This is a genomic window from Enterovibrio qingdaonensis (assembly GCF_028683135.1).
GTDB lineage: Bacteria > Pseudomonadota > Gammaproteobacteria > Enterobacterales > Vibrionaceae > Enterovibrio > Enterovibrio qingdaonensis.
The window spans coordinates 1-57,671 of sequence record NZ_JAJUBB010000017.1; the positions used below are offsets into that span (position 1 = coordinate 1).

At 48.1% G+C, this 57,671-nt stretch carries 57 protein-coding genes; 9 read left to right on the forward strand and 48 right to left on the reverse strand.

Features of this window, described 5'->3' with window-relative positions; genetic code table 11:
- Positions 1-28: 28 nt before the first annotated feature.
- Complete coding sequence (locus LRP49_RS18780) at positions 29-295, reverse strand: YfcL family protein (RefSeq protein WP_274143943.1); 267 nt, start codon at positions 293-295, stop codon at positions 29-31.
- A 9-nt stretch (positions 296-304) separates the two neighbouring features.
- Positions 305-832, reverse strand: coding sequence for an elongation factor P hydroxylase (locus LRP49_RS18785; RefSeq protein WP_274144091.1), 528 nt, complete (start codon positions 830-832; stop codon positions 305-307).
- A 285-nt stretch (positions 833-1,117) separates the two neighbouring features.
- Between LRP49_RS18785 and LRP49_RS18790 the strand changes: the two genes are divergently transcribed.
- Positions 1,118-1,768, forward strand: coding sequence for a trimeric intracellular cation channel family protein (locus tag LRP49_RS18790; protein WP_274143945.1), 651 nt, complete (start codon positions 1,118-1,120; stop codon positions 1,766-1,768).
- Positions 1,769-1,794: 26 nt separating this feature from the next.
- Here the strand turns inward: LRP49_RS18790 and LRP49_RS18795 are convergent, their stop codons facing one another.
- The 3 genes from LRP49_RS18795 to prmB form a co-directional block, all read right to left on the reverse strand.
- On the reverse strand, positions 1,795-2,520 hold the full coding sequence (locus LRP49_RS18795; RefSeq protein ID WP_274143947.1) for a hypothetical protein: 726 nt from the start codon (positions 2,518-2,520) through the stop codon (positions 1,795-1,797).
- 124 nt (positions 2,521-2,644) lie between these two features.
- Positions 2,645-3,730, reverse strand: a complete 1,086-nt coding sequence (gene aroC, locus LRP49_RS18800; protein ID WP_274143949.1) for a chorismate synthase — start codon at positions 3,728-3,730, stop codon at positions 2,645-2,647.
- A 244-nt stretch (positions 3,731-3,974) separates the two neighbouring features.
- The gene (gene prmB, locus LRP49_RS18805) at positions 3,975-4,907 is read right to left on the reverse strand and encodes a 50S ribosomal protein L3 N(5)-glutamine methyltransferase (RefSeq protein ID WP_274143950.1); all 933 of its coding nucleotides are present in this window, start codon (positions 4,905-4,907) and stop codon (positions 3,975-3,977) included.
- Positions 4,908-5,040: 133 nt separating this feature from the next.
- On the opposite strand from prmB, the gene smrB reads away from it, so the two are divergent.
- A complete protein-coding gene (smrB, locus tag LRP49_RS18810) occupies positions 5,041-5,571 on the forward strand; it encodes an endonuclease SmrB (RefSeq protein ID WP_274143952.1) in 531 nt (176 codons plus the stop codon).
- A gap of 94 nt (positions 5,572-5,665) precedes the next feature.
- Here the strand turns inward: smrB and sixA are convergent, their stop codons facing one another.
- Positions 5,666-6,157: a phosphohistidine phosphatase SixA gene (gene sixA, locus LRP49_RS18815; RefSeq protein WP_274143954.1), complete on the reverse strand. Its 492-nt coding sequence runs from the start codon at positions 6,155-6,157 to the stop codon at positions 5,666-5,668.
- 134 nt (positions 6,158-6,291) lie between these two features.
- On the opposite strand from sixA, the gene LRP49_RS18820 reads away from it, so the two are divergent.
- On the forward strand, positions 6,292-9,066 hold the full coding sequence (locus tag LRP49_RS18820; protein ID WP_274143956.1) for an insulinase family protein: 2,775 nt from the start codon (positions 6,292-6,294) through the stop codon (positions 9,064-9,066).
- 107 nt (positions 9,067-9,173) lie between these two features.
- Here the strand turns inward: LRP49_RS18820 and fadJ are convergent, their stop codons facing one another.
- Together fadJ and fadI are read right to left on the reverse strand one after the other, a co-directional pair.
- A complete protein-coding gene (fadJ, locus tag LRP49_RS18825; protein ID WP_274143958.1) occupies positions 9,174-11,297 on the reverse strand; it encodes a fatty acid oxidation complex subunit alpha FadJ in 2,124 nt (707 codons plus the stop codon).
- Positions 11,297-12,607 carry an acetyl-CoA C-acyltransferase FadI gene (gene fadI / locus LRP49_RS18830; RefSeq protein ID WP_274143960.1) on the reverse strand — a complete coding sequence of 437 codons (1,311 nt, stop codon included), beginning with the start codon at positions 12,605-12,607 and terminating at the stop codon, positions 11,297-11,299. The genes fadJ and fadI overlap by 1 nt, the downstream gene beginning before the upstream one ends.
- Positions 12,608-13,224: 617 nt before the next feature.
- Here fadI and LRP49_RS18835 point away from each other — a divergent pair.
- The 4 genes from LRP49_RS18835 (at position 13,225) to LRP49_RS18850 (ending at position 17,617) form a co-directional block, all read left to right on the forward strand.
- A complete protein-coding gene (locus tag LRP49_RS18835; protein WP_274143961.1) occupies positions 13,225-13,800 on the forward strand; it encodes a sigma-70 family RNA polymerase sigma factor in 576 nt (191 codons plus the stop codon).
- A complete protein-coding gene (locus LRP49_RS18840; protein WP_274143962.1) occupies positions 13,787-14,509 on the forward strand; it encodes a DUF3379 family protein in 723 nt (240 codons plus the stop codon). The genes LRP49_RS18835 and LRP49_RS18840 overlap by 14 nt, the downstream gene beginning before the upstream one ends.
- 221 nt (positions 14,510-14,730) lie before the next feature.
- Positions 14,731-15,999, forward strand: coding sequence for an outer membrane protein transport protein (locus tag LRP49_RS18845; RefSeq protein WP_274143965.1), 1,269 nt, complete (start codon positions 14,731-14,733; stop codon positions 15,997-15,999).
- 319 nt (positions 16,000-16,318) lie between these two features.
- Positions 16,319-17,617: an outer membrane protein transport protein gene (locus LRP49_RS18850; RefSeq protein WP_274143967.1), complete on the forward strand. Its 1,299-nt coding sequence runs from the start codon at positions 16,319-16,321 to the stop codon at positions 17,615-17,617.
- Positions 17,618-17,689: 72 nt separating this feature from the next.
- Here LRP49_RS18850 and LRP49_RS18855 read toward each other — a convergent pair whose 3' ends face one another.
- The 10 genes from LRP49_RS18855 to ccmA form a co-directional block, all read right to left on the reverse strand.
- Positions 17,690-18,478, reverse strand: coding sequence for an MlaA family lipoprotein (locus LRP49_RS18855; RefSeq protein ID WP_274143968.1), 789 nt, complete (start codon positions 18,476-18,478; stop codon positions 17,690-17,692).
- Positions 18,479-18,552: 74 nt separating this feature from the next.
- The gene (ccmI, locus tag LRP49_RS18860) at positions 18,553-19,767 is read right to left on the reverse strand and encodes a c-type cytochrome biogenesis protein CcmI (RefSeq protein WP_274143970.1); all 1,215 of its coding nucleotides are present in this window, start codon (positions 19,765-19,767) and stop codon (positions 18,553-18,555) included.
- Complete coding sequence (locus LRP49_RS18865; protein ID WP_274144093.1) at positions 19,764-20,255, reverse strand: cytochrome c-type biogenesis protein; 492 nt, start codon at positions 20,253-20,255, stop codon at positions 19,764-19,766. The genes ccmI and LRP49_RS18865 overlap by 4 nt, the downstream gene beginning before the upstream one ends.
- Entirely contained in the window at positions 20,255-20,812 is a 558-nt protein-coding gene (locus LRP49_RS18870; RefSeq protein ID WP_274143972.1) for a DsbE family thiol:disulfide interchange protein, read from the reverse strand. The genes LRP49_RS18865 and LRP49_RS18870 overlap by 1 nt, the downstream gene beginning before the upstream one ends.
- 2 nt (positions 20,813-20,814) lie before the next feature.
- Complete coding sequence (locus tag LRP49_RS18875; protein ID WP_274143973.1) at positions 20,815-22,791, reverse strand: heme lyase CcmF/NrfE family subunit; 1,977 nt, start codon at positions 22,789-22,791, stop codon at positions 20,815-20,817.
- Positions 22,791-23,273 carry a cytochrome c maturation protein CcmE gene (ccmE, locus tag LRP49_RS18880; RefSeq protein WP_274143974.1) on the reverse strand — a complete coding sequence of 161 codons (483 nt, stop codon included), beginning with the start codon at positions 23,271-23,273 and terminating at the stop codon, positions 22,791-22,793. The genes LRP49_RS18875 and ccmE overlap by 1 nt, the downstream gene beginning before the upstream one ends.
- On the reverse strand, positions 23,270-23,476 hold the full coding sequence (gene ccmD, locus LRP49_RS18885; RefSeq protein ID WP_274143975.1) for a heme exporter protein CcmD: 207 nt from the start codon (positions 23,474-23,476) through the stop codon (positions 23,270-23,272). The genes ccmE and ccmD overlap by 4 nt, the downstream gene beginning before the upstream one ends.
- Positions 23,477-23,478: 2 nt before the next feature.
- Positions 23,479-24,216, reverse strand: coding sequence for a heme ABC transporter permease (locus LRP49_RS18890; protein ID WP_274143976.1), 738 nt, complete (start codon positions 24,214-24,216; stop codon positions 23,479-23,481).
- 30 nt (positions 24,217-24,246) lie between these two features.
- Positions 24,247-24,915: a heme exporter protein CcmB gene (ccmB, locus tag LRP49_RS18895; RefSeq protein ID WP_274144095.1), complete on the reverse strand. Its 669-nt coding sequence runs from the start codon at positions 24,913-24,915 to the stop codon at positions 24,247-24,249.
- Positions 24,915-25,529, reverse strand: a complete 615-nt coding sequence (ccmA, locus tag LRP49_RS18900) for a cytochrome c biogenesis heme-transporting ATPase CcmA (RefSeq protein WP_274143977.1) — start codon at positions 25,527-25,529, stop codon at positions 24,915-24,917. The genes ccmB and ccmA overlap by 1 nt, the downstream gene beginning before the upstream one ends.
- A gap of 121 nt (positions 25,530-25,650) precedes the next feature.
- Here ccmA and LRP49_RS18905 point away from each other — a divergent pair, with 121 nt between their 5' ends.
- Positions 25,651-26,418, forward strand: coding sequence for a flagellar hook-length control protein FliK (locus tag LRP49_RS18905; RefSeq protein WP_274143978.1), 768 nt, complete (start codon positions 25,651-25,653; stop codon positions 26,416-26,418).
- Positions 26,415-26,708: an EscU/YscU/HrcU family type III secretion system export apparatus switch protein gene (locus tag LRP49_RS18910; RefSeq protein WP_274143979.1), complete on the forward strand. Its 294-nt coding sequence runs from the start codon at positions 26,415-26,417 to the stop codon at positions 26,706-26,708. Before LRP49_RS18905 ends, LRP49_RS18910 begins: the two co-directional genes overlap by 4 nt.
- Before the next feature lie 16 nt (positions 26,709-26,724).
- Here LRP49_RS18910 and LRP49_RS18915 read toward each other — a convergent pair whose 3' ends face one another.
- The 30 genes from LRP49_RS18915 to LRP49_RS19060 all read right to left on the reverse strand — a co-directional run bounded on the left by LRP49_RS18915 (position 26,725) and on the right by LRP49_RS19060 (position 57,504).
- On the reverse strand, positions 26,725-27,150 hold the full coding sequence (locus LRP49_RS18915; protein ID WP_274143980.1) for a DUF2802 domain-containing protein: 426 nt from the start codon (positions 27,148-27,150) through the stop codon (positions 26,725-26,727).
- The gene (locus tag LRP49_RS18920) at positions 27,150-27,638 is read right to left on the reverse strand and encodes a chemotaxis protein CheW (RefSeq protein ID WP_067415988.1); all 489 of its coding nucleotides are present in this window, start codon (positions 27,636-27,638) and stop codon (positions 27,150-27,152) included. The genes LRP49_RS18915 and LRP49_RS18920 overlap by 1 nt, the downstream gene beginning before the upstream one ends.
- A gap of 24 nt (positions 27,639-27,662) precedes the next feature.
- Positions 27,663-28,751, reverse strand: coding sequence for a chemotaxis protein CheW (locus tag LRP49_RS18925; protein WP_274143981.1), 1,089 nt, complete (start codon positions 28,749-28,751; stop codon positions 27,663-27,665).
- The gene (locus LRP49_RS18930; protein ID WP_274143982.1) at positions 28,741-29,520 is read right to left on the reverse strand and encodes a ParA family protein; all 780 of its coding nucleotides are present in this window, start codon (positions 29,518-29,520) and stop codon (positions 28,741-28,743) included. The genes LRP49_RS18925 and LRP49_RS18930 overlap by 11 nt, the downstream gene beginning before the upstream one ends.
- A 9-nt stretch (positions 29,521-29,529) precedes the next feature.
- Positions 29,530-30,675: a protein-glutamate methylesterase/protein-glutamine glutaminase gene (locus LRP49_RS18935; protein WP_274143983.1), complete on the reverse strand. Its 1,146-nt coding sequence runs from the start codon at positions 30,673-30,675 to the stop codon at positions 29,530-29,532.
- 15 nt (positions 30,676-30,690) lie between these two features.
- A complete protein-coding gene (locus LRP49_RS18940; RefSeq protein ID WP_274143984.1) occupies positions 30,691-32,859 on the reverse strand; it encodes a chemotaxis protein CheA in 2,169 nt (722 codons plus the stop codon).
- 9 nt (positions 32,860-32,868) lie between these two features.
- Positions 32,869-33,591 (reverse strand): protein phosphatase CheZ, encoded by a 723-nt coding sequence (locus LRP49_RS18945; protein ID WP_274143985.1) that lies wholly within the window; start codon positions 33,589-33,591, stop codon positions 32,869-32,871.
- Between the two features lie 35 nt (positions 33,592-33,626).
- A complete protein-coding gene (gene cheY / locus LRP49_RS18950) occupies positions 33,627-33,995 on the reverse strand; it encodes a chemotaxis response regulator CheY (RefSeq protein ID WP_078751395.1) in 369 nt (122 codons plus the stop codon).
- A gap of 49 nt (positions 33,996-34,044) precedes the next feature.
- Entirely contained in the window at positions 34,045-34,767 is a 723-nt protein-coding gene (locus LRP49_RS18955) for an RNA polymerase sigma factor FliA (RefSeq protein ID WP_274143986.1), read from the reverse strand.
- Complete coding sequence (locus tag LRP49_RS18960; RefSeq protein WP_274143987.1) at positions 34,760-35,647, reverse strand: MinD/ParA family protein; 888 nt, start codon at positions 35,645-35,647, stop codon at positions 34,760-34,762. Before LRP49_RS18960 ends, LRP49_RS18955 begins: the two co-directional genes overlap by 8 nt.
- Positions 35,640-37,268, reverse strand: coding sequence for a flagellar biosynthesis GTPase FlhF (gene flhF / locus LRP49_RS18965; RefSeq protein WP_274143988.1), 1,629 nt, complete (start codon positions 37,266-37,268; stop codon positions 35,640-35,642). The genes LRP49_RS18960 and flhF overlap by 8 nt, the downstream gene beginning before the upstream one ends.
- Positions 37,269-37,299: 31 nt before the next feature.
- Positions 37,300-39,405 (reverse strand): flagellar biosynthesis protein FlhA, encoded by a 2,106-nt coding sequence (gene flhA, locus LRP49_RS18970; RefSeq protein WP_274143989.1) that lies wholly within the window; start codon positions 39,403-39,405, stop codon positions 37,300-37,302.
- A 104-nt stretch (positions 39,406-39,509) separates the two neighbouring features.
- On the reverse strand, positions 39,510-40,643 hold the full coding sequence (flhB, locus tag LRP49_RS18975; protein ID WP_274143990.1) for a flagellar biosynthesis protein FlhB: 1,134 nt from the start codon (positions 40,641-40,643) through the stop codon (positions 39,510-39,512).
- The gene (gene fliR / locus LRP49_RS18980; RefSeq protein WP_274143991.1) at positions 40,643-41,440 is read right to left on the reverse strand and encodes a flagellar biosynthetic protein FliR; all 798 of its coding nucleotides are present in this window, start codon (positions 41,438-41,440) and stop codon (positions 40,643-40,645) included. Before fliR ends, flhB begins: the two co-directional genes overlap by 1 nt.
- Positions 41,441-41,453: 13 nt before the next feature.
- Complete coding sequence (gene fliQ, locus LRP49_RS18985; RefSeq protein WP_274143992.1) at positions 41,454-41,723, reverse strand: flagellar biosynthesis protein FliQ; 270 nt, start codon at positions 41,721-41,723, stop codon at positions 41,454-41,456.
- 9 nt (positions 41,724-41,732) lie between these two features.
- Entirely contained in the window at positions 41,733-42,566 is an 834-nt protein-coding gene (gene fliP, locus LRP49_RS18990; protein WP_274144097.1) for a flagellar type III secretion system pore protein FliP, read from the reverse strand.
- Positions 42,556-42,948: a flagellar biosynthetic protein FliO gene (gene fliO, locus LRP49_RS18995; RefSeq protein WP_274143993.1), complete on the reverse strand. Its 393-nt coding sequence runs from the start codon at positions 42,946-42,948 to the stop codon at positions 42,556-42,558. The genes fliP and fliO overlap by 11 nt, the downstream gene beginning before the upstream one ends.
- Before the next feature lie 115 nt (positions 42,949-43,063).
- Positions 43,064-43,453 carry a flagellar motor switch protein FliN gene (gene fliN, locus LRP49_RS19000; protein ID WP_078751387.1) on the reverse strand — a complete coding sequence of 130 codons (390 nt, stop codon included), beginning with the start codon at positions 43,451-43,453 and terminating at the stop codon, positions 43,064-43,066.
- Between the two features lie 27 nt (positions 43,454-43,480).
- Positions 43,481-44,548, reverse strand: coding sequence for a flagellar motor switch protein FliM (gene fliM / locus LRP49_RS19005; RefSeq protein WP_274143995.1), 1,068 nt, complete (start codon positions 44,546-44,548; stop codon positions 43,481-43,483).
- 7 nt (positions 44,549-44,555) lie between these two features.
- Complete coding sequence (gene fliL, locus LRP49_RS19010) at positions 44,556-45,053, reverse strand: flagellar basal body-associated protein FliL (protein WP_274143996.1); 498 nt, start codon at positions 45,051-45,053, stop codon at positions 44,556-44,558.
- A gap of 62 nt (positions 45,054-45,115) precedes the next feature.
- A complete protein-coding gene (locus tag LRP49_RS19015) occupies positions 45,116-47,038 on the reverse strand; it encodes a flagellar hook-length control protein FliK (RefSeq protein WP_274143997.1) in 1,923 nt (640 codons plus the stop codon).
- A 227-nt stretch (positions 47,039-47,265) separates the two neighbouring features.
- Complete coding sequence (gene fliJ / locus LRP49_RS19020) at positions 47,266-47,715, reverse strand: flagellar export protein FliJ (protein WP_274143998.1); 450 nt, start codon at positions 47,713-47,715, stop codon at positions 47,266-47,268.
- A 7-nt stretch (positions 47,716-47,722) separates the two neighbouring features.
- Positions 47,723-49,039: a flagellar protein export ATPase FliI gene (gene fliI / locus LRP49_RS19025; protein ID WP_274143999.1), complete on the reverse strand. Its 1,317-nt coding sequence runs from the start codon at positions 49,037-49,039 to the stop codon at positions 47,723-47,725.
- Positions 49,023-50,042 carry a flagellar assembly protein FliH gene (gene fliH, locus LRP49_RS19030; RefSeq protein ID WP_274144000.1) on the reverse strand — a complete coding sequence of 340 codons (1,020 nt, stop codon included), beginning with the start codon at positions 50,040-50,042 and terminating at the stop codon, positions 49,023-49,025. Before fliH ends, fliI begins: the two co-directional genes overlap by 17 nt.
- A 46-nt stretch (positions 50,043-50,088) precedes the next feature.
- Entirely contained in the window at positions 50,089-51,129 is a 1,041-nt protein-coding gene (gene fliG, locus LRP49_RS19035; protein WP_274144001.1) for a flagellar motor switch protein FliG, read from the reverse strand.
- Positions 51,122-52,885: a flagellar basal-body MS-ring/collar protein FliF gene (fliF, locus tag LRP49_RS19040; RefSeq protein ID WP_274144002.1), complete on the reverse strand. Its 1,764-nt coding sequence runs from the start codon at positions 52,883-52,885 to the stop codon at positions 51,122-51,124. The genes fliG and fliF overlap by 8 nt, the downstream gene beginning before the upstream one ends.
- A gap of 15 nt (positions 52,886-52,900) precedes the next feature.
- The gene (gene fliE / locus LRP49_RS19045; RefSeq protein WP_274144003.1) at positions 52,901-53,212 is read right to left on the reverse strand and encodes a flagellar hook-basal body complex protein FliE; all 312 of its coding nucleotides are present in this window, start codon (positions 53,210-53,212) and stop codon (positions 52,901-52,903) included.
- A 205-nt stretch (positions 53,213-53,417) separates the two neighbouring features.
- Complete coding sequence (locus LRP49_RS19050) at positions 53,418-54,821, reverse strand: sigma-54-dependent transcriptional regulator (protein ID WP_274144004.1); 1,404 nt, start codon at positions 54,819-54,821, stop codon at positions 53,418-53,420.
- Positions 54,821-55,867 (reverse strand): sensor histidine kinase, encoded by a 1,047-nt coding sequence (locus tag LRP49_RS19055; protein ID WP_274144005.1) that lies wholly within the window; start codon positions 55,865-55,867, stop codon positions 54,821-54,823. Before LRP49_RS19055 ends, LRP49_RS19050 begins: the two co-directional genes overlap by 1 nt.
- Positions 55,868-56,028: 161 nt before the next feature.
- A complete protein-coding gene (locus LRP49_RS19060) occupies positions 56,029-57,504 on the reverse strand; it encodes a sigma-54 dependent transcriptional regulator (RefSeq protein WP_274144006.1) in 1,476 nt (491 codons plus the stop codon).
- Between the last annotated feature and the right edge of the window lie 167 nt (positions 57,505-57,671).

Here is a 57,671-nt window from a genome sequence, read left to right on the forward strand (position 1 = left end):
CTGATGTTCAGTGCCTTTTTTGTGTTCTTTAGTTCGCTTGCTCTTGCAGCGATGACCATAAGTTAGCCACCAATACCTGATCGGCGGGCGTCAACTCGTTCGCATTGTCTTTTAGGCTGCCATCCACACGGGTTTTCAGTGACGAAACATCATCAATACCATCTTGTTCACAGTCTGCCGCCGCCAATGAAATATGGCCACGCAGATAACCACTCGCAAACAATTCATCATCCGATGCCGTTTCCACCATGGCGTCAATAAGATTAAGGATCTTCTCTTCGTAATCTTGGATCATAGGTCTCTCTTAAGCGTCAAAGTTTGCTGCAGTCAAAGGAGGCAGATTATAAAACGTTCTCAGGGCATCTGAATAGGCTTTCGCTCGCGGAGGCATATCCGCGTCCAAATAGGCCAAGACTTGGCGACGTACTTTGTCGGTAAACAACGGGCGGTCTGGCTCGAAATTGCCATTTAAGTTGTCGCAGCTCACCTGAAAACGAAAACCACAGCTTGCAGAGAGAATCCACTCTACCGCTTGTGGTTTAATTTCTACCTTTTCAAATTCCATTTGTGTTACTTCATCTCGGCCATCCGGCTGATACCAATAGCCATAGTCTTCCAAAAGACGACGTTCTGGGCCCGCGATACACCAGTGCGCCACTTCATGAAGAGCGGATGCAAAAAAACCTCGCGCGAAGATAATGCGGTGCTTGGCGTTTTCTTCATCCGCGGGTAAATAGATAGGCTCATCGCCACCTAGCAGTAGTTCTGTATTAAATGTATCGATAAAGGTCTGATTAAAGACAGAAATTAGATCGTTATAGTCGTGGTGCATGAGAGTAAATGTGAAATTTCGGTAACAAGAATTTGAGTCGAAAGGCATTTTACCCGTCATTACAAAGCTTGTCGCAGGAAAAACCACCGAGGTTGATGATTTTTCATGCCTAAGCATGAATTGATTTCATGTGTGACTTCACATCCTTTCATTGGTTTGTGATGTTAATCACGTCTATGATTACGCGAAATTACCCATTCATACCAAACATATTTATTACAGAGTCAAAATTGCCCTTTGAGCGTGATGACTATGTGCTTGGTGTTCAAACTCGCTGGATAGAAGATGTTGTTGTCCACACTCTACATTATTGGAATTACCGCTGAAGCCATGACAGGCGCACTAGCCGCCGGTCGCAGAAATATGGACTGGTTTGGCGTCATGCTGGTGGCCAGTTGCACCGCCATTGGTGGTGGTACCGTGCGCGATATTTTGCTCGGGCATTACCCTCTCGGCTGGGTCGCTAATCCCCACTATTTAGTGATTGTTTGCGTAGCAGGCATCGTGACAACGTGGATGGCTTCGTGGGTACACCGTAATCACAAGCTTTTTGTTGGTCTCGACTCATTGGGTCTCATCGCGTTCAGTATCATTGGCTGTCGTGTGGGCATGGACATGGGCTTATCGCCGCTGATTTGTGTTGTCTCTGCATTGGTTACCGGCATCTTTGGTGGTTTGCTTCGTGATCTTCTCTGCCGTCGCCAACCCATGGTCTTACACAAAGAGCTCTATGCATCAGTAGCATTTTTTGCAGGTGCCATGTACTGGGCTCTCATGACCTATGGCGAACAATTTGGTGTTAACGAAACATCCGCGACGATTTCTACACTCATTCTTGGATTTGCATTCCGTATGAGTGCCGTTCGGTTTGGCTGGAGCCTCCCTGTCTTCAGTTTTGAGTCGGATGACGAGCCACAAAAAGCAGATGTAAAATAGAAAAAGGAGGCCTCGCCTCCTTTTTGTTATTTCGTTTCAATCCAGTCTTGGTCAAAGCCAATCAGTTCGATCACTGAATCAAAATCCAAGCTATCTGGCCGTTTTAGTGTGAATTTCTGCGCATTGTCTGGAATGGTATAGAGAATGGTGAACTGACTTCCATTCGGCTGCCACGTAAAAACATGCTTTCCTTCGGCATCAAATCCTTGAAGGTTGCCCCTTTCGTTTTTTTCCCAGCGAATGTCCTTGGGATTCACAAAATCAGCGTCTTTTTCGAAATACGTAAATTCGTTTAAATCGGGGGAGCGAACAAGAATGGCGTGGGTAAGGTCTTTATATCCCGATTTTGCCGCTTTCACTCGCTCGTTATAAATGGCAAGAACTGCCTCTCCGGTCAACGCGATATCTTCCAGTGGGTTTTCGATACCAAACGAATAGGTAACGTTATTTCGCCCTGAAATAATTCTGACCGTTTTTGCCTTGTGCGGATTGGTATTTTTTACTGTTTTCACTGACCAACTGAAGCTGTCTTTCACCACATCCGCCAAACCTAGCGGGCGGCTTAAGTTGGTTCCTTCAATACCATTGGCAAAGATTTGCTCCCATTTGTCGCCTGATAGGTCTTTTTCACCCACAGCTATGAGGTACGCCAACGAGCGACAAATCTTAAAGCGCGCTTTTTCTGATAGCTCACCCAGTGGATACGGTCTTGCCAGCACATGGCTATCTCGCAAGCGAGGAGTCCCTAACATCTTGTTTATTTCCAATTAAATACCCAGTGCAAGGTTATCCAAGCGACTGGGTGGAGACAAGACAAAAAAGCCCGACTGAATGGCTTCAAACGGGCATTTCTGCATATTCCATTTAGCGCAGGGTTTAAATTTTTGGCGTCGACGTATGTACACCTGCATTCTGCGCGCGGTGACGCAACAAGTGGTCCATCAACACAATCGCGACCATGGCTTCTGCAATCGGTACCGCGCGAATCCCCACGCACGGATCATGACGGCCACGTGTCACCACATCTACAGTTTCGCCATCCACATTGATCGTTTCACCCGGCACGGTAATACTTGAGGTCGGTTTCAACGCCAAATGCGCAACGATTTCTTGTCCTGACGAAATGCCACCTAAAATGCCACCTGCGTGGTTCGATTTAAAACCGCTTGGCGTTAATTCATCACGGTGCTCGCTGCCGCGCTGGTTAACAACATCAAATCCATCGCCAATTTCAACGCCTTTCACCGCATTAATTCCCATAAGGGCATACGCGATGTCTGCATCTAATCGATCAAAGACAGGCTCTCCCAAACCAACGGGAACATTGTTTGCGACAACGGTCAATTTCGCGCCGACAGAGTCACCTTCTTTCTTAAGGTTACGAATCAGCTCATCAAGTGCATCTAGCTTGCTGACATCTGGGCAGAAGAAAGGATTTTGCTCAACCTGATCCCAATCGACGCTATCAATGGTGACATCACCCATTTGAGAAAGGCAGCAACGCACTTCAATGCCGAATTCTTGCTTGAGGTATTTTTTTGCAATCGCGCCTGCTGCAACACGCATGGCGGTTTCACGCGCAGATGAACGGCCACCGCCACGATAGTCTCGATGTCCATACTTTTGATGGTAAGTGTAATCGGCATGCCCTGGGCGGAAGCGATCGGCAATCTTTGAATAGTCTTGTGAACGCTGGTCGGTGTTTTCAATCAACAAGCCAATTGAGGTACCTGTTGTTTTCCCCTCAAACACGCCAGACAGAAAGCGGACTTCATCCGCTTCACGACGTTGCGTGGTGTATTTTGACGTGCCGGGACGGCGACGATCTAAATCAACCTGCAAGTCTGCTTCTGAAATTTCCAGTCCCGGGGGACAGCCGTCTACGATACACCCTAAAGCCACTCCATGACTTTCACCAAAGGTGGTAACTCTAAAAACCTGACCTATTGTGTTGCCTGCCATTACTTCCTCTGTCTTTTACTGGCTGCCTGTATGATGCCAAGAAGATTGGCTTTCAGGCATAACTGCATCAGGTTAATGAAACATAACCAGCCGAGAGAAGCAAAAATTTTTTGAGGCAGTGCTTTGCAACTCTTTGTGTAACAGGCTGAATATTGGCAAGAAGAGAAAATTACGGAAGGTAAAAATAAAAAAGGCCGAAATGGGTATTTTCGGCCTTTTCATTTCACACTGTCTTAGTGTTCACTTAGTCTTTGTAGATAGAGAACTCGTCAGCAACGCTTACCAGATCTTGGTAGGTCATCATGAACACACCATGACCGCCGTTCTCAAATTCCAACCACGTCAGCGGCACGTGTGGATATTGCTCTTGAACGTGAACCATTGAGTTGCCCACTTCACAGATCAACACACCCTCTTCGGTCAGATAGTCTGGCGCGTTAGCAATAATACGACGCATCAGCTTCAAACCATCACTGCCCGCAGCCAAGCCCAGCTCTGGCTCGTGACGGAACTCGTCTGGCAGTGAGTTCATGTCTTCCTCATCCACATAAGGTGGGTTAGACACGATCAGGTCGTATTTGTCTTTTGGAAGATCGCGGAACAAATCAGAACGGATTGGGAAAACTTGCTGCTCCAGACCGTGTTCTTGAACGTTCATTTCTGCCACTTCCAGCGCGTCGGTAGAAATGTCCACCAGATCGACTTCCGCTTCTGGGAATGCATAAGCACACGCGATACCAATACAACCACTGCCAGTGCATAGGTCCATAATGCGCTGTGGTTCAACTGATAGCATTGGGCTGAATTGGTTTTGGATCAATTCACCGATAGGTGAACGTGGCACCAATACGCGCTCATCCACGTAGAATTCCAGATCGCAGAAATACGCTTTGTTGGTCAGATAAGCAACTGGCGTGCGTTCGTTAATACGACGAACAACACGTTCTACAATACGGTGACGCTCGCTGGTTGTCAGACGAGATTCACGAACATCGGCAGGCACATCGATAGGAAGATACAAGGTTGGCAATACCAGTTGCACCGCTTCATCCCACGCATTGTCCGTTCCGTGACCGTAAAACAATCCTGCCGCATTAAAGCGACTTACCGTCCAACGCAGCATGTCTTGCAGCGTACGCAGCTCGTTGACAACTTCATCAACAATAATCTTATCCAAAATGGCCTCCAAAAGCCTGATTCACCCCAACACATCGCGTTCGTGGCAATCGCTTAGGTCAATTCCAAATCCGACAACAAGACATTGCGCGTATTTTGAGTACAATGCAGCTATCAGTATTTGGAATTGACTTATGAGCAAGAATACCCCGATCCCAGACGATGATTTCTCATTGTTCCGCGATGCGGTAAAAGGCGTTAAAAAACTGCAGCAGGATACCATAAACCCGCCAAGACGCCAGACAACAGAACAATCAAAGAAGAAGCTGTCAGACTCGACAGTCAGGGACCATACATTCTATTTCTCTGATGAATTTGAGCCGCTGTTAAAAGAGGATGGCCCGACGCAATATGCGCGCACAGGTGTTTCGAAATACGAAGTGAAACGCCTACGCCGTGGCGTGTACGTGCCGGACATGTTCTTGGACCTTCATGGTATGACGCAAATGGAAGCCAAACGCGAGCTAGGTGCTTTGATTGCGGCTTGCATTAAAGAAGGCATTAGCTGTGCGTGTGTGATGCACGGTATTGGCAAGCACATCCTAAAGCAGAAAACCCCTCTTTGGCTTGCTCAGCACCCTGATGTACTGGCGTTCCATCAAGCCCCGCTGGAGTTTGGTGGTGACGGCGCGTTGCTGGTATTGATTGAGATACCCGAAAAGTAATCACAACGACTTCTCGACCATCAAAGCCAGCAAGCACAAAACCAATGTACACAAACGAAAAACGCCCATTTAGGGCGTTTGTTCTTTATGGCGATTATGCGCAGTCTTCCAGTTGGCTCGGCGTTTTCAGCCAGAGAACTTCACTCGCACCGCTTTCAATATCAAAATCAACGCAAGAAATCGACGATGTTGGGAACATCGGCGGTTGCATATCCGGCGCAAATTCCGCAGTGAGATAACCCACCAAAGGTAAATGCGAAACCAGCAAGATAGACGCAGGTGTATCCACCTCTGCCAAGGCACGCAAATACGTGGCGACCTGCCCACTGTCTCCGTATGGCGTGATCCCTTCTTCCGTCAGTACACGTTTTGCCTGAGGCAATACCGTAGAACACCCTTGCCACGTCTGCTGCGCCCTGAGATAAGGGCTTACGAGCACCATATCCAACTGACCGTTAGGCAGCTCATTGGCTAGCCAACGTGCCATTTCAATGGATTGTTGCTCTCCACGCTCAGTTAACGCGCGTTCTTCGTCCGTGGCGGCAAAGGTCTGCGCCTCACCATGGCGCATAATATAAATTCGCATAGGAATACTGCTGATTTTTAAAATTCCAATTAATGCTACCAGCGAAACGCCCATTCTGGAACGATAAACCGCACAGATGTTTGCCTCAGTTTCATTAGAAAGTCATAATTAAGACCTATCACTGGAGGTGCTTTGTGCAAATCAGTCCAAACGATCAACGTGGCTATCGCCACCTCACACTCGACAATGGATTACGTGTCTTACTTATTGAAGACGCACAAGCGCCGCGCAGTGCCGCAGCGTTAACCGTTAATGTCGGCCATTTTTGTGACCCCGCTGATCGAGAGGGTTTGGCACATTTTCTTGAGCATATGCTGTTTCTTGGTACCGAAAAATACCCCGTTGTCGGCGAGTTCCAGTCCTTCATCAGCCGCCATGGTGGCAGTAACAATGCGTGGACAGGCACCGAAAACACGACGTTTTTCTTCGACATACAGCACCCTCACTTCGAAGAAGCACTGGACAGATTCAGCCAGTTTTTCACCGCCCCATTGTTTAATGCTGATGCTGTCGACAAAGAGCGCAACGCGGTCGACTCCGAGTACAAACTCAAACTCAATGATGACGTAAGGCGCATCTATCAGGTTCAAAAAGAAACCATCAATCCGCAGCACCCTTTTTCCAAATTCTCAGTCGGTAGTGCAGATACGCTTTCTGATCGTGAAGGCAGTGCCGTCCGTGATGAGTTGATTGCATTTTATAAGCACCACTACAGCGCAAACTTAATGACCGCAGCCATTATTGGCCCGTTCACACTGGATTCTTTGGAAGATTTAGCACAAGAGGCATTCGGCACTATTCCTAATCACAATTTGCCGTTATTTGTCCCCGAAGCACCTTTTACTGATAAATCGCAACTGCAGCAGTTTATTGCCATTGAGCCGTTAAAGGATGTCCGCAAGCTCACATTGGCCTTTTCCATGCCTTCGACTGATGAGTTTTATAAAATAAAACCTTTGTCATACATTGCGCATTTGCTCGGGTACGAGGGAGCAGGCAGTGTGATGTCGTTGCTCAAGGCGAAAGGTTATATCAATAACCTTTCTGCAGGCGGGGGGATAAGTGGTTCTAATTTCCGCGAGTTCACGGTCAGTGTTGGGTTAACTGAGCTTGGCCTAACAAAAGTCGACAATATTGTTACCTACATATTCCAAGCCATAACCCTTATTCGTGAGAAGGGGCTCGCTGCATGGCGATATGAAGAAAAACGCGCGGTTCAAGAAATGGCATTTCGTTATCAAGAACCATCAAGGCCGTTAGATACGGTCAGTCATCTCGTTCTCAATTTACAGCATTATGATGCAGATGATGTGCTTTATGGCGATTACATGATGCAGTCGTTCGACGAAGGCCTAATACGAAAAATGCTGGGTTACCTGACACCAGAGAACCTGCGATTGACGCTAATTGCTAAAGGCGGGAAATTCGACAAAACTGCAAAATGGTATGACACACCCTACAGTGTTAAACCATTTAGTGCCCAGCAGATTGAAAAGTGGCGCACTCTGCATGTCTCCCCTGCTTTGTCGTTGCCAGAGCAAAACCCGTTCATCAGTTACGAATTGGATCCAGCCCCACTCGAAGTACCAGAAAAACAAAAACCAGAACTGATTGAGGAATTACCCGGCTTCAGGTTGTGGCACTTACAAGATCATGAATATCGCGTCCCGAAAGGGGTAATCTACGTCGCGATTGATAGTCCTCATGCTGTCTCTTCCGTCGAGAACATAGTGAAAACCCGCGTCAGCGTGGAGATGTTACTTGAAGCCATCAATGAAACGGCCTATCCCGCAGAAGTTGCTGGGTTGAGTTACAACTTATACGCACATCAAGGGGGCGTTACCCTTAAGCTAAGTGGATTTAACGAGAAGCTACCGTTACTCCTCGACTTGGTATTGGAAAAGTTTGAGAAACGCGATTTCAAACCTGAACGCTTCGACATTATCAAAACACAACTTCTGCGAGGCTGGAAAAATGCCACGCAGAATAAGCCAATCAGCCGCTTGTACAATGCAATGACTGGCATTCTTCAGCCCAATAATCCTCCGTATGAACAACTGATCGAGGCGTTAGAGCCACTCCAAGTGTCTGCACTTCCAGACTTTGTTCACCGTGTGATGTCTGAGTTACATGTTGAAATGTTTGTCTACGGTAATTGGCAGCAAGAACAATCCCGCGCCTTAGCGGGGGCTATTAAGCAGGCACTTCGTGTTCACGATCAACGCTACCAAGAGTCAACACGCCCACTTGTGCTTTTGCAAAATGCGGGCAGTGCCTCCTATCACTTAGACAGCGATCAACAAGATTCTGCGGTGCTGGTTTACTATCAGAGTCATACCAGTGAGCCGCAGGATGTGGCCATGTACACCTTTGCACAGCATTTGATGTCCGCCATTTTCTTTAACGAGCTCAGGACCAAGCAACAACTTGGCTATATGGTTGGCTCTGGAAACATGCCGCTTAATCGTCATCCGGGATTGATTTTCTACGTTCAATCCCCGCAGGTTGGCCCATCCAAATTGATGGAAGCCATCGACGACTTTCTTAATGCCTTCTTCTTGGTGTTGTTAGAGCTTAACGAAGCACAATGGCAAGCCAGTAAACAAGGGCTCATTGCACAAATTGAAGAACCAGATGCGAATTTGCGCGCCCGTGGTCAACGCCTTTGGATCAGTATTGGGAACAAAGATACGCACTTTGAGCAACGTAAAAGAGTCGCTGATGCCATCAAAAAAATGGATCGCGCTGACATGGTGAGATTTGTTGTTGAACAACTTAAACCACGAACCTCCGATCGCCTTGTGATGCACAGTTGTGGTTTGGCTCATCCGGATCAATGTTCACTGGAAGGCACGAAGAACATTGATTCAGTTGCTGAGTTTCGTCGAAACCGACTGGAAAGAGAATAACGGAGTGCTGGCTTTAACCAAGCTGGTATCACCGTGCCAAACGCGAGTTTGCTAAGCCCATAAATTAGAAAGCCCAGCGGTATCGCTGGGCTTTTTCATTCCTAAGGCTATTCGTAGAACGCCTTGCCTTCTGCTGCCATCGCTATTAAACGACTGCAAGGGGCAAATCTGTCGCCATATTTGGCTTCATGTTGTTCAAGCAATTCCACGACGCGATGCACGCCAATCTGATCCATATAACGGAATGGACCACCTAAGAATGGCGGAAAGCCGATACCAAACACAGCACCAATATCACCATCACGCGCAGACTTAACAACGCCTTCATCAAGACAGCGCGCCGCTTCATTCAACATCATTAGTACGCAACGGATCGCCAGTTCATGGCCAGAAAGCTGACTTTTCAGCTCAACGCCGAGTAAGCCGTAGACGCGCTTGTCGACTTCTTTCTTTTTGCCGTTGTACGTAAAGAACCCTTTGCCACTTTTACGCCCTTTACGACCGTCATTGAGCATCACATCAAACATGTCTGGCGCACGAAAACGTTCACCCAGCTCGTTTAATAGTATTGGGCTAATTTTGGCACCAATATCGATCCCGACTTCATCCAACAAGGTGACTGGCCCCACGGGGAAACCAAAATCGAGCAACGCATTGTCGATATGCTCTACAGATTCGCCAGCCAACAGTGTGGTAGCGGCTTCATTCATATAGGGCGCAAGAATGCGATTAACGTAAAAACCCGCTTTATCCGCAACAACAATGGGCGTTTTTCCTTGCTTCTTAGCAAGCTTAACCACCGTTGCGACGGTTTGCTCAGACGTGCCTTCGTGAGGGATGACCTCCACCAGCGGCATTTTATCGACCGGACTAAAGTAGTGCAGGCCCACGATATTCTCTGGACGTTTTGCACCCCCAGCTATCTGGTGAATAGGCAACGACGACGTATTCGTGGCGAATATGGTTGAATCTGCCAGAGCGTCTTCCACTTCAGCGACCATGCTGTGTTTCAACGACAGATCTTCGAACACAGCCTCAACGACAACATTGCAACGATCCATACCGGTGTAATCAGTCGAACCACTGATGCGCGCCATTTGCGTCTGAAGTTCAGCCTTAGAAATAATGCGACGTTTGCGCTTTTTCTCTAATAGTTTGTAGCTGTAGTTCATTGCGTTAAGAAGACCGTCATTACTGACATCTTTAACACGCACTGGCACGTTAGCTTTTGTGGCGGAAACATTGGCAATCCCCGCCCCCATCAGCCCGCCGCCCAATACCGCAACGCCAGTGACAACGGCGGGTTCAGCTGCCGCCCCCGTTTCTTTTTTCATTGCCGTCGTCGCAAAGAACAAGCTCCGCAATGCCGCAGATTCAGGGGTCATAACTAACTCACCAAAGCACTTAGCCTCAAGAGCCAATCCTTTCTCTACGCCTTTGTCCAAACCATGCTTAATAACATCAAGAATGGCTTCTGTGGCAGGATAGTTACCGCGTGTTTTCTGGCGAGTTTTCTTCGCAGCCTGATCAAAGACAACACTGCGGCCAAGCGCATTGCCACCCATCGCCCAATCTTGCCAAGAGCTTTTACGTTTTGGCTTGCTCTTACCTGCGAGCTCTTCAGCCACTTTTAGCAAAACAGATTGTGGGACAACATCGTCAACCACGCCCATTTTCTTGGCTTTCTTGGCACGAAGTTGTTTCCCCGTCAGGATCATATCTAACGAGCCTGCCACGCCAATCAAACGCGGGAGGCGCTGCGTCCCACCTGAGCCCGGTAATAACCCTAATTGCACTTCAGGCAGACCGATTCGGGTTTTATCGTCATCCGTTGCAACGCGACTATGGCAAGCCAAGGCCAGTTCTAGTCCGCCGCCTAAACAAGGACCATGAATTGCCGCGACGACATGAAAAGGCAACTTTTCCAAACGAGAAAAGAGCTGCTGACCCGCCTCGGCAATGGCTTGCGCATCTGCTGCTGTTTTACAGGCATCCAGCATTCGTACGTCAGCACCAGCGACAAAATTATCTGGTTTCGCAGAGTACAGCACCATGCCTTTGATATCTTTGTTACCTTCCAATTCTGTCAGGAGGGCGCCGATCTCATCGACAAAGCTGGCTTGAAGGGTATTCATGCTTTCGCCAGGCACGTCGATGCTAAGCCATGCTATGCCATGATCACCATGGCGAAGCGAAAAAACAGACCCCGTTGATTTGGTTTGCTCGTTCATTACTCCACCTCCAAAATCATTGCCGCACCAAGACCGCCCGCAGCACATGCCGTATTTAATGCCAAACCACCACCACGACGGCGAAGCTCATTTAATGTCTGGGTGATCATGCGTGCCCCCGTAGCCGCAAATGGATGCCCATAGGCAATCGAGCCGCCAAGGACATTGAATTTGTCCATGTCTATCTCACCAATTGCACTGCTACGACCCAATTTTTGCTGAGCAAATGTCTTCGAGCCGAACATTTTGACGTTAGCGAGTGCTTGGGCAGCAAACGCTTCATGCATGTCGATCAGCGTCAAATCGTTGAGCGTAATACCCGCGCGGTCTAACGCAAGAGGTGTGGCGTATGATGGCCCCATCAGCATGTCTTGCTCAACCTGAATGGCAGCAAATGCATAAGACCGAATGTATCCCAGTGGGACGAGTCCTAGTTCTTTGGCGCGTCCTTCTCTCATGAGCATGACAGCCGCGGCACCATCAGTCAGTGGGGTACTGTTCGCCGCGGTGACTGAACCGTGTTTACGATCAAATGCTGGACGAAGTTTCGCGTAGGTTTCCATCGAAGAGTCTTCACGTACATTGTTGTCTTTATCAATCCACTGTTTAAACGGTTCGGGGAATGCGGTCATCACCTCCCCTCTGACAAAGCCGTCGGCCCACGCTTTCGCCGCCAACGTGTGCGAGCGATGTGCCAACGCATCTTGCTCTTCACGACTGATATGATGAGATTTCGCCATTTGCTCAGCCGTCTGCCCCATACTCAAACCTGTTGAGTACTCTGCAACCGCTGGTGGTACTGGTGCCAAATCTTTCAAGGATAACTTAGACAAAAGCTTCAAACGCTTGCTTAGCGTCTTGGCTTTACTCAATGCCAGCAAGGTCGCCGCCATTTTTTTGGACACGCCAATAGGCAGCACAGAAGAGGAGTCCGCCCCACCCGCTATACCAATATCGACCGCACCTGCCATGATACTTTCCGTCACATTCACGACAGATTGAAAGCTGGTTGCACACGCTCTGCTCACACTGTAGGCATCGGTATGAATATTCATACCTGTGCCCAGTACAATTTCACGTGCAATGTTTGGTGCCTCTGGCATTTGAACAACTTGGCCAAATACAAGTTGGTCGATCAGTTTGGGATCAATAGCCGTTCGATTAAGCATTTCGCTTACGACCATTTTGCCGAGGTCAACGGCAGGCACATCTGCGTACGCGGTTGATTGTCGTGCGAAAGGTGTACGCAATCCTGCGACGATGGCGATGCGTTCTCCCTGACGCGTAGTCAGGTTTTGGGGAGAGTTCATTGCTGCTCCTTGCATGTTAGAGGTCAGACCAGAGAAGTGTAACCAATTTGTTATCGAATTAAAACGTGCGTTTTAAATAAATTGTAAGCGCAAGATCACAAGCAAAAAAAAACCACACCGAATGGGTGTGGTAACGTATGTGGAAAGCAATTACGTATTTAATTCAATTAACATAAAGCCAATTGCAAATCAGGCCAAAAGACCTGAGGAGAAAGTAAAGTCAGCCTTCAAAAAGGAAGTTTGTCATCTTGCTCAACACAGTGTCGCTCTCAAACAGTTTGGTAAACCAACAAACTAAGTGGGCGCGCCACCAGATGACACTGGATACTATACGGATTGAAAGCGAAGCATTTTTGAAGCAGATCAATTTTATGTTCGATTCTGCATCACACTGGACAGAATCAGAGATAAACCGCGCTGATATGCAGAGATTTGACTAGATTGATATGAATATTGTTGCGTTATATCTACTTTTATCAACAAGTCTCATTAATAGAAATGTGATTGTAATGCTGACTTATTCACACAGATAAGCGTTACGATTCATTATCATGTGCGATGTCGGATGATGAACGTGCACTTAGCATCGCAAAAACCAGACTTTCAGGAAGAGCGGAATGGTTTTAAATTTTTTTGGAAAGAAAACGTCTGCTTCCCAGGTCTCTAAGGATATGGAAAAGCAAAGACGATACGAAGCGCTCGTGAGAGCTTGGCACAGAGACCTATATCGATATGCCTATTGGTTGACGAAAGATCAGCACGTGGCAGAAGATTTAGTGCAGGAGACTTGTCTTCGTGCTTGGCGTTCGCTTGATAGCCTTCAAGATGACAATGCCGCGAAAGCATGGCTGATCACCATACTTCGCCGAGAAAATGCGCGCCGATTCGAACGTAAACAACTCGAGTTGGTAGATATTGATGACCACCAGGTAGCAGACAATAGTCAGCAAAGTGAAGAAGCCTCGGTTGAACAGCAATGGCTTCACAAGCAGATCATGCGTCTAGCACCAGAGTATCGAGAACCGCTAGTACTTCAGGTATTGGCTGGTTTTAGCGGCGAAGAAATTGCAGAGATCCTTGATTTAAACAAGAACACTGTAATGACTAGGCTGTTCCGTGCTCGAAACCAGTTAAAAGAATATATGGACAATCAAACTCAACCTCAAAGGGGAGCGCAAAATGGACGAGCTTGAATTTCGCCGCCGTCTACTGGCGGATCCTCAAGACAGAGACCCAGCTATTTCCGCCGCGAAGCTTGAATCACCTGCGAATCAAAAGCTCGCAGCAGAATTAGAGCAATTGGATGCCATGATTGATCAGGCTCTTCGCGTCGACGTTCCGGATGATCTTGTCGATAAAGTGTTGTTTAAACAAACCAGTGATGTCATAAGAGAAAACCGCAAACCCAAGTTCCATTTGGCCATTGCTGCTTCTGTTGCGTTTGTTTTTGGCATTATGCTTGGACAATTTAACTGGCAGACCCTACCTACTGGTGCGTCAAACTTAAACCTCGGAGAGATTGCGCTTCAGCATTATTATGATGAGCAGGGGTTTACTCAGGATATTTTCGAAGGTGCCACTATCCAGCAGGTTAATGCGAAACTGTCTCCCCTAGGGGAAACCTTCAACGGTGCATTACCCGGCCAAGTGTCGTATTTGAACCATTGCAGCTTTGACGACCGTCATGCAGTACATATGGTATTGCAATCAGAGAGCGGCGAAGACTTTACCGTTTTTGTTGTGCCTCAGCAGTCACCCGCAATGGAGAAATACACGGACGGCAACATGGAAGCCGTTTCGATGCCTGCGAATAACAGCAGCGTGATAGTCGTAGGTAAAGAAGGCTCTAGCATCATGCCTTTGGTAAAAGAACTCACTAAGCACTTAAACCAAAAAGCCTAACGCCACGACACATTTCATTACAATTTGACAGGGAACTTACGTTCCCTGTTTTTTTTCCTTTAAATTACGCCTAATTGACGCATCTTGTTGCATTTTCAGAACAGTGTCTTGTAACTGGTCAGATTTCCAATTAAGTACCTTCACAATAGAATCCGGCCAGCTTTTCGAAAAGCACTAAAAAATAAATAAATATTAGAAAATCAATCGGATTAATTCACATTATGAATAAGAAGCGTCTGTTTATTCGTTCAGCAGTGGCGATTGCTGTTGCAGCGAGCTCTACGTCAGCACTGGCTGCTGGCTTCCAGTTAAATGCCCAATCAGCAACCGGCATCGGCCGTGCATTTGCAGGTGATGCGGTTATCGCAGACAACGCTGCAGTTATGGCGCGTAACCCAGCGGCAATGGCACTGTTCGACGAAAATGCGTTCTCAATCGGTTTTGAAAGCATCACCACCATGATCGACGTTAAAGATGCAGAGTACTGTGGTACTGCATGTGAGTGGTTCGGCGCACCTAAAACTTCAGTGGCTGATACTGACGACGTCGGTGGTACTTCTATCGCACCAAACGTGCACTTTATTCACCCAATCAACGATAAATTCGCTGTGGGTATCAACGCTTACTCTAACTTCGGCACCAAAACTGAATTCGCAGACAGCTACGTTGCGAGTGAATTCGGCGGCCTGACCGATGTAATGAGTTTCAATCTAGGCATTGCTGGTTCATACCGTCTGAATGACCAATGGAGTTTTGGTGCTGGCCTAGATCTGATTTATGGCCAAGGTACGATGAAACGTACTGCTAGCAACAAGGTAGGAATCGTCGGTGGTAAAGACCTACTTAACGTTGATGGCGCAACTGGCACCGCTGTTGGTTTCAACCTAGGTACCGTATTCGAACTGGACGAAAACAACCGTTTTGGCTTCTCTTACCGTTACAGCCCAGAATTCGAAGCAGAAGATGACAAAGGTCAAACCATCACGCTGCCACTACCAGACATCGCAGAGTTCTCTGGTTACCACAAAATCCAAGACACCAAATTCGCAGTTCACTACAGCGTTCAATACATCGGTTGGGGTGCCTTCGATAAAATTAGCTTTAGCAACCTGCAAGACTCTGTGCTGACTGGCGATTACGACAAAGACTACGGTTGGCAAGATGGCTGGCACTACAGCATCGGTGGTACTTACTACCTGAACAATGACTGGACACTGCGTGCAGGCTATATGTACGACACCAGTGCGCAAGATCAACGCACCTCGATTTCTGTGCCAGACTCAGACCGTCAGTGGCTATCAGCGGGCTTGACCTACCATCTAGATCAGAAGTCATCTATCGACTTTGGCTTTACTTACTTGATGGGCAAAGAAGTTTCAGTATCTGAAACTACTCCTAATCCGTTGGGAGGCAAAGATCTGTCATCTGTAACTGCAACCACCCAAGCGAATGCAATCCTAATGGGTCTTCAGTACAGCCGCAGCTTCTAATCGCAACGTCTGTTTTCGATCTAAAAGGGAGCTTCGGCTCCCTTTTTGTTCGCTGAAATTCCATTCATACGCAGAGACACCCTTTAAAATTGGTACTTTTCAGCGTACAAACAAGCCAATACCTCCGCATATTTAATTACACCTGTTCGCTGAAACTCAGCGTACACGTGTAAATAATTGACACAAGACCAGTGTATACATCCAAAAATTAGTGGTTTTTCAATATTTATATCTAAACGAAGCCAATGGTATGCATCACGTTTGATTTAGAGTTTTTGCTCAGTACCCTATAGTGCTCCAAAAACTCAATTAAATGACTATGAACAAGAACAAATATTTACCGCTAGCGATCGCGGCAGCCCTAGGCTCTCTTTCTTCTACAGCTGTAAACGCGGCAGGTTTTCAACTGGCAGAGTACTCAGCAACGGGTCTTGGCCGCGCGTATGCGGGTGAAGCAGCAATGGCGGACAACGCATCTGCACAATTCCGCAACCCTGCCATGTTGACTTACCTTTCTGGCACACAAGTGTCGACTGGCATGATCTACGTTGACCCAAATGTAGATGTTGACGGTGTGATTACTACTACGGGTGAAGCAACAAGTTCAAAAGACTTCGCGGATTCAGCTGTAGTACCTAATTTCTACCTGTCTCACCAACTAAATGACAAGGTTTACCTCGGTCTCGCATTAAGTTCTAACTTCGGCATGCACACCAAACTGGATGACAGCTTCAAAGGCACCCAGTTTGGTAATGAAGCGTCTGTAATGACCATGGAAATCAACCCAAATATCGCCTACCGCATTAACGACCAATTTTCTGTAGGTGGTGGTGTTCGTCTCGTTATGGGTGAAGGTAGCATTGGAGCAAAAAGCTCAGGTAAGCTTACCAATGGCATGACGCTGAAATACATGGAAGGTGACGACACCGCTTTCGGTTGGCAGGCGGGTGCAGCTTGGCAGCTCAACGAAGATAACCGTATTGGTTTTAACTACCGCTCTGAGGTTGATTTGAACCTAGAGGGTCACGCTAAAGGTTTAGCATTTAACCTATACAGCGGTAACAAGAACATTTTTGATATGGTGAATTATGGCGGCAGCATGGAACTAACACTTCCAGCAACAGCTGAAATCGCCAGCTTCCACCAGTTGACAGAAAAACTGGCTGTTCACGCGAGCGTTAACTGGACAGATTGGAGCACGTTCGAAAAACTGGAAGCCAATATTCCTTCGCTTAAAGTACCAACACAGTTAGTTAAACAAGAGAACTGGGAAGATAACTACCGTTTCGCTGTGGGTGCAACCTACTCAGTAAATGAAAAAGTAGAGTTTCGTACCGGCGTAGCATACGACACCTCTGCTGTCAGCGACGCAAACCGTACAATAACTATCCCAGAAACTGATCGCCTATGGTTCAGCGTTGGTGCAGGTTACCAGTACTCTAAAAACTTGACGCTAGATACAGGTATCACTTACGTCCACGCGAAAGACGCGAATGTTCAAGAACCTCGCCCGGGTATCGACTCTGACAACGCTTCTGTGCCGTTTGGCGGACCGTTCAAAGGTCAAACAACCGGTAACGTATGGCTGGCAGGTGTTCAAGCGACATACCGCTTCTAAACACTTTCTAGATAGAGATAAAATCGAAAACGCCACCCTAAGGGGTGGCGTTTTTTTGGCTTCTATTCGTCGCTAGTAATCGTCTATTTCATCCAGTAAGGCATCATCAAACTCATCCTCATCGTGATTATCTTCGATCACCGCATCGCTACCCTGTGCCCTGAACGCTTTATTCTGGAGGTAAGCATCGCGTGTAAACACGTAAGGATCTGGTGAATTTTCAAGGATTGCTTCTTGCGGGACGAGTGCCGCGCGGCTTTCCATACCATCAAATGCCCATTTCAAAATGGACTGTGGCAAGGTTAACAGTGACAACGGAGGATAAAGGTCATCAACCATATCACCAACGCCTTCACGCACGGTAAGTGGCCCGTAAACAGGGATCATAAAATAGGGGCCCTGCCCGATATCGTAGTAACCCATCGCATCGCCAAATTGCCTCTCATCCAGCTTCTGAATATCCGCAGCAGACGCGATATCTACTAAGCCAGCAATGCCGAACACCGTGTTTATCCAAAAGCGATTAAAGTGTGTCAACGCGGCTTCACCTTCCAGCATCACCAAACTGTTGACCATACTGGCTGGCTCTTCAAGGTTGCTGATAAAGTTAGAGATACCGGTACGCGCAAAGCTAGGAACGTAATTTACGTAGGCGAGAGAGACGGGACGAGCGATATACGGGTCAAGATAGTCGTAGTTAATTGCCCACATAGCACGATTGAACCCTTCAAAGGGGTCATCTGGGTGCGAGACGTCAAATTTGGCATTCGTTTCCGAATCAGCAACTGATTCTTCAGGCGTTTGTGCACAACCGCTGAGCCCAACAACAAGTCCAACTGCGATGACTAGCTCTTTCCACATACAAGTATTCGTTCCTAACTAAAAAGAAGGCTGGAATACTCCAGCCTTATCCATTTTCTTAAAGTATAAAACAACTAATACTTTTGGTTAATCACGATCTGAGACTCACCGCCCATCTTGAATGGTGAGGTTTCACCAAACCAGTCGCCATCTTTAGTCATTACGTTACCGTCGTTATCGATACGCGCTTTCACAATAACTTCTGGTAGAGAAGACAGAAGACGCTCTGGGATCATGCTGTCTACGTCAGTCAGTTCAACGTCAAGTGGGAAGCGACTCAAAGGAAGACGCTTCGCTGCAACGGGCATAGGTGCGCCATCTGCCGAATGCACTGAAACAATCAATACACCCTGCTCTGGTAATTTAACGCCGTCTTCTAGCTGAATATTGACCGACACCGATTGACCTGGAACAGCACCAACATGCGCCTGTGCGCGTTCTATGCTGCGATCAAGCATATTGACACGAGGATCGTTGGCTGGCAGCAGCTGCTTCATGGTTGACCATGCCGCTATTGCTTCCTCATAAGCACCACGTTCAAAGGCTTCAAATGCTAACAAAGAGAAAGCTTGAAGGTTTGCGTGGTCTTCTCGGATGACTTCTCGCAAAAGGTTACGGGCATTTGCGACGTTCGCTTCATCACCACTAAGCATCAATGTTTGCGCATAACCCAGCTTGATGTCTGTATCACCAGGGGAAAGTTCGTACGCTCTCGCCATCGCACCTTCAGCGGTTTGCACATCGCGATTAGCCAGGCCAATGCGGCCTAACAACAACCATCCCATTGCATCATCAGGTGTATCATGAAGCTTGGTGCGCAGCGACAAGGTCAAATCACTCATTTCCTTGTCTGTCATTGGCTCTTCGCTATCAGACATCAGTCGCGACGACAGCTCAGGCAAACGAGATGCAACGTCCTGCCATTCTGTCACGTTGTGCTGGTTGCCCATGATGCTATAGAGGCCGTAGCTTAAAAAGACAAGCACTAATACACCCGGAACCAACACCACAGGAGATACCTTGTTGTTGGATACTGCATTAGCATTGTCAGGAATGTCATCAAGCAATGATTGTTGAAGCTCTACCGCCAGCTCTTTTTGATTATCAACAAGGCCTTCTTCTGCTTCTTCATTCAGTTCAGCCATACGGTCTTTAAAGAATGCTTTGTTTAGCTCATCACGACTTGCCGCTTCGTCCTGCGCTTTTCCTCGAAGGATCGGCATAACAAACACAGCAACTGATACGAGTACCATTAAGGCTGTAATCAGCCAGAACCACATTTCACTCATCCGTTGTTGTCCTTGTTTTTGTCGTCAGTATTATCATCACCCAGCAACGCTGAAAGACGCGCTTGTTCTTCGCTGTCTAGTGCCGCTCTTTCTTCCGCAGCTTTTGGATTACGGCTACGTACGACCAACACAGTGAAGCCAATCACGACAAACAGCAAAGGTCCTACCCAAAGGATGAGCGTGGACGCTGACAACGGCGGATCGTAAGTGACAAAGTTGCCGTAGCGGGCAATCATGTAATCAACAATCTCGTCTTCGCTCTTACCGTCCTTGAGCATGTCATAGACTTTTAAACGAAGGTCTTGAGCGAGCCCTGCATTGGAGTCTGCAATGTTGTTGTTCTGACACTTAGGACAACGGAGCTCTTTACCGAGTTTATTGAATGCCTCTTCCTGAGCCGGAGTGTCAAATTCATAGACCTCGATAGCAGCTGTTGCTGTAAATGCTGCCATCAGAGCTAAAAGCGCAGCCAAATAGAATCGTTTCATCATCCTTGTTTCGCCTCTGCCATCATTTGCTCATAAATCGGGCGCAAGGTGTCATTCCAATTACGCTCGTTTACATCGCCAGCATGGCGATAACGGATCACACCATCAGCATCGATAAGAAACGTTTCTGGTGCCCCGTAAACACCGAGATCCAAGCCCAGCATGCCATTACCGTCAAACAAACTGATCAGGTATGGGTTACCCAGGTTGTTCAACCAGCCAATCGCTTTTACGCGGTCGTCTTTGTAGTTAAGGCCAATAATTTTCACACCATTGGCTGCTAGCTCATTCAAATAAGTATGCTCGGCGTAACACGTTGGACACCATGTTGCCCAAACATTGAGCAACAAAGGCTGGCCACGGAAAATGCTTTGATCATAAAGCTTACCGGCTTCAGTTAAGTCTTCGAGACGAAACTCTGGCACTTGCTTACCAACTAACACGGACTCCAACTTTGTTGGGTCCTCGCCTTCCGCATTTTTACCTAACTGCACAAAGAAAACGGCAACCAGCACCATAAACAGTACCAGCGGCACGAAGAGTAAAGGTCTCTTCACCTTTAAGCCTCCTTCACAGGTTCGGCGGATACTGCCGATTTCGATTTTTGACGGAAGCGGTAACGCTTATCAGACATCGCAAACAAACCACCTACAGACATCAACACGGCACCAAACCAGATCCAACGAACGAACGGTTTGTAGTAAATACGCACAGCCCAAGAGCCATCAGGCAAACGTTCACCCATTGCCACGTATAGGTCACGGGTAATGCCACGATCAATCGCCGCTTCCGTCATCATTGAACGTTGAACATTATAAAAACGTTTTTCGGCATGAAGCGTATTCACGCGCTTACTGTTTTTGTAGATATCGAAGTCTGCGATGTAACCATCGTAGTTAGGACCGTCTTTATCACGCAGGCCTGCGAAGTGGAACTCGTAACCTTGCATGACAATACGATCGCCCGGTGCCATTTTGACATCACGCTCAATATCGTAATTCTGCACCATGGCAATACCCAGTACGGTCACCGCAAGACCAATGTGGCCTAATACCATGGCCCAATGGCTACGACCAAGCTTGCCCAAGCCAGTGACGAAATCATGGCGGTGCGTTGCACGCTGATACACTTCGATAGATTGTGTAATGATGACCCACAAGCCCATCACAGCACCCAGCGCGGCCAGAGGCATAAATTTGTCTGCAAAAATCCAAACCACCGCGATACCCAGCAAGACAGAAACGATGCCACTTACCAGCAGCTCCTTTTTCACCTTACCGAGATTGTCGCGTTTCCAGCGGACCAATGGCCCAATGCCTAGCAGGAACACAAACGGTACCGCTAACCACGTAAATAACAGGTTGAAGAACGGCTCACCGATGGATACCGAGCCCAAGCCCAATTGCTTATGGACCAGTGGCAACAGTGTACCCAAAAGCACAACCACCAATGCTGCTACCAACAGAATGTTATTTGCTAGCAACGCATTTTCTCGTGAAACCAGTTCGAAATTGCCGCGAACTCGCACTTCAGAAGCGCGAAGCGCATACAACAACAAAGAGCCACCGATCACGGCAACCAAGAATGCAAGGATGAATAACCCGCGGGTTGGGTCTGATGCAAACGCATGCACAGACACCAGCACACCTGAGCGCACAAGGAATGTACCCAGCAAGCTCAGAGAGAACGCAGAAATGGCCAGCAACACTGTCCACGCTTTAAACGTACCGCGCTTTTCAGTCACCGCTAGCGAGTGCATTAATGCAGTACCTGCCAACCAAGGCATGAAAGACGCGTTTTCAACTGGATCCCAGAACCACCAGCCGCCCCAGCCAAGTTCGTAGTATGCCCACCACGAACCCAGTGCAATACCTAGCGTCAGGAATACCCATGCTGCAATTGTCCAAGGACGCGACCAGCGTGCCCACGCGGTATCCAAACGGCCTGCCATTAGAGACGCAATCGCAAAGGCAAATGCCACAGAGAAGCCCACATAACCCATGTAAAGCATGGGTGGGTGAACTATCAGACCTGGATCTTGAAGCAGCGGATTGAGGTCGCGACCATCAACCGGGAAGTAAGGCAGTGTGCGCTCGAATGGGTTTGACGTCAGAATGATAAACAGCAAGAAGCCAACACCAATCATCCCCATCACTGCCAGCACACGTGCAACCGATTCTAGCGGCATACCTCGACTGAAAACGGCAACCGCCACGGTCCAACCTGCTTGGATCAACACCCAAAGCAATAGTGACCCTTCGTGCGCACCCCAAACCGCTGTTAAACGGTAGTACCAAGGCAAAACACTGTTGGAGTTGCTCGCAACATAGGAAACAGTGAAATCATTGGCATAGAACGCCCAGCTCAGTGCAATGAAAGACAGCAACAGCATCATGAACATGCCGATGGAAAGCGGACGCGCAGAGCGCATCATGGCTTGGTTTCCGATTTGAGCACCCCACAACGGGTAGATGCTCAATAACACGGAAAAGCCAAGAGAGATTATGAGAGCAAAATGCCCCAATTCAGCAATCATTAGTAATTACCCTGTTTTTGCTGCTCAGTGTATTCAAGTGGCGTGTGGCTCTTATTCATTGCTTCCGCAATTTCAGGTGGCATGTATTCTTCATCATGCTTTGCCAATACTTCATGTGCGCGCACAGTGGTTGCATCAATCAACTCACCCTGAGCAACGATTCCTTGCCCTTCACGGAACAGATCAGGAAGGATGCCATCAAATTCCACGGTTACTTGCGGGCCGATATCTGCGACTTTAAACGTCACTTTTAACGATTCTGGATCACGTCGAACGGAATCTGCGACAACCATACCGCCAATTCTCAGGCGCTGACCGACTTCAGGCTTAGAACCGTCAGGTTTGCCATTCACCAGTTCAGTGGGCGTGTAGAATAAATCCATGTTTTGGTTTAGCGCATACAACACCAAACCAATCGTGGCGCCTACACCAAACAACAGGGCTATCGCAAGCCCCAGTCGTTTCTTGCGTCTTGGATTCATAGCGTGTTCTCCATATTCTCAGCGTTCTTTATTCGCTGCTCTCGGGCGATTTTGTTTTTAATTTCTTGGAAGAGTTTTCGGCGCGTCACGTACGCAGATACCACTAACCAAAGCATAGCGATTAACGTAATACCAAATGCTCCCCACACGTAAGAGCTGTAGCCACCCATCGCCAAAAATTCAGAAAAAGAAGAAAAATGCATGTTTACGCTCGCTCCACTAATTCACGTACCCAAGGACGATGTGCTTCACGTTGCAAAATTTTGTTTTTTAACCCCATCAGGGTCAGTGCACCAAAGAACAGCGCAAAGCCTAAAATATTCAAAAGCAGGGGCCAGAGCATGTCATTCGCAATCGAAGGCTTGGCAAATTTCGTGATTGTTGCGCCTTGGTGCAGTGTGTTCCACCACTCCACAGAGAAGTGAATAATAGGTAGGTTAATCACACCCACAAGTGCAAGAATACCGGCGGCTCGGCCTGCCGTGCGCTCATCATCAAACGCGTTATAGAGCGCGATTACGCCAAGATACAGGAACAATAAAATGAGTTCTGACGTTAGACGCGCATCCCATACCCACCAAGCACCCCACATTGGTTTTCCCCATATCGCCCCCGTCACTAACGCAATAAAGGTAAACACCGCACCAACTGGCGCCATCGCCGCAGCGGCCCAATCAGACGTTTTTATCTGCCAAACTAAACCAATGAATGCCGCGATAGCCATCGACATATAGGCACCCATAGACCAAATAGCGGCTGGAACGTGGATGTAAATAATTCTAAAGCTGTCTCCTTGCTGGTAATCAGAAGGTGCAAACGCTAGCCCCCAAACCGTCCCTGTGATTAAAGACGCCAATGCCAGTATCGCGAACCAAGGCAGCAGTTTATTACACAGCTGATAGGTTGCCTCAGGCTTAGCATAAGGATGAAGCCACTTCCACATCGCAAATATCGCTCTCAGTTAATATTAAAATTATTGAACGCTGACTCTTAATGCTGCCGATACAGCAAAAGGAGACAACGTTGCTGACCCAACCAGCAGCGCGCCAAGAATCGCTAACTGCCCATTGATCGCAAATCCACTTGCGGCCATGTCTATCGCAGACGTTGCGAAGATCAAAACCGGAATAAATAACGGTAACACCAGAAGGCTCAGTAATACGCCGCCCTTTCTCAAACCTACCGTCAATGCCACACCAATCGAACCCAGAAAACTTAACGTTGGCGTTCCCAACAACAAGGTCAAAACAACCGCTTTGTAAGTCTCCCAATCCAATGAGAGTAATACAGCCAACAACGGACTAATGATCAATAGCGGCAGTCCCGTTAACAGCCAATGGGCGACGATTTTTGCAAACGCCAACACTGGCAATGGCTCAGGCATAAGAAGCATTTGCTCCAAAGACCCATCCGCAAAGTCATCCCTAAATAAACGCTCTAACGAAACGACCGCAGCGAGAAGCGCCGCAACCCAGATGATTCCAGGTGCAATTTCCGCCAGCAAATTGGGTCCTGGGCCTACGCCCAACGGAAACAGGGTGATGACAATAATGAAAAACCACAGTGGATTCATCATGTCTGATTGTCGACGAAACGCGATAAGCAGTTCGCGTTGAATCATAGAGAAAACTGCGGTGCCCATCATGCCCCCAACTTAATGCGACGGAGGCTCGCATTGTCGACAAACATATCTTGGTGGGTGGTAAACAACACCATGCCACCGTTGTCTACATGTTGCTGGAACAAGTTTTCCAATACTTTCACGCCCTGTTTATCAATCGCCGTTAAGGGTTCATCCAATACCCACAGTTTGGCGTTACTGATCCATAGTCTTGCTAATGCAACGCGTCGGTTTTGCCCCGCTGACAATTGCGCGGCTGGAACATCTTCTCGCCCAGCTAGCCCCACACGCGCTAACGCATCCCACAATTTGTCTTCGTCGGGCGTTCCATGCATTTTTTGGTAGAAAGCAAGATTTTCATACGCTGTAAGCTCGCGCTTCACGCCTGTGCTATGACCTAAAAATAGTAAATCACTATAAAAGTCTTCCCGCGCACGATTCACCTTCATTCCATTCCACATTACATCGCCAGATTCCGCTAACCCCAACCCTGCAATGATACGCAAAAGCGTTGTTTTCCCTGCCCCATTCGGGCCTTCAATTTGGACGAGTTCACCCGTTGAAATCGTAAAATTGAGGTCTTCAAACAGCACACGCTCATCACGAATACTACTGAGTTGACGCACTTCTAGCATGAGAAATCTGAATTCCAGATAAAGTAATGAAAATATCGCCCGATAATAACATAGAGGCACCTTGTACTGTTAGCCGAGAGACCTAGCTGTTACCTAAGACCGTTAATAATTGTGAGTAAATATGAAAATAGATAACAGTGGCAACATCAATGCATTAACCTTATCTCTCCTTCAGAGCAGTGCCATAAAAGAGATCGTCAAGCTCGGACAGGCAGAATCAACAAACAGTTCCCCTGCAGGCAAACAAATTTCTCAGCTTTCCCAACTACTCCAACTTATCAACCTGTTTCCGTCGCTTTATCGGGTAGCAAACCAACAGGGTAAAGATGCTCCGCTACTCGCTTTGCTCAGCAAACTTGTTGTGCCACAAAATCCGCAAATCGCCGTAAAATGGCTGGCAGAGCGACAACCGGACAACGCCCTTATAGAGGGGCTAAAATGGCTAAGACAACACGCAGATTCAGATGAAAGCGCATCACTCAAAGCGGCGATTCAACTTCTGGCGGAGCAACGCTTACAAGACGCATCCACTAAACCCGGTGAGCATCATTGGATTTTTTGCTTCGGACAACCTGAGCAATCAAAAGTCGACGTATCCGTTCGGAAAAAGACCGCGAGTACCCGGAAAAAATCTCGTTGGTGTGTCAGCGTAAATTTAACGCTCTCTAACAATCGCCACCTTTCTGCCGCCGCCGAATTGGAAGGACAAACATTAGATTTGAGCTTTACCACAGATTCAGAGAGCTTGAAAAAGCAACTAGAGAGTACGATGCCCGTTTTAGAACGCCAATTGGCCAAACACAGCATAAGCGTCAACTCGTGCGATGTTGCTTCGCTTGAGCCAGCCGATCAGCCAACCATCACTATGGGGTTAAATATTCAGGTATGAAGAAAGTCAAAAGTGCTGTTGCGCTAAAATATGACGGCGTAAACGCACCCCATGTGTCTGCCAAAGGATATAACGAGCTTGCCGAAAAGCTCATCAATGAAATGGCAAATCAAGGAGGGCTTATACACAGTGATGAAACACTGATGCAATGGCTATCAGCATTGGAGGTGGGTGATGAAATTCCCGAAGCACTCTATCTCGTCATCGCAGAACTCATCGCGTTTGCTTGGTATCTAGAAGGAAAAACCCCTCCTGGTTGGGAGGGGTCTTGTGTCAATCATACGGTATAATCGCCATGTACCATTATCAACGCATCATTCGCTGCTTTCTGATACTCAGTAGCAGCTCTGCCTCGGCTTTTGGAAGATCGCATTCTTCCATAAGCTCGTTGATATCTGCCCCTAATTCCACCATTTTACTGGCTCGGGAATAGAGCTTGCCGTCTTGATCGTGCATTTCTAACTCGTTTTGCTTTTCCAACAAATCATCGAATCGATGGGAAAGCTCCGCAAGTTTTTGGCTCATGCCAATAGAGCCCGCACGCAACTCGTTAAATTGTTTACTGAGGCTTTCATGCTGTTGTCGAGCATTTTTCAACAACAACTCCATCGCCTGAAATTTAGCTTCAAGTTGCGCCAGTGCTTTTTTTCCGCGTCGCCACAACACAAGGGCAATTGCCGCAACGATCAAACTGACCCCTAGCGGCAACCAATACAACACGCTCTCAAGCATTACAGCATGGCCATGTCAGACCACTCTTCGTCAGAGAGTAGTTTATTCAAATCAACCAGAATCAACAGATTACCGTTGCGGTTGCTTACACCTTGAATAAACTTCGCACTTTCGTCGGTACCTACGCTTGGAGTAGTGTCGATCTCTGATGTTTTGAGATACACCACTTCAGCAACGCTATCTACCATGATGCCGATAACCTGAGATTCAGCTTCAATAACGATTACACGGGTGTTATCCGTGACTTCGCCTTGCATAAGACCGAAACGAGAGCGCGTATCAATGACCGTGACAACATTACCACGCAGGTTAATGATGCCTAGGACATAATCCGGCGCACCTGGTACAGGGGCGATCTCTGTATAGCGCAATACTTCTCGCACCTGCATGACATTAATGCCATAGGTTTCGTCTTCCAGCTGGAAGGTCACCCACTGCAGGACCTCGTCATTCACGTTTTCTTTTTGGACTTCAGCTACCTGAGACATTTATTTTCCTCTTTACGTGCTGTGCTACGCCAACGCATTGGCATCAATACCTTGATTAAGCATGGTAATAAGAGCTTCGACATGGATAAGTGCACACATTTTCTGTTTCACCAATCCAGCTAGCCAAGGTCTCTTACCTGCTTGCTCACGCCATCGCACTTGTTCGCCATTGAGTGATTCCGTCCCTAGTAAGGCATTGCAAGCCAAGCCCCATTTACTGTCACCCAAGAGCACAATATAACTATAGCCGTCGCGATGGCTGTTATCTGTTATTTTTTCTGGCATCACCCATTTAGCGGTATCAACAATATCAAGTTGCTGATCACGTTCGGTCTGTAACCCTAAGTACCAGTCTGGGCGACCAATCAAATGATTACACTCTTCTAACCGATGAATTCCGCCTAATTCCGCTAGCGGCACGGCGTAGGTCACACCAAAAGATTCGAAGAACAACACTTGAAACCCGTGCTCCGGCACGATGTTTTTCCATGCATATGCAGTTTCTTCTTCGACCTCTGCCTCAGTTTCCACCTCAGCATCGGTGTCAATCTCTATTGCCTCATCGACAATGTTTTCTTCTTCTACTGATACGGCTTCCTCTACGGAGATCGCCTCAGCTTCAACTGTTTCGGTTGCGACCGCCTCGACAACATGAGGCTCACTAATCCTCTCTTCTGTTTCTACCGCAAGTTCAGTCTCGACAGCATCTAAAACGTCGGTGACGACGTCGACATCCTGTTCCAGTGCTGTTTCAACATGCGTTTGTTGTTCTGTTTGAACATCAATAGAGACATCAGTATCTGTAAGCAACTCAATGTCTGTCTCTGTGGTTTCCACCACTTCAACTTCCATATCCTCATCAAGTTGTAACTGACTAAGCAATTTCTCAACCGAGGATAGATCGCGCTGTTCTTTTGTCAGTATTGCCCCATTAAATTTATCTGCGGGCTCACTGGTTACTGCTTGTAACTTTGGCACGGCTTCGATTGCCGCATCCGTTAATATTGGTTCAGCATCCGTGTCTGCTAACTGTGGCTGATCATCTTCATCCAACAGCGCATCAAAGTAATCATCCAGTGCCTGAACACTGGATAAGGCACGGCTATCTTTCATCCTGTTCTAGTCGCTCCAGATAAGAGAGCAGCGTTTTGTATGCAAAGACGCCACGACAATTTTTTGCGTAATACGATGGCGGCATATGCTTTAAGCTCGCATCACGAAATTTAGTATCAATTGGTACTGCAGATGTCCAAACCTGATCGGGATAACGCACTTTAAGCTCTTGTAATGTTTCAAGAGAAGCACGGGTCCGCTTGTCATACATGGTTGGAATAATGCAAACCTTGAAGGCTGAACTTCTGGATTTCTGCATGATTTGCAGTGTGCGCACCATGCGCTCCAGTCCCTTCATTGCGAGAAATTCAGTTTGAACAGGTATCAGAATACGGTTACTTGCCGCTAAGGCATTGACCATCATTACGCCGAGAATTGGCGGACAATCAATCAAAGCGTAGTCATATTCACCTTCTAGACATGCCAACGTTTTTTTCAACATCAACCCCATACCACCGCGGTTTCCCATCGCACGGTCCAAGGTTGCCAACGACATGTGAGAAGGCAGCAGATCCAAATTTTTATATTCGGTTTTGAGAATGAGAGGCTTAACCGTATCTCGGTTGATGGTCTGAAGCTGAAATAGATCAAATAGAGAGTGTGACAGCTTGTCCGAATCGTAATTCAGATAGGTTGTCAGCGATGCATGGGGATCGGTGTCGATCAATAAAACACGCTTATTCTTTTCACTGAGAAGCCCAGCAAGGGTGATGGTAGTTGTTGTTTTACCTACTCCCCCTTTCTGGTTTGCAATGCTCCAGACTATCACAGCCGCTCCTTATACCAGATTGAGCTCTACAAGAATGCGCTCAGAGATGCGGTCAAGTGGAAGGTCTTCGGTGGAAATACCCGCTTTAGCCACAGCTTGAGGCATACCGTATACGACGCAGCTTTCTTCATCTTGCGCCCATACCGTGGAGCCATGTTGCTTTAGCAGCCTCGCGCCATCGCGACCATCAGCACCCATTCCAGTAAGTACCATTGACAACACTTTGTCGCCATAAATATTGGCAGCAGAACCAAAAGTCACATCAACACATGGCTTGTAATTCATACGATCGCCACCATCAATGATTTTCACACGGGTCGCCCCTGCGCGTCCATCAATCATCATCTGCATTCCACCAGGAGCCAAATACGCAGTACCTGCTTTTAATGGCTCTCCGTCTTCCGCTTCTTTGACAGAGATTTTGCAAAGACCATTTAAACGCTGTGCAAAAGCCGCAGTAAACGTCGAAGGCATATGTTGGATCAGCAAAATAGGTAACGGGAAATTGGCAGGTAACGCACACAGCACTTTTTGGAGAGCCACTGGCCCACCCGTTGATGTGCCAATCGCGACCAATTGGTAACGCTTTCCGCTGGCTTTAAATCGAGAGGCTGGAGACGGTGCACGAGAGACCGGAGCTGGCGCGGTCGCCGTCGCAGCACCACCTGCTAATGCTCTCACTGGCGTACGTTGAGCTGTCGAAGAAACGGTTGCGCTTGTCGGAGCAGGCGCAACAGCAGGTCGACGCATAAACGCTCGCTTACGCGCAATTTCATTCACGCGTTGCTGAAGCAAAGAAACAGCTTCATCTCTGTTGCGAGCGATATCCTCAAATTTCTTTGGCAGGAAGTCGAGAGCCCCCGCATCCAAGGCGTCAAGCGTGGCTTTTGCGCCGTCATGGGTCAACGAAGAGAACATCAAAATTGGGGTGGGATTTGACTGCATGATCTCACGAACCGCAGTAATACCATCCATCACCGGCATTTCAATGTCCATCGTAATAACGTCTGGCTTAAGCGTAGCTGCCTTTTCAACCGCCTCTTTGCCGTTGACTGCACAGTCAACGACTTGAAGGCGCGGGTCCCCGTTAATAATTTCACTAACGCGGCGGCGGAAAAAACTGGAATCGTCCACCACCAAAACTTTCACTGCCATGTTATTCCTTTTTAATTATCGACCTGCATAACGTTTCAGCAAGTTTGGCACATCAAGTATCAACGCGATGTGTCCATCACTGGTGATTGTCGCACCCGCCATCCCAGGCGTACCCTGCAACAGTTCATCCAGAGGCTTAATTACCACTTCTTCCTGACCAATCAACGAATCAACGACAAACGCTACAGGCTGGTGACCCATTTGAACGATCACCACATGTCCACTTTCTCTGTTCGCCGTCCCACGACCAGGACATAGCCAATCTTGCATATAGAACAGTGGAATTGCCTTGTCGCGAACAATCAAGGTGAGCTGTCCATCAACCGTGTTGGTTTTTGACAAGTCGAGGCTGATAATTTCATTGACGTTAGACAATGGGAATGCAAACGGATTATTGCCTACACCCACCATCAGCGTCGGCAAGATCGCGAGTGTTAATGGTACCTTGATTGAGATAATGGTACCGCGACCTAGCTCTGAGTCGATGGAGATCGTGCCGTTAAGTTGCGTGATCGCAGTCTTAACAACGTCCATCCCTACGCCACGCCCTGAGATGTCTGAAATCTCGGTTTTGGTAGAAAAACCCGGTGCAAAAATCAGGTTAAATGCTTCGGTATCCGTTAAGCGCGCTGCAGCGTCTGCATCCATCACGCCACGGTCAACCGCAATGCCACGGAGTTTTTCTGCATCCATACCGCCACCGTCGTCTTCGATGGTCAGCAGGATATGGTCACCTTCTTGAGAGGCAGCCAAGGTCACCGTACCTGTACGTGGTTTACCGTTGCTCTCACGTTTGTCCGGCATTTCAATACCGTGGTCAACCGAGTTACGCACCAAGTGAACCATTGGGTCGGCCAATGCCTCAACCAGGTTTTTATCCAAGTCGGTTTCTTCACCGCGCATTTCCAGCACGATGTCTTTGTTCAAGCTACGCGCCAAATCACGTACAACGCGCGGGAAGCGGCCAAATACTTTTTTGATTGGCTGCATGCGCGTTTGCATGACCGCACCTTGAAGGTCAGCCGTTACCACGTCGAGATTTGTCACGGCTTTTGCCATGTTCTCGTCGTCGCTGTTTGCCCCCAAACTCACTAGACGGTTACGTACCAGTACCAACTCACCCACCATGTTCATGATAGTGTCGAGCGTGGACGTGTTTACACGAACCGTTTGTTCTGCTTGAGGTGCAGGGGTTTTCTTCTCTTCAGCTTTTGCTGGCGGTTTTGCGACTGGGGCTGGCGGTTTCGCCGCCGGAGCTTCCGCTTTAGGTGCGGGAGCCGCAGCAGGTTTAGGTGCTGGCGCAGGCTCCGCCTTTGGTGCTGCTGGTGCTGGCGTCGGAGCGTCATGATTTATTGGGCTTTTGCCTTTACCATGAAGTTCATCCAGCAATTTTTCGAATTCGTCGTCAGTGATTTCATCACTGGCTGGACTTTCCACAGACGCATTTTGCGGTGGAGGCGTTGCTGAACCCGAGTTTACTGCGGGTCCTTTGCCGGAACCATGTAAATCATCCAGTAACTTCTCAAACTCATCATCGGTGATATCGCCACTGTCAGAAGCAGGTGCAGCCCCCGACGCTGATGCCGTATTCGATGCTGCTGGACCATTACCTGAGCCATGAAGTTGATCCAAGAGGCGATCAAATTCGTCATCGGTAATTTCATCAACCGAATCCCCAGCAATGGCTTCACCACCATCTGCCGCAGGAGGCTCTGGAACAACCTCAGGCTCTGGTTCTGGCTCAGGTTCGGGTTCGGGTTCAGGAGCCGCCGCTTCAACCGCTTCGTCAGCAGTCGCTGGACCACTGTACTTGTGCAGTGCTTCCAATAAAGCGGGGTCTGCTGCTGGCGAGGGTTCACGCTCTTGCACACAAGCAAACTGTTCATTAACGGTGTCTAGTGCTTGAAGGATGGTATCCATCACCTCAGGTGTTAGCTCACGACCACCATTACGCAGGTTATCGAAAACGTTTTCCGCACCATGGCACGTATCAACTAACTCAGAGAGTGATAAAAAGCCCGCACCACCTTTAACCGTGTGGAATCCACGGAAAATCGCGTTGAGCAGATCGCGGTCTTCTGGCGTTTTCTCCAGATCAACCAATTGCTCAGACAACAACTCCAGAATTTCACCTGCTTCGATCAAAAAGTCCTGCAGGATTTCTTCATCCATTTCAAAGCTCATAACTCACCCCTAAAAACCAAGGCTGGAAAGCAAATCGTCCACATCATCCTGACTTTGCATCACTTCTTTTTCTTGACGCTGCTGTTCATTGACGACAGGACCTTCGGCCTCGATACCAGTTAGTTGTTCTGTTTCTTGTTGTTGGTCTTCATCCAAACCGAACGCTGTGAGGATTTCTACCAGCTGTTTTTCAACTTCTTGGACTAATTCGATAACTCGTCGGATTACTTGACCGGTGAGATCTTGGAAATCTTGAGCCATCAAAATTTCCGTTAATTGTCCTTGCAGCTTGGTGGTATCACCTTCGACTTGCGTCAATAATTCATCGATCAGATGACAAAGTTGTTTGAAGCTTTCAATGTCGATCTTGCCTCCCATCAAGCTGTTCCATTGCGGACGAACTTGAGCTAGGCACTCTTGAAGGTTATCTGCGATTGGCAACGTCGCTTCAACTGCATCCATCGTTCGGTTTGCAGCGAGCTCAGTTTTTTCCATCACAAAATTCAAGCGATCTTTCGCGTCTGGGATTTCGCTTGTCGCCAAATCACTGACACGAGGATCCAAACGGAAATTAGCGAGTGAATCGTGCAGTTGCCGGGTCAGTTTTCCTACTTCATTGAAGAGTGGATTGCGCGAATCACTGGTGATCTTAACCAGCAGTTCATCCGCGCTATCCTGATTCCCTTCTTCGAGCAAACTGACCAATTCTTTAGCTTGGTCGAGTGTTATCATCGTTCTAATAGTCCTTCACTGCGCGAAGAAGTAAATCACATGCGTTCGAAAATCTTATCCAGTTTTTCTTTCAGCGTCGCAGCGGTAAATGGTTTCACGATGTAGCCATTTACACCCGCTTGCGCAGCTTCAACGATCTGCTCACGCTTTGCTTCAGCGGTGATCATCAGCACAGGTAAGTGCTTCAGTTCATCATCTGCGCGAATTGTCTTAAGCAGATCAATACCTTGCATGCCTGGCATGTTCCAGTCAGTAACGACGAAATCAATACCGCCTTTCTTCAAGATTGGCAGTGCTGTTAGGCCGTCATCTGCTTCAACAGTGTTGTTGAAACCCAGATCACGAAGGAGGTTTTTAACGATACGTCGCATTGTTGAAAAGTCATCAACAATGAGGATTTTCATGTTTGTGTCCAAAGTTGCCTCCGGTGAGGTCCCTTATAATTTTAGAAACTTACTTTGACCAAGCAGATAGCTTGGTCCGTAACCGCTGCATTGCCTGATTTTGTATCTGGCAAACTCGGGATTCGCTGACCCCGATAATGGCCCCTATCTCTTTGAGGTTAAGTTCCTCATCGTAATAGAGAGAGAGAACCAAAGCCTCTCTTTCAGGAAGTCCTCGGATAGCATTGGCCAATTGAACCTTAAAGCTATCTTCAGCAACCTCCTCAAAGGGAAGATTTTCGTTGCGATTGCTTTCAGTCATGAAAGCATCTTCTGAAACACCCAAGTCTTCGATGCCAATCAAACGCCCTGCGTTGATGTCATTTTGAGCCTGATAGTATTGGTCTAGGCTCATGCCCAGGCGTTTCGCAATTTCTTTATCGTTAGGATCTCGGCCTAACTCACCTTCCAGTTGCGAGATGACTTCGCTGATCTGACGATTATTTTTATGTACCGATCTCGGAACCCAATCGCCTTTACGCATGTCATCAAGCATCGCACCACGAATACGAATTCCCGCATACGTTTCAAAACTCGCCCCTTTTGAGGGGTCATAGTTTTGTTGTGCTTCAAGCAAACCAACCATGCCTGCTTGAATAAGATCTTCTACCTGCACATTTGGGGGCAGACGAGAAATCAAATGATGAGCAATACGCTTAACTAACGTCGAATATTGCTCAAACACAGTTTCCGTCGATGCGCCACTCCTGCTGTAGGTGAGCGTCCTATTCACCGAGGTAATCCCCCGTTGTTTCGTCTCGGACGAGCAGTCGTTCAACAAAAAACTCTAAATGCCCACCTGGGTTTCTTGGCACAGGCCAAGTCAACGCTTTGTTAGCCAGTGCGTTTAACGCAAGTGCTGCGGGAGCCTTTGGAAACGCATCTACAACGACTTTTTGCTTCTTCACAGATTGACGCACACGTTCATCTAATGGGACACATGCTACTAATTCTAGATTAGCATTTAAAAATCTTTCTGTTACCCGCGTTAATTTTGTGAATAAATCTCGACCTTCTCGGTAACTTCTCACCATATTTGCGACGACTTTGAAGCGTGTAACGCCGTGTTCACGGCTTAACAGCTTGATCAAAGCATATGCATCAGTGATGGATGTTGGTTCGTCACAAACAACGATCAAAACATCCTGTGCTGCACGAGAAAAGCTTAAAACCATGTCAGAAATGCCAGCGGCTGTATCCACAAGCAGTACATCGACATCTTCCTCCAGCGTGCCAAACGCGCGAATAAGACCCGCATGTTGGGCTGGCGATAGTTCTGTCATTCCACGCATTCCAGACGACGCTGGAATAATTCTCATGCCATGAGGACCTTCAACGATGATGTCCTTCAAATCGCACTCGCCTTTCATGACGTGGCTTAAATTTTTACCTACACGTAAACCCAACAGCACATCGACATTGGCCAAACCTAAATCCGCATCCAACACCATGACCTTTTTACCTTGTTTGGCCATAGACGCTGCAACGCCCAATGTAATATTGGTTTTACCTACACCGCCCTTACCACCAGTGACGGTTATTACTTTTGTGCGAGTCGGGTTTGTCAGGCGGCGGAGGCCGCTTGCTTGATCATGCATGGTTGTCTCAATCATAAAAGTCCGCCGCATTCGACTCTGGTACATCATGACTCCAGAAATGGTTTTGCTGCTCTGAATCTTGATCCATCAGTTCACTTGCTCTGTTGACCAAGTAGCGACCGCTGGCTTGACGAATGTCTTCTGGCACTCGCTGTCCATCTGCTAAATAAGTCACAGGAAGGGCGTTTTCGATGGTCACGCTCAATAATTCCCCAAGGCTGAGGGATTCATCCAGTTTCGTTAATACGCACCCCGATAATGGGATGCGTCGAAAATGATCAATGGTCTCTTGTAACACGCGACGCTGTGAAGTGGCGGGCAACACGAGTAGGCTCCGAATGTGGGAGCCACTGCTTTGAATCAGAGTATCTAGTTGTTCTGAAAGCCTTAGATCCCGTTGCCCCATACCAGCAGTGTCCAACAGAATCAGTCGACGATGACGTAACTGATAAAGAATATCGGCAAGTGCTTCCGCATCTTTAGCAACTTTTACTGGGCAACCTAAGATTCTTCCATAGGTAGCAAGTTGCTCGTGAGCCCCAATTCTAAAGGTGTCCGTCGTCACCAACGCAATCTCTTCAGGACCAAAATCCATCGCAGCGCGTGCTGCTAACTTAGCGATGGTGGTTGTTTTCCCCACCCCTGTTGGTCCTAGAAGGGCAATAACGCCGCCAGTTTCCAACAAGTTTTCACTTGACGTAATCACTTGATCCGCAAGCAGTTCAAGCAGTTCTGACCACGCTTCATTCGGCGGTGTTTCTTCCGGAATGTATCCGGCTAATTGGTCGGCTAAAACCGGTGAAAGGCCGAACCTTTCGAGACGCTTAATGAGCATCGCTCTAAGCGGCTCTTTACGTTCAACCTCTTGCCACATCAGCCCTGAAAGTTGATGCTCTAACAAGCTGCGAATACTTGCCATTTCTTTGCGCATCGCTTCAATTTCGTCAGGCTGGCGAGGCGAAGACTTTCGTGACTCATAACGTGTCGCATCGAGACGATTTTCTTGGCGCGCTTCCTGACGATTTGGGAATCGTTCATCACGTCGCTGCAATTCGTCACGTTTTTGACGATACAGACGATCCAGTTCCTGACCTTTCGCTTGCTGGACGTTATTTGTTGGCGCACGACCATAACCTTGGCCGTTTGCACCGTTGTTATTTTGACGAGGCGACGCTTGTTTTGCGGCACCATAGTTTGATTCTGACTGACGGCGACGCGCTTCATTTTGACGCGCAAGCAATGCGGTCAAAGAATCGGCTTCCGGTTCAATATTTTTGTCTTTGTCAGTATCGGACAACTGCGTTTGGTAACGGTCGAGCAAGCTTGAGAACTTACTCCCTAGCGCACTGCCAAGCGGTTTACGCGCAGCCTCTTTGCTGATATCACGGCGCAAATGCACCTTATCTTCAGCCAATCTGCGCGTCTGCTGAGCTCGCTCCATATTTTGCGCGACCTGCGTACGTGCAGTCTCTTTTCGCAAATCACGGGTTGGCGCTTCAGTGTCTACTGCAGCCACGATTTCGACACCACCGGTCACTTTTTTGTTTGACATGATCACCGCATCCGAGCCGAGTGCTTCTTTCACTTCGGCAAGCGCGGTACGCATGTCTTTTGCAAAAAATCGTTTTATCTTCAAAATCGTTGTCCTGATTTACTGATGCTCAGCATCAGTTGCCAACTGCTCTTACAATTCTTATTTGTTTTTCATCCGGCACTTCTTGATAAGACAAGACGCGCAAGGATGGGATCGTGTTCTTCACAAATTTGGCTAGCGTTGATCTCAACACGCCGGATGTGAGAAGAACGGCAGGCTCACCTTGCAACTCTTGTTGCTGTGTCGCCTCAGACAAACTTTGCTGCAATCGCTCAGCCAGTCCAGGTTCAATACCTGTCGATTCACCACCAGATGCTTGCATAGTTTTATGCAATATCTGTTCCAATTCAGGCACCAGCGTAATCACCGGTAGCTCTGGAGCTATACCGTTGATTTCTTGTACGATTAAACGTTTGAGGGAAATACGAACTGCCGCGGTTAGGATGTCGGGATCTTGACTCTTCGGCGCATACTCAGAGAGCGTTTGGATTATGGTTCGAACATCTCGAATAGGAATGGCTTCATTGAGTAAGTTCTGCATCACTTTCACAACAACGCCCAACGAGACCAAATCAGGAATAAGCCCCTCAACCAGACGAGGTGCTTGCTTCGCCAACATATCAATAAGGTTCTGCGCTTCTTCATGCCCGAGCAAGCGCTCAGCATTATTCGTAAGCATTTGACTTAGGTGCGTTGCTAACACAGTCGCGGAGTCAACAACGGTATAACCCAACGCTTGCGCATGCTCTCGCTGTGCTTTATCAATCCATACGGCTTCAAGTCCAAACGCAGGATCAACGGTAGGCTCGCCATCAATCGGCCCAAAGACTTGCCCTGGATTGATCGCCAACTCTTTGTCAGGACGTATATCGGCTTCACCGACTGCAACGCCCATCAAGGTGATTCGGTAGCTGTTTGGCGGAAGCTCCAAATTGTCGCGGATATGAACAGGTGGCACCAAGAAACCAAAGTCTTGCGACAGCTTCTTACGCACACCTTTTACGCGGTCGAGCAGCTCGCCGCCCTGATCACGATCCACCATCGGGATGAGGCGATAGCCAACCTCTAGACCTATCACATCGACGGGTTGTACATCATCCCATGAAAGCTCTTTGGGTTTAGGTGGTGCAAGTTCCTGCTTCGGCGTCTCTTCTGCCGCCACTTTCGCTTTTTCGATTTGCTTGGTTTTCCAATACGCAAACCCACCACAAATCGCGGCGAGAGTCAGGAATGGTATGTGCGGCATACCGGGGACAATACCCATAATGAAGAGTATGCCGGTGGAAATAATCAGTGCTTTGGGATTGTCGACAAGTTGAAAGACCAGTTGCTGGCCCATGTCTTCATCGGTATTTTGACGCGTTACCATCATTGCCGCACCAATCGATAGCAACAACGACGGGATTTGCGCAACCAAACCATCACCAATGGTCAAAAGCGTATAGATTTCAATCGCATCTGAAAAGGCAAGGCCGTGCTGCATCATACCGATGATCAGGCCGCCAACGATGTTGATAACCAAGATCAGAATACCTGCGATAGCATCCCCTTTCACGAACTTGGACGCACCGTCCATTGAACCGTAAAAGTCAGCCTCTTTCGTCACTTCCTGACGGCGAGTACGTGCTTGGTCTTGGTTGATTAGACCGGCGTTCAAGTCCGCATCAATCGCCATTTGCTTACCCGGCAATGCGTCCAAGGTGAAACGCGCGCTCACCTCAGAGATACGACCCGCACCTTTCGTGACAACCATAAAGTTAATGATCATCAAAATGAGGAAGACCACCAAACCGACGGCATAGTTACCACCGATAACGACCGAACCAAAGGCTTCAATAACTTCACCCGCAGCACCCGGCCCTTCGTGACCATGTAGCAGTACTACACGGGTTGAGGCCACGTTCAATGCTAGACGCATCAAGGTCGCAATCAGAAGTACGGTAGGGAATGCTGCAAAATCCAGCGGTCTACGCGTGTAAACCGTCACTAGAAGCACAACCAAAGACAATGCAATGTTGAATGAAAACATCAGGTCAAGCAGGATTGCCGGCATTGGCAATACCACCATCGCCAGCGTTGACAACACCAGCAGTGGCGCGCCAATCGAGGGGAAGGAACCTCCGCGCTTGAACGGCAGTTTGTCTTGGACCTTGTCGTAAAACGGCAAAGAGAGCTTCATGAGTGATTTTTAGTCGTTTTTCTGGGTAATGACGAAGCATTATGCAAAAAACAAACCAAAATAATTAGTGCTTTATTTCAATAAATTAGAAGATTGGCATCACATCAGTGACGTAATTCTGGCGGTATGGGTAATTGTTGATCAGCTAAGGTTTTAGGCTTGCGACCACGGCCGTTTTTGTATTGCTTGAGCTGGAAGACATACGCGAGCAATTGCGCAACTGCCGCAAACAAACCGTCAGGAATTTGTTGCTCAAGTTCGGTACTGAAATAGACTGCACGCGCCAACGGGGGCGCGGGTACGATGGTGATGTCATGTTCTGCTGCAATTTCTCTAATCTTAAGCGCGAGGAAGTCGGTTCCTTTCGCCACCACAATCGGGGCCCTGTCAATTTTGCTGTCATAGCGCAATGCCACCGAATAGTGCTCCGGGTTGGTGATGATAACGTCAGCAGATGGCACTTCAGACATCATTCGCCGTTGCGCCATTTCACGCTGCAACATACGAATACGCCCTTTTACTTCAGGCTTACCTTCCGTTTCTTTGTATTCATCTTTGATTTCTTGCTTGGTCATTTTGAGCTGTTCATTGTGTTGCCAAATTTGAAATGGCACATCAATCGCCACAACCACCAGCAATGAGCAGCAGATCAAAAGAACAAAGTTGAGCAAGATATCTAACGCGTGGTAGAGGTTTGTTGGAAAGGTCTCGATATTTAGCTGGAAGAAGTCTTCTACACTCGCCCACATCAAGTAGAAGGCCACGCCTGATACCAGCGCAACTTTTAAAATCGACTTTATCAATTCAACCCAGCTTTGCTTGCCAAACATGCGTTTGATGCCTTGAAGCGGGCTCATCTTGGACAACTTGGGGCGTGCTGCTTCCCAAGAAAACGATACACCACCCAGTGCGGACGCGCCTATCAGACCTGCCACAAATAACATGCTCAACACTAAAGAAAGAGGCCACGCGATATGGAATATTGCGCCATACGAGATAATTCCAAGCGTGGTGACGTCAAATATTTCCTCTCGTGAGAGAGTGAAAAACTTACGCATGATTTCCATCAACGCAACGCCTAGACCTTCGCCAAACCACATCAAAGAAACCGCACCGATAATCAGTACTGCAACCGATGCCAGTTCTCTTGAGCGCGGAACCTGACCCTTTTCCCGCGCCTGCTGCCGCCTTCGGGGCGTGGCTTCTTCTGTGCGTTCTTGACCGTCGTTCTCAGCCATCAGGCACCCCCGCCTACCGTACAGTCGAGACGAATTAAGTCACAGATGGCATCCACACCCGTTTCCCAATGGTTGAGGTAATGAGGCAAAATGCCACTTAACAAGTACATACTGATCAAAAGACCAACAAGTAACGCAAAAGAAAAACCCAGAGAGAAAATATTTAGCTGTGGTGCTGCACGCGTCATCACACCAAAGGACATGTTCACGATAAGAAGCGCGATAATCCCTGCCAATGCCATGCCCAATGCCACACTAAACATGATGCCGAACCAACTGGCTAAGAGGCGATAATCCGCAGCTTGAAGCGTTTCACCGACAGGTAAACTCTTAAAGCTCATCATGACGAGGTTGAGCATCTGAAGATGACCGTCTGTTGCGAGAAACAACATGGTTGCGACGAACAGATAGAACTGACCAAGAAGTGGCGTGTTCTGACCGTTTGCGGGGTCAACCATTGAGGCAAAGCCCAAACTCGATTGCATACCGATAATCTGGCCTAACAGCACGAATGTTTGCATCACAAACTGTGTGACCGTCCCCATGGCGATACCGATAATAATTTGTTGGGCCAACACCAAGAAGCCGCCATAAGACAACAGCTCAATTGACGACGGAACTTGCGGTAAAGCAGGCATCACCGCAAAGGTAATCGCTAAAGACAGATACAATCTCACACGCACGGGTACGTAACGGGCACCAAAGAAGGTCATCGTCATCATCATTGATGAGATGCGCGTCAGCGGCCAGAAAAACTGAGCCATCCAATCGAGAATAATATCTGCGGGGTATTCCATCGACGCTATTGCCTCAATACAGCAACATCGGTATTTCTTCTACCAACCGGAAGAAATACTCCATCAGCATGCGGGTCATCCAGTGTCCAAATACCATCAACGCGATCAGTGTTGCAATCAAACGCGGTAAGAAACTGAGTGTTTGTTCGTTGATGGACGTGGCGGCCTGAAAAACAGCCACGATAAGACCAACGATAAGACCGGGAATAATAATGGCCGAAACCATGATCAGAATGAGATAGAGCGCATCCTGGAATAGCTCAACAAACGCTTCTGGTGCCATGACTCACTCCTACCCAAAACTGCCGGCAAGTGTCGACAGAATCAGATTCCAGCCGTCCACCAACACAAATAGCATCAGCTTAAACGGCAACGATACAATCATTGGCGATAGCATCATCATACCCATCGCCATCAACACGGATGCCACCACCAAGTCGATAATCAAAAACGGCAGGAACAACATAAACCCTATCTGGAATGCCGTTTTCAACTCTGAGGTGATGAAGGCAGGGATCAGCACCGTCATTGGCACCAACTCGGGGTCCGTTGCGTCCGAACCCGACATGTTCACAAAGGTTTCCAAATCTTTGACGCGCGTTTGCTGCAACATAAATTCACGAAGAGGGATTTGAACGCGATCAAACGCTTCTCTAGAAGAAATTTCTTCATTGAGATATGGCTGAACCGCCGTAACGTTCATTCTGTCTATCACTGGCGACATAATGAAAAACGTCAGAAACATGGCGATACCGATGATCACCTGATTCGACGGTGTCTGCTGCAAGCCCATAGCCTGTCGCAAGATAGACATCACCACCACAATTCGGGTAAATGAAGTCATCAAGATGACAATCGCAGGCAGAAAACCTAACGCTGTCATCATCGCCAGTATTTGCAACGTTACAGAATAGTCTTCGCTGCCATCTGGGTTGACCGTCATGGTTAATGCTGGAATGCCACTGCCATTTCTTGCTTGCATCATCGACGCTTCCCCTGCGTTATTGATCAGGGTTTCCGTGACAGATTCAGAGGCAGGCACGGCCTCTTCTTCCGCAAATGCAGACGGTGTGAGCATAAAACAGCAAAGTGCCAGAAAAATGGCACTGACAGATTTAAGACGCATCATTTTTTTTCAGAATATGGTTAAGTTGAGAAGAAAACGACGGTGTCGTCGGCGCGGATGTTTCCATTGGCTTATCCAAACTTTTTATCAAAGTGATTTGGCTCGCGGTCACACCTACCAGCACTTGTTCACCGTTAACATCGAGCACGACGACTCGCTCTTTTTGCCCAAGAGGCAACTGGCTAATTACCTTCAACCCTGACTTAGAGCCCATCATAGAAGGGACTTGCATGCGCTTCAGTAACCATGCCAAACCGAAAATCAGGCCAATGACAAACAGTAAAGCGACAAATGTCGTTGCTAAACTTTCGCCATCAGGCGCAGCAGCGAAAGCACTCGGTGCGTAAATCAGTCCAATCAGAGCAAGTCGCAGGAAAGCCATTTGGGTCTTCTTCTTCAGCCAAAAAACAGGGGGTGTTTGCTCTGTTAAGCAAAATTCAGGCCGAAAAAAAACACACCCAAAGGGATGTGCTTTTTAAGCCAAGAAAGGCGCGCTATTAACGCAGCTTCTTAATACGTTCGGTTTGGCTGATTACGTCAGTCAGACGAATACCAAACTTATCGTTGACCACAACAACCTCACCATGCGCAATGAGTGTGCCGTTGACCAAAACATCCAATGATTCACCTGCCAACCTGTCTAACTCAACGACTGAGCCTTGGTTCAATTGCAGCAAGTTACGAATGTTGATATTGGTTCGTCCGACTTCCATCGAAATCGTCACGGGAATATCTAAAATAGCATCCAGTTTTCGGATTTCGTCAGCATTCATCGGTGGCGCTTCATCGACAAGCTCATCCAGCGGTGCCGTTTGTACGTCGTCTCCACCTTCTACTTCAGCTTGTTCAGCAAGTGCTGCAGCCCAATCGTCTTCTACGTCACTCATGATTCTTCACCACATGGTTTATCAGTTTTAATCATCGCTATCACTGCTGTTATTTTCATCTAGGTTTTCAAGCGCTAAGAACTCTTCGTCCTCTTCTAACAGCACGATATCGCTTTTCGCCACTTCTGGGCGTTTGAGTTTTTCAGTAATCTTGATAGCAAGGTTGTCGTTTGCCTGTCCCATCTTCCCTCTAAAGGTTGGAAGATCTTCCACAAAGACGGTACAGGCATCCGGCATTTTCACAGGAATCACATCCCCGACTTGAAGCTCCATCATGTCGCGAAGCGACAAGGTTGTATCCAGAAGTTTAGCTGTCAGCTTCACTTCTACATCCATCACCTCATCTTGCAGTGCTTTAGACCAGCGAAGGTCTGTATCCATCTTGTCACTTTGGATACCCGCATCGAGCAATTCACGGATTGGCTCCACCATCGAGTAAGGCATGACAACGTGAAAATCGCCACCACCTCCGTCTAACTCGATATGGAATGAGCTTACGACGATAACTTCCGTCGGACTCACGATGTTCGCCATCGCAGGGTTCACTTCTGAATCGAGGTATTCAAACTCGACCTTCATGACCGGAGCCCACGCATCCTTGTAGTCTTCAAACACCAACTTAAGCAGCATTTGAATGACGCGTCGCTCTGTTGGGGTGAATTCACGACCCTCAATACGGGCATGAAAACGGCCATCACCGCCAAAAAAGTTTTCCACAAGAATAAAGACTAATCGTGCTTCCATGGTTACGAGAGACGTCCCTTTTAGAGGACGGAATCTCACCATGTTCAGACTCGTCGGCACAAACAGCGTATTTTGGTACTCACCAAACTTCACCATTTGAACGCCGTTAATCGAAACCTCCGCGGTTTTGCGCAACATATTAAACAAGCTGATACGCATATGGCGCGCAAAACGCTCGTTGATCAGTTCCAACGTAGGCATACGCCCACGTACGATGCGGTCTTGAGATGAGAAGTCGAAATTTGAGGCGGAAGCTACATCACCCCCACCCGATTCGGGTTCGTCATCTTCAACATCGTCTACACCATGAAGGAGAGCATCAATTTCGTCTTGACTGAGTAGGTCGGTCACATTGCACCTATTGCATTACAAAGCCAGTAAATAGCACCCGCTCAACCACAGTTTTGCCGGTAACTTTTTCCATCGCAGCTTGAACGGTGTCAGCTGCCTGTTTACGAATTTCCACCTGTCCTTGTGGGGTTCTGAGCTGCTCAACCGTGGCGGCCCCAAACGTTGTGAGCAAGCTATGCTCAACAAGCGGTAAGTTTTGTTTTGCAAGTGATTCATTTGAATCACCACGCACCATTAATTGCACATTGACTTGAACCAAGCGCTGTTGAGAGTCACCCGTTACGTTAAACACAAAGGGCTGCGGCAAGGTGACATAAATCGCTTGTAAATTGACTGGCTCGGCTTCTTCTTCAATGACGATGTCATCTTTACCGCCACTGTCTCCGCCCGACATAAACAAGAACGCTCCTGCACCACCACCTAACAACAGAAGAGCGGCCACGATTATGATGATAAGCTTTTTCTTACCGCCACCACCGCCTGCTTCAATATCTTCATCTGCCATGATAATCCTCGGTACCGTTAATTAAGTGTCTGTTTAAATACGCATGTAGCATGAGTGCTACATTAAGCATAATAGTCGACACGATCCTTTGATGTATTGACGTAAAGCTCACGATTGATAGTTGAACTTTCAATCTCATGATCCCCATCGCCTCGACCAAAGCGAGATGTACCATCCTGACCGCCCTGGCCACTTTGATTATCACCTTGTTGGGACTGTTGGCCTGCAAATGCCTGCCTACCACCCGCATCTTGCTGCTGAACCGAAGATTGCGCTAACTGAAGGCCTTGCTGCTGCATCATTTCACGCAGTCTTGGTAGCGTTTGTTCTACCATGTCTCGTGCGGCTTGATTGGCAACCGTAAACTGTACCGAGGCCTGATCTTGGTTCATCGACAGCTTAATTTGCATGCGACCAAGCTCCGGCGGATCTAAGCGGATATCCACGTGCTTTAAGTTTTTCGACATCATCATGTTAACGCGCTCTTGCAATGCAGTGGCAGCATCATCAGTCTGGTTTTGACTTAATTGCAGCGGTGTTTGAACAACGGTGTTGTCTAATCGTGCCGCCGTCGTCGAACCTTGGTTGCCAAAACTGGTCGCTAGCTGTTGCGCCAAATGCTCGGCTTTCACCTCAGGTTTGGTCTGAGTGGCTTCCGTCATCTGCAAGGCTGTCGCTGCATCAAGTGCAGCACTACTTGCGGCTGCTTGTGGCTCACCATTACTCACCATTGCGGCGGGAGTCCAAGGGATCGCTGCGAACGCAGAAGCAGGGGTTTGCTGCTGTAACTGAGGATTAACCGCAGCTTGAACTGCTGACGCCGCTTGCGTTAAACCGTTCTGAGCATGTGCCAACGTAGCCGGGTTTTTCATGTGACTTTCGCTGGCTTCAATATCATCAGAAACCACAGAATTTGCTGCTTGCGCGGCTATTTGTGCGCGTAGCAAAGCGTCTTGTTGAGGCTTAGTAAGTACCTCTGCACCTGATTTCGCGACCATTTCAGTTTCAATGGGATCGGATACATTCGCTGTTTGCGCCGTCGCAGTCTGGCTCAATGCATTGCTTGCTTGCAGTGCCCCTGCCATGGTTTCAGCACTTAACTCAGGTGCCACGTGTTCATTGGCTGTATCTGTCATCTGCGAACGAAGCGCACTTTCAGGCAACGGCGTATCTAGCTCCGTTTGATTGCTTTGCGCTGGCAGTGCTTGTTCTTCCGACGCACGTTTTGCAATCATTTCCAATTCTGTGGTCGACAATGCGTCAACATCAATGCCTTCGCTCGCAAGAACAGCTTTTACATCTTCAACAGATAGCACCTTCGTATCTGTCGTTGCTCCCTTAACGTCGCTTAGCATTGCAGCGATAGGCAACCGGTCAGTCGTGATCTTTTCGGCACTTTCCAGTTCAACTCGCATGTTTTCCGCATCATTCAACGGCAAAGTTTTGCCGACTGGTGCCAAGGTTATGATGCTTTGATCAGCGCGAGAGGATTCTGTGCCTTTTTCGCTCTGAGGCTTGAGCACGCTGTTTGCTTCATTAAGCCTTTGAAGCCAGGCTTCGCCGTCTTGTTTAGCGGTGAGTGGTTTCTCCGTTGCCTCTGTATCAACATCCACATCAGCACTCTTTAGCGATAAGGCGATCTCTTCTGATACAGCCACATCACCTTGTTTTACGTTTTGAGATACAGTTTCATCACTGTCAATTTCTTCGCCTTCAGGTGCCAAGTTTTCGACGTCTTTTCCTTCCGTCTCACCGACACCGCTCGCCAGCAATTCATTCAATGCAGCTTCACTTTCTACGCCATCGATGGCAATGTCTTGCTTGCCCTCAGAGGCCTCAGTATCACCAGAAACAAACTGCGCCAGCTGGGCAAAGAAACCTTCGCCTTCCATTTCAGTAACATCCTGAGAAACTGCACCTTTGGCTTCGCCAACGGCAGCTTTGTTATTGGAGATACCGGAGAGTATGAAACTGGTTTGATTCATAGTGATCCTGCTTCGAATACTTTGTCGTTTCTGGGTAGGTAGGCATCGCTACCTGCGCGTTACAAAGTGTGAAGCAATTATCAGGCCAAACTAGGGTCTTTTTATCTTTGGTGGCTAAATTTTGTTCTCGCGAAAAGCGTTTTAGGCGCGGCGAGGTGTGTGCCGCCTAGTTATTCTACGCAAATACACCTCAACAAAGCATAATCTTCACCAAAGATAAACAGACCCTAGAATTGTTCACGTTTTTGGCGGGAAAAACTTAACATAGCGAACTCGTCCATCTGCTTTTGCTCTAGACGTTCAGCCCGCATTCTCGCTTCCTTTTCGCGTTTCTCGATAAGCCACTCTAATGAGCGTGTATGCTGGCGACATTGCATCCAATGCTCTCGGCAACGTTCGACATTTTCCTCAAACTCTATTGCCGCTTGGCGTTGTCTTGCCAGCGTTTCATCTAGCTGAACAATAAATCGATTGAGGTGACCGTAGCTACTTGCACTTAATCCCGCCTGCCCGCGATCTGACATTTGACGAAAGTAATCAAGACGATACTGCTCAATTTGCTCAACTTGAATGTAGTAGCCTTGAAGCTCTTGTTGAGCGGCAACCAGTGCCACATGCGCTTTGTGTTCTGTGTCTTTCGCTTGGTCGAGTAGCAAGTTCATCGCGTTATTAGACATGGTTCACCTATTGCAGCGTTGAACGGAGCATATTGACACACATCCCATAGGGCACAACCTCTTTCATGCCTTGCTGCAGATAGCCATCAATACGTGGTTTCAAGGTGAAAGCCTGATCAATCGATTGGTCAGTACCAGGTTTATACGCGCCAATCGACACCAAATCCTGGTTTTTTCGACAGACGGAGAGAATTTGCCGCACAGCCCGAGACATCAACATGTGTTCATCATCCACAATGTTTGGCATTACACGACTCACTGAACGCTCAACATCAATGGCAGGGTAATGCCCTGCGTCCGCCATTTCGCGGGATAAAACGATGTGACCGTCTAAAATTGCACGCGCAGCATCAGCGATAGGGTCTTGCAGATCATCGCCTTCGGTTAACACGGTAAAAAAGGCCGTGATAGAGCCTTGCCCTTCTGCGCCATTGCCCGCACGCTCAACCAATGCTGGGAGCTTCGCAAACACTGACGGCGGATAACCTTTGGTCGCTGGGGGCTCACCTACTGACAATGCAATCTCACGCTGAGCTTGTGCAAAACGCGTCAGTGAGTCCATCAAAAGCAGAACATCTAGCCCTTGGTCGCGGAAAAACTCCGCGATAGTCAAAGCAGTCTGACATCCCTTAAGGCGCATCAATGGTGAAGCATCTGCAGGTGCAGCAATGACTACAGAGCGCGCGCGCCCTTCCTTACCAAGGATCTCATCAATGAATTCTTTAACTTCTCGACCACGTTCACCAATCAGGCCAACGACAACAACCTGAGCGGTTGTGCCGCGCGTCATCATACCGAGCGTGACAGATTTACCGACACCCGAGCCCGCAAACAACCCAATACGTTGTCCTTTTCCTACCGTCAGCAATCCATTAATGGCTTTAATGCCGACATCCAATGGGGTATCGATAGGTTTCCGGGAAAGTGGGTTAATTGCAGCTGGCGTAAAGGAGGCTGTCTGTCCGGTGAAAATGTCACCCATGCCATCTAACGGGTTACCTACGCCATCAATTACGCGACCAAGAAGTTCAAGTCCAACGGGAACACCTTGCTCACCCGATAGCGGCGTTACGCGCGCGCCTGGCAACACACCCGATATTTGCTCACTCGGCATGAGATAAAGCGTTTCACCCGAGAAACCAACGACTTCTGCTTCAATACTGCCGCTGAGTGTTTCCACTTTGCACAAGCTACCAATGGGAGCTCGGCAACCAATGGCTTCTAAGGTCAATCCGACAACGCGAACGAGTTTACCCGACGCAACAGGCCGAACACTCAGGTTCTCTGTGGAGAGCGAATTCAATCTCTCAGACAGGCTGGCCATTTTCGCCTTCTACATTGTGCACGTCAGAAATGTCGGATGTTTCAGAAAGATCATCGCCTGTAGAATTGATGTCCTGTTGCGAGGTGTCGCTGCCGGAAGACGAATCTTCAGGTACAGATTGATCGACGCTAACCATCTCGTCAGTCACCACCTTATCAGGCCCCAATAACACATCGGCACCCGTTTCATCTTCTGCCAGTTCCGGCTCTCGACTTAGGTTTTGGCCTGCAAAACGGCTTAATGCTTGAGAAATGCGGTCTTCAATACGATAGTCCACAATGGAGTCACCGCAAGCGACTTGAATATCCCCACGATTGAGAGACGGTTCGGCAATCAAGCGCCATTCGCGATCACGCAGCGATTCCACACTGTGTGCAGACGTGACAACCTCCATATCATCTGGGTGCAAGTAAATCGTCACCTGACGCCCCGCCATCGGCAAGGCATTTACCGCTTCACGCAGGGTATTGAGGATCACTTGTGCGTTCGTCATCACTTCCGTTTGAATGACCGACTTGGCAAGGTGCATCGCCAGTTCAACCACTTGTTGTTGAACTTGATGATCAATTTGGTGGATAGGGAAAGCGAGCTTGGTTAGCATCACATCTAGGTGACGGCAACGCTCTTCAACAAGTTGCTGACCGTCAGCCAAGCCTTGTTCAAAGCCTTCTGCTTTGCCGGCTTCAAGGCCTTCAATTTTGCCTTGTTCCAGTCCCGATGTTTTGCCTTCGTCAAAACCCGCTTCACGCCCTTCTTCATGCCCTTCTTCGTATGCCGACTGCCGAATTTCTTCAAGCACCTCGGCCGTCAGCATGGAAAGATCTAACTCAGGCTCAACGTCTGGCTCTTCTAGCTCAGGGGGCTCCCAACTCGGATCATAGTTGAGTGCTGTGTCTTTTGGCTGGGGTTTGCCCGCAGCGTAACTCGGTATTTCCCAACGTTCGAGAACATCTTCAGGTTGTTCGCTGGTTCGGATATAACCGCGTCGACGGTCAAGGCTCATGCTGCTACCTTCAACATTATTACTGCGGGTTTACGCTCTGCCATGGTTAGAGGAACTCGTCCGCACCACCGCTGCTCAACATGATCTCGCCAGCATCGGCTAGGCGTCGAGCAACAGATAGAATCTCTTTCTGCGCAGCTTCCACATCGGAAACGCGAATTGGCCCCATGGCATCCAAGTCGTCTTGCAACATTTCTGCGGCACGCTTGGACATGTTTCTGAAAATCTTGTCTCGCAGTCCATCCTCTGCACCTTTGAGTGCCTTTTGAAGTGCTTCTTGAGGAACATCTTTGAGGATCGCTTGGATACCGCGGTCGTCCACTTCTGCCAAGTTGTCGAACACGAACATAAGATCCTGGATTTGCGAGGCCATCTCTTCGTCGTTTTGGCCAATTTGCTCCATTAATGCCGATTCCAACGCATTGTCCATGTAGTTCATGATATCGGCTGCAGCCTTCAAGCCGCCAATCTTGGCCGCTTGCGCACCCGCTTGACCCGCAAACTGTTTCTCCATGATCTCATTCAACTCATGCAATGCCGCAGGTTGAACTTCTTCAAGGTTAGCAATACGCATCACCAAATCGAGCGCATCACGCTCTGCAAATTGCGTCAGAATTTCGGCGGACTGCTCTGGTTCCAAGTAAGACAATACAATGGTTTGAATCTGAGGGTGCTCGTTGATGATAATCGACGCTACCTGACGAGGATCCATCCACTTCAGTGAATCCAGACCTTTTGAGCCGCTACCCAACAAGATTTGGTCAACAAGGTTTGTCGCTTTATCTTCACCAAGTGCCGCAATAAGCGCATTTCGGACAAAGTCTTCACTGCCCATACCAATGGCCGTGAATTTCTGAATATCTTCAAGAAAACCGCGATGGACAGCTGCCACTTTTTCTTGGTTCAAATCTGCCATCTGTGTCATTGCACCACCCACCTTTTGAACCTGCTTAGGCTCTAAGTGGCGAATAATGCTCGCAGCATCTTGCTCGGTTAAGCTGAGCAACAGAATCGCAGCTTTATCAATACCCGACAGTTGGCTGATATCGTATTCAGCACCTGATTTATTGTCGTCGTCTTTAGCCATCTTCACTTACCCAGCTTTTCACTACCTGAGCCGCAAGGTCAGGTTCATTTGCCACCAGTGCACGCACTGCTTTCAACAAGTCTTCATCTTTATGTAAATCAGGCAGGTTGAGGTTTGAGGAACTCATCGAGAAGTTGCTCGAACCATCCAGTTCCGCACCAATCAGGCCAATATCATCGTCAGGGCTAAGCGGTAACCCATCTGGTCCCATCATCTCGCCATTTGGCCCCAACAATGCATCGTCGTCTTTGTTTGGATTGAGCAGTTTCGACAATGCGGGCTTGATCAAGGCAAACACCACCACAATGACAACCAAGGCGGCGGCAAGCCAACGCACCCAATCGTTAAAGTTTGGATGTTCCCAAATCGGTACTTCGCCGATAGATTCAACTTCTGGCTCTACGAATGCCACCGAAATTACATCAAGGATATCGCCACGCATCTCTGAATAACCCACACCACCGATAAGCAATCGGCGAATTTTTTGCAATTCTGCCTCTCCGACTGGCGTTCTTACCATTTCACCAGATTCGGGATTCACCCCAGTGATGTAATCCACAGCAACAGATACCGTTTGGCGAGCTACCGTTCCGGTTTGAGCGCGGCGATGGCTGATGGTGGTGTCGAGTTCATAGTTACGGGTCGCTTCTCGGCTTAATGAACCTTTGTCACCCGCGCCACCATTTTTCAAATCTTGAATATCTTCTGGAATGGCGGAGTCTACAGGCGGTTGGTTACTTAAGGCTCCAGGCACACCCGCGACATAATCGGTGTTGTTGTAATTTTCACGCGTGTATTCGCTGCGCGTTGAAGAGGTCGCTGGATCGAAGCGCTTGCGGGTTTCCTCAATCGCGCTGAAGTCCATCGTGACATCAACTTGCGCGGTGTAGTTACCTAGGCCAAGAACGGGGATCAGGATGGAGTCAATTTTTTCACGCAACGCTTGTTCTTGTTTGCGCTCTAACTCGTATTCTTTTCGGCGTTGCGACGTCATCGGGTCTTCACTGCCCGAGCTTAATAGTCGTCCGTGTTGATCCGTAACAGTCACACGCGAGGTCTTCAGGCTAGGCACTGCTGAAGCGACCATGTCTACGATGGAGTCAACCTCTTCTTGGCCCAATTGGGTGTTACCCCTGACCGTCAAGAAAACCGTCGCAGAGGCCTCTTGATTGTGACGAACAAAAACACTTTGTTTTGGCATTGCCAGCAACACGCGGGCCTTGCTGACGGCACGAATTTTCTCAATAGCGGCAGCAAGTTGACGCTCGCGACTCAGCTTCAATCGTTCACGTTCAAGTTGTTGGGAAACGCCAAAGCCCATGTCTTCGAGAAGGATATCATCACCTTCTTCGCGCGCTGAGTTCAGCCCTGCACGGCTAAGATTGAGCTTAATGGTTGAGTATTCTTTGACAGGCACGCGAATGGTATTCCCATCAAGCGCGTATTCGATTTTTTGTTGATCTAGGTGGTCAAGAACCGGGATCAACTCTTCTGTTTCGTATGTGCCCAGTGGACGCATCTCGGGTTCTTGCACCCAGACAAATAACAGCGCAATAAGGGATACACAAATGGCAACCGCTGCTACTAATATGACCTGACGCGCAATGTCCATGCCGCCCAACACCCCTGAAGATGGCGTAACGTCTCTTTCCATCAAGTCAGGATCGGACATCGCACCCCCGCCATCTGAAGCGATAGGCAGAGCCGATGCATTGTCTGCTAAGGCTAATTGCGTGTTATCAGTGTCTTCTGCCACGAGCTAGTACCTACATTAAACTGGCATGTTCATTAGTTCTTTGTACGCTTCAACCAGCTTATTACGTGTTTGAATAGTCGCTTCAAAAGCAACGCTGGACTTGTTACGTGCGATCATCACATCAGACAAGCTCACACTTCGATCTCCCTGATCAAAACGCGTTTGCAGATCACCTGATGCTTTCTGTAATCCGTTTACTGAGTTGATTGCGCCGGAAAGGAGTTCACCGAAATCTTGGGACACTTGCTGACCGGTTGCGGTACGCGCTGTGTTTTGCGCCTCCAGTGCCATCGTCTGCATTTCATGCTGCATTGCATTAATTTTCATGGGTCGTCCTTACTGTCAAAACTTTGGCAACTCGCACCATTTCTGGCTCTTAGGCTTATCTGGTTACTATTTATGCAATTAGCAAGCCAACAATTATAACGCACTAAGACGATAAAAAGCAGCCTATAACGACGCTCTAGGAAGAAGTGATGACTCGATTTATCTGAGTCATCACACAATGCGCCATACGTTTAAAGGTGAAAGGTTATTGAGGAATATCGATGCCCGCGTCGCGCATTTTGGCAAGCTTGTAGCGCAACGTTCGAGGACTGATCCCTAACCGCTCTGCCACATCTTTACGTCGCCCTTCACACGCACGGATGGTGTCGAGAATGATTGCAAACTCTTGCTCGCGAAGTTCTCCGCCAAGACTCTCTGATGCTGCCACATTCGAAACTTTCGATGGCATCGCTTGTGGCTGAATTTGTGGCGTCGCAACATCAACATTTGATACCAGTGACTGCAAACTGCCCGCATCTTGCCAATCAAGACCTTCGAGCAGTATGTCTCCTGCCGCGATAGTCCCTTGCTGGCAAAGGATCAGCGCACGTTGCATCACATTGTCCAATTCACGAACATTACCTGGCCATGGATATTGAAGAAGCTTTTGTGAAGCTTGCTCATCAAGCTCAGGCGTTCCATGGCCCATTTTACTGCAATGACGCTGAAGTAAATGTTTCGCTAACGGGATGATATCTCCAGGTCTTTCGCACAGTGGCAACCAAGAGATTGGGAAAACGTTGAGACGGTAATAGAGATCTTCTCGGAAGTTGCCTTCCTCGACATACTGGCGAAGATCGCGGTTACTGGTTGCCAATACACGAACATCTAACTTAATGCTCTTGCGGCTGCCCAAACGTTCAACTTCCCGCTCTTGGAGCACGCGAAGTAATTTCGCTTGCAGCGATAAATCCATCTCACTGATTTCATCGAGAAGAATGGTGCCGCCCTGCGCTTGTTCAAACTTACCAGGACACGCTTGTACCGCCCCTGTGAATGCCCCTTTCTCGTAACCAAAAAGTGTAGCTTCGAGCATGTTTTCGGGAATGGCGGCGCAGTTGATTGCGATAAACGGGCCATCTACACGGAGAGACTGGCGGTGAATGTGTCGAGCCATGACTTCTTTACCTGAGCCACTTGGCCCCAAAATCATGACGTTAGCATCCGTTTTCGCCACTTTGTCTGCAAGCGCAATCAGAGCATGACTTTTAGGATCAGCAACAATGGCATCAGTGTTTTCCGTTTTAACCGGCGCATAGCGGCTGATCATATTAAGTAAAACTTCTGGCGCGAATGGCTTAGCCATGTAATCCACTGCGCCTTCTTTCATTGCTGCAACTGCATCTTGAATGTTCGCGTACGCGGTCATCAAAAGCACAGGTAACTTAGGATAATTTAGTTTTAGGTTTCTTAGCAGCCCCAAGCCGTCCATGCCTGCCATCTGAACATCAGAAACGACAATGTCGACTGATTCATTCTTCAAGATAAGCAATGCTTGTTCAGCACTGTCTGCTTCCACCCATTGGTAACCCGCCAATGCCAGAGTGTCGACTAACGCTTCGCGCAAGCCTTCATCATCTTCAACAATCAATACTTTGCTCTGGTTCATTATGCTTCTCCTGATACCTTGTCTCGTACAGCATCGCTATTGTTTGCCAGCGGCAAACTGAGAGTAAAACACGCGCCTTGGCCCGGCTTTGATTGCAATGTCAGTCTGCCTTTGTGCGCATGACTAACCATTTGTACAACAGCAAGACCAAGGCCTGTTCCTTGCTGTCGGGTGGTAAAGAAAGGCTCTAAGATCTTACTTTGCAGTTCTTCCGCTATGCCTGGCCCGTTGTCGGCAACGGACAGAAACAGTTGATCGCCGATGGCTCGTGCATCAACGACAACCTTGCTGTTTTTACCGGAGACTTGAATAGCATTAATGACAAGGTTCGACAGTGCACTTGCCAACGCATTGACGTTCCCAAGCAAAGTGTGTGATTCATTGTCACAATTGATTTCGAAGTCGATATTTTGACTGTTAACAAGTGCCTCAACCATGGGCTCAAATTCATTCAGCAAATGCTCTAACGTGAATTTGTCGACGACTTTGTTGTCTCCCCCCTTGGCAAACAACAGCATATCATTCACTTGTTTTTCAAGGTCATGCAACCTGTCCACCAGCTTCATCTGAAAGCGCTGTCGGGTTGGTTGATTGAGGTTCGGTGCACCGAGGTTTGCCGCATAAAGCAGCGCACTCGATAAAGGCGTCCTTACCTGATGTGCTAACGATGCCACCATTTTACCCAATGACGACAGTCGCTGGAGATCGCTCACACGTGACTGCAGTAGACGGGTTTCCGTCATATCAGTGATAAGGATGAGCTGGCCCGACTCAGACGCAGAGATCGCCAGCTTCACTTTTCTGCCGTCTCTTAATGACACTTCGTGACCGTCGTCTTCTCGCGGTGAAAACGCACGGTTAATCACGTCAACCCAACGGATGCTTTCCAGCGGTTCCCCTAACAGGCGATACGCTTCTGGGTTGGCCTCTGCAACTTTCCCGAATGGGTCCAGCAATATAACGCCAGCAGGCATTACATCCAGAACTTGCTTATAGCGGAGAAGTTGCTGGTCCATTGTTCCCAGCGGTGAGTCGTTGGCTTCCATTGTCGTTTGCTTTTGACCTAGTCGATTCGATACTAAGCCAGTATTAGCAGATAATGTGCCAACAATTAACCATTAAAATTCAATATGTTAACCGAAGACACAATAAAAAAAGCGAAGTCATTTTTTTGACTTCGCTTTTTTTCTGGGAAAAGATCCTGCGATTAGGCAATATCTTCTTTGTTCAATCCGTACTTTCTCATCTTCTCGACGAGTGTGGTTCTGCGCATGCCCAACATGTCTGCTGCACGTGCCACGATACCGACTTGTGCTTCGAGTGCCTGACGGATCATGTCGACTTCTAAATCTGCCAACATTGCTTTTAAATCAACACCTTCTGGCGGAAGACCTGTCGTAACAGGATTGCTAAAGCCTGGCATATCTTCTTCCGGTTCATCCATTGCGAAAACTGCATGCAGAGCTTCGCGCTCCAACTCCTCAGCATCTTCATAATGATTAAACACTTCAGGCTGAAACTCAGGAATATCGCTATAACGATATTTTTTTGGCAGTCGATTAACGTCAACCATTTGTCCCGGATACAAAATCACCAAGCGCTCGATCAAGTTTGCCAATTCACGTACGTTTCCTGGCCACTCATGCTCCATAAGCGAAGATATTGCACGAGGTGTAAGGTGAACTTGATTTCCGCCTTCTGCTTCCAAACGCGCCATGAGCTCTTGGATTAAAAGCGGTGTATCTTCAATACGCTCTCTTAGTGCAGGCATTTCAATTGGGAAAACGTTGAGTCGATAAAACAGATCTTCTCGGAAAGAACCATTTTCTATCATGACATCAAGATTTCGGTGAGTCGCAGCCACGACACGAACGTTTGCTTGAATCGTCTTATTGCCGCCGACACGCTCAAAACAACGCTCTTGAAGCACGCGCAACAACTTAACCTGCATTGGCTGTGGCATATCACCGATTTCATCAAGAAATAGCGTGCCACCTTCTGCAAGCTCGAAGCGCCCCTTACGCGAAGAAATCGCACCGGTAAACGCCCCCTTTTCATGACCGAACAATTCACTTTCTAAAAGTTCTGGTGGAATCGCGCCGCAATTAACTGGAACAAATGGGCCTTTTCCACGCTGAGAATGATAGTGAATATTTCGAGCGACAACTTCTTTACCGGTACCAGACTCGCCAAGAATCAATACACTGGCGTCTGTACCTGCGACTTGTTCAATCAAATGACGAACTTCGCTTATTGCATCGCTGCGACCGACCATGCTTCGGAATAGCGTATTTTTTCGACTAAGTTGTGGAATATTAAATGCGTGCTTGCCGGAGAATTCCTGACAATGGCGAAGTGCATCTGCCATTTGTGGATAATTTAACGGCAATTCAAGTTCGCCAACAAAATTTGGCAAACCTGATAAATCTGTTTTGTGTTTAGACAGTGCAATAACCGGGATGTGGTTATTTATTGCCAGGCTATCAAGAACCTGAGACAGTCTTTGGGGTGAATGAATATTACCCAGAAAACAAGCCCCCTCTGCTTGCTTCCAGTGCGAATCGTTTAGCTCAATGGTTGAACATAGCAGGTATTGCTCACCAATAAACTCCAAGATAACGCCTAAATCGTGACGAAATTTTTCATCATCCTCGATAACAAGAATCTTCGTTAAACCTTGCATGTGTGAGATATATCTGCCCCAAAACCATCTTTATCGTCCACGCAATGATACCGCTGACGACAGAATAATCCAGCTATTGTAATAGTTGAATGTTATATAGCAACCAGAGACACAATAAAGCTGTGACTCCGGTGCCAAGACAGATCAAATTGTAGTGAATCCTGAGG

Coding starts and splice junctions, on each gene's coding strand:
- LRP49_RS18780 (WP_274143943.1), bottom strand. CDS start 295: ATGATCCAAGATTACGAAGAGAAGATCCTTAATCTTATTGACGCCATG.
- LRP49_RS18785 (WP_274144091.1), bottom strand. CDS start 832: ATGCACCACGACTATAACGATCTAATTTCTGTCTTTAATCAGACCTTT.
- LRP49_RS18790 (WP_274143945.1), top strand. CDS start 1,118: ATGTTGTTGTCCACACTCTACATTATTGGAATTACCGCTGAAGCCATG.
- LRP49_RS18795 (WP_274143947.1), bottom strand. CDS start 2,520: ATGTTAGGGACTCCTCGCTTGCGAGATAGCCATGTGCTGGCAAGACCG.
- aroC (WP_274143949.1), bottom strand. CDS start 3,730: ATGGCAGGCAACACAATAGGTCAGGTTTTTAGAGTTACCACCTTTGGT.
- smrB (WP_274143952.1), top strand. CDS start 5,041: ATGAGCAAGAATACCCCGATCCCAGACGATGATTTCTCATTGTTCCGC.
- sixA (WP_274143954.1), bottom strand. CDS start 6,157: ATGCGAATTTATATTATGCGCCATGGTGAGGCGCAGACCTTTGCCGCC.
- fadJ (WP_274143958.1), bottom strand. CDS start 11,297: ATGAACGAGCAAACCAAATCAACGGGGTCTGTTTTTTCGCTTCGCCAT.
- fadI (WP_274143960.1), bottom strand. CDS start 12,607: ATGAACTCTCCCCAAAACCTGACTACGCGTCAGGGAGAACGCATCGCC.
- LRP49_RS18835 (WP_274143961.1), top strand. CDS start 13,225: ATGGTTTTAAATTTTTTTGGAAAGAAAACGTCTGCTTCCCAGGTCTCT.
- LRP49_RS18840 (WP_274143962.1), top strand. CDS start 13,787: ATGGACGAGCTTGAATTTCGCCGCCGTCTACTGGCGGATCCTCAAGAC.
- LRP49_RS18845 (WP_274143965.1), top strand. CDS start 14,731: ATGAATAAGAAGCGTCTGTTTATTCGTTCAGCAGTGGCGATTGCTGTT.
- LRP49_RS18850 (WP_274143967.1), top strand. CDS start 16,319: ATGAACAAGAACAAATATTTACCGCTAGCGATCGCGGCAGCCCTAGGC.
- LRP49_RS18855 (WP_274143968.1), bottom strand. CDS start 18,478: ATGTGGAAAGAGCTAGTCATCGCAGTTGGACTTGTTGTTGGGCTCAGC.
- ccmI (WP_274143970.1), bottom strand. CDS start 19,767: ATGAGTGAAATGTGGTTCTGGCTGATTACAGCCTTAATGGTACTCGTA.
- LRP49_RS18865 (WP_274144093.1), bottom strand. CDS start 20,255: ATGAAACGATTCTATTTGGCTGCGCTTTTAGCTCTGATGGCAGCATTT.
- LRP49_RS18875 (WP_274143973.1), bottom strand. CDS start 22,791: ATGATTGCTGAATTGGGGCATTTTGCTCTCATAATCTCTCTTGGCTTT.
- ccmE (WP_274143974.1), bottom strand. CDS start 23,273: ATGAATCCAAGACGCAAGAAACGACTGGGGCTTGCGATAGCCCTGTTG.
- ccmD (WP_274143975.1), bottom strand. CDS start 23,476: ATGCATTTTTCTTCTTTTTCTGAATTTTTGGCGATGGGTGGCTACAGC.
- LRP49_RS18890 (WP_274143976.1), bottom strand. CDS start 24,216: ATGTGGAAGTGGCTTCATCCTTATGCTAAGCCTGAGGCAACCTATCAG.
- ccmB (WP_274144095.1), bottom strand. CDS start 24,915: ATGGGCACCGCAGTTTTCTCTATGATTCAACGCGAACTGCTTATCGCG.
- ccmA (WP_274143977.1), bottom strand. CDS start 25,529: ATGCTAGAAGTGCGTCAACTCAGTAGTATTCGTGATGAGCGTGTGCTG.
- LRP49_RS18905 (WP_274143978.1), top strand. CDS start 25,651: ATGAAAATAGATAACAGTGGCAACATCAATGCATTAACCTTATCTCTC.
- LRP49_RS18910 (WP_274143979.1), top strand. CDS start 26,415: ATGAAGAAAGTCAAAAGTGCTGTTGCGCTAAAATATGACGGCGTAAAC.
- LRP49_RS18915 (WP_274143980.1), bottom strand. CDS start 27,150: ATGCTTGAGAGCGTGTTGTATTGGTTGCCGCTAGGGGTCAGTTTGATC.
- LRP49_RS18920 (WP_067415988.1), bottom strand. CDS start 27,638: ATGTCTCAGGTAGCTGAAGTCCAAAAAGAAAACGTGAATGACGAGGTC.
- LRP49_RS18925 (WP_274143981.1), bottom strand. CDS start 28,751: ATGAAAGATAGCCGTGCCTTATCCAGTGTTCAGGCACTGGATGATTAC.
- LRP49_RS18935 (WP_274143983.1), bottom strand. CDS start 30,675: ATGGCAGTGAAAGTTTTGGTGGTGGACGATTCCAGTTTTTTCCGCCGC.
- LRP49_RS18940 (WP_274143984.1), bottom strand. CDS start 32,859: ATGAGCTTTGAAATGGATGAAGAAATCCTGCAGGACTTTTTGATCGAA.
- LRP49_RS18945 (WP_274143985.1), bottom strand. CDS start 33,591: ATGATAACACTCGACCAAGCTAAAGAATTGGTCAGTTTGCTCGAAGAA.
- cheY (WP_078751395.1), bottom strand. CDS start 33,995: ATGAAAATCCTCATTGTTGATGACTTTTCAACAATGCGACGTATCGTT.
- LRP49_RS18960 (WP_274143987.1), bottom strand. CDS start 35,647: ATGATTGAGACAACCATGCATGATCAAGCAAGCGGCCTCCGCCGCCTG.
- flhA (WP_274143989.1), bottom strand. CDS start 39,405: ATGAAGCTCTCTTTGCCGTTTTACGACAAGGTCCAAGACAAACTGCCG.
- flhB (WP_274143990.1), bottom strand. CDS start 40,643: ATGGCTGAGAACGACGGTCAAGAACGCACAGAAGAAGCCACGCCCCGA.
- fliR (WP_274143991.1), bottom strand. CDS start 41,440: ATGGAATACCCCGCAGATATTATTCTCGATTGGATGGCTCAGTTTTTC.
- fliQ (WP_274143992.1), bottom strand. CDS start 41,723: ATGGCACCAGAAGCGTTTGTTGAGCTATTCCAGGATGCGCTCTATCTC.
- fliP (WP_274144097.1), bottom strand. CDS start 42,566: ATGCGTCTTAAATCTGTCAGTGCCATTTTTCTGGCACTTTGCTGTTTT.
- fliO (WP_274143993.1), bottom strand. CDS start 42,948: ATGGCTTTCCTGCGACTTGCTCTGATTGGACTGATTTACGCACCGAGT.
- fliN (WP_078751387.1), bottom strand. CDS start 43,453: ATGAGTGACGTAGAAGACGATTGGGCTGCAGCACTTGCTGAACAAGCT.
- fliL (WP_274143996.1), bottom strand. CDS start 45,053: ATGGCAGATGAAGATATTGAAGCAGGCGGTGGTGGCGGTAAGAAAAAG.
- LRP49_RS19015 (WP_274143997.1), bottom strand. CDS start 47,038: ATGAATCAAACCAGTTTCATACTCTCCGGTATCTCCAATAACAAAGCT.
- fliJ (WP_274143998.1), bottom strand. CDS start 47,715: ATGTCTAATAACGCGATGAACTTGCTACTCGACCAAGCGAAAGACACA.
- fliI (WP_274143999.1), bottom strand. CDS start 49,039: ATGGCCAGCCTGTCTGAGAGATTGAATTCGCTCTCCACAGAGAACCTG.
- fliH (WP_274144000.1), bottom strand. CDS start 50,042: ATGAGCCTTGACCGTCGACGCGGTTATATCCGAACCAGCGAACAACCT.
- fliG (WP_274144001.1), bottom strand. CDS start 51,129: ATGGCTAAAGACGACGACAATAAATCAGGTGCTGAATACGATATCAGC.
- fliE (WP_274144003.1), bottom strand. CDS start 53,212: ATGAAAATTAATGCAATGCAGCATGAAATGCAGACGATGGCACTGGAG.
- LRP49_RS19050 (WP_274144004.1), bottom strand. CDS start 54,821: ATGAACCAGAGCAAAGTATTGATTGTTGAAGATGATGAAGGCTTGCGC.
- LRP49_RS19055 (WP_274144005.1), bottom strand. CDS start 55,867: ATGGAAGCCAACGACTCACCGCTGGGAACAATGGACCAGCAACTTCTC.
- LRP49_RS19060 (WP_274144006.1), bottom strand. CDS start 57,504: ATGCAAGGTTTAACGAAGATTCTTGTTATCGAGGATGATGAAAAATTT.